General features: G+C 62.2%; 55 protein-coding genes and 1 riboswitch (1 of these 56 cut by a window edge). Of the genes, 15 read left to right on the top strand and 40 right to left on the bottom strand.

Going from position 1 to position 55,486, the window contains the following annotated elements; all coding sequences use genetic code 11:
• On the top strand, positions 1–38 hold the 3' portion of the coding sequence (locus XI03_RS11720; protein WP_271592220.1) for a M23 family metallopeptidase. 1,162 nt of this gene lie to the left of the window's left edge; only the last 38 of its 1,200 coding nucleotides appear in the window; its start codon lies off the left edge, out of view; it ends in the stop codon at positions 36–38.
• Between the two features lie 1,330 nt (positions 39–1,368).
• Here XI03_RS11720 and XI03_RS11710 read toward each other — a convergent pair.
• Complete coding sequence (locus XI03_RS11710) at positions 1,369–2,298, bottom strand: response regulator receiver protein (RefSeq protein ID WP_271592219.1); 930 nt, start codon at positions 2,296–2,298, stop codon at positions 1,369–1,371.
• Between the two features lie 1,262 nt (positions 2,299–3,560).
• On the opposite strand from XI03_RS11710, the gene XI03_RS11705 reads away from it, so the two are divergent.
• Positions 3,561–4,295, top strand: coding sequence for a hypothetical protein (locus XI03_RS11705; protein WP_271592218.1), 735 nt, complete (start codon positions 3,561–3,563; stop codon positions 4,293–4,295).
• Positions 4,296–4,749: 454 nt separating this feature from the next.
• Here the strand turns inward: XI03_RS11705 and XI03_RS11700 are convergent, their stop codons facing one another.
• Complete coding sequence (locus XI03_RS11700; protein WP_271592217.1) at positions 4,750–5,055, bottom strand: hypothetical protein; 306 nt, start codon at positions 5,053–5,055, stop codon at positions 4,750–4,752.
• A 1,201-nt stretch (positions 5,056–6,256) separates the two neighbouring features.
• A complete protein-coding gene (locus XI03_RS11695; RefSeq protein WP_271592216.1) occupies positions 6,257–6,886 on the bottom strand; it encodes a LabA-like NYN domain-containing protein in 630 nt (209 codons plus the stop codon).
• A gap of 617 nt (positions 6,887–7,503) precedes the next feature.
• Here XI03_RS11695 and XI03_RS11690 point away from each other — a divergent pair.
• Positions 7,504–8,130: a hypothetical protein gene (locus XI03_RS11690; RefSeq protein ID WP_271592215.1), complete on the top strand. Its 627-nt coding sequence runs from the start codon at positions 7,504–7,506 to the stop codon at positions 8,128–8,130.
• Positions 8,131–8,842: 712 nt separating this feature from the next.
• On the top strand, positions 8,843–9,340 hold the full coding sequence (locus XI03_RS11685) for a hypothetical protein (RefSeq protein ID WP_271592214.1): 498 nt from the start codon (positions 8,843–8,845) through the stop codon (positions 9,338–9,340).
• A 92-nt stretch (positions 9,341–9,432) separates the two neighbouring features.
• Here XI03_RS11685 and XI03_RS11680 read toward each other — a convergent pair whose 3' ends face one another.
• The 9 genes from XI03_RS11680 to XI03_RS11640 all read right to left on the bottom strand — a co-directional run bounded on the left by XI03_RS11680 (position 9,433) and on the right by XI03_RS11640 (position 16,391).
• A complete protein-coding gene (locus tag XI03_RS11680) occupies positions 9,433–9,783 on the bottom strand; it encodes a hypothetical protein (RefSeq protein WP_271592213.1) in 351 nt (116 codons plus the stop codon).
• A gap of 318 nt (positions 9,784–10,101) precedes the next feature.
• A complete protein-coding gene (locus XI03_RS11675; protein ID WP_271592212.1) occupies positions 10,102–10,386 on the bottom strand; it encodes a hypothetical protein in 285 nt (94 codons plus the stop codon).
• Positions 10,379–10,531 carry a hypothetical protein gene (locus XI03_RS11670; RefSeq protein WP_271592211.1) on the bottom strand — a complete coding sequence of 51 codons (153 nt, stop codon included), beginning with the start codon at positions 10,529–10,531 and terminating at the stop codon, positions 10,379–10,381. Before XI03_RS11670 ends, XI03_RS11675 begins: the two co-directional genes overlap by 8 nt.
• On the bottom strand, positions 10,531–11,397 hold the full coding sequence (locus XI03_RS11665; protein ID WP_271592210.1) for a hypothetical protein: 867 nt from the start codon (positions 11,395–11,397) through the stop codon (positions 10,531–10,533). Before XI03_RS11665 ends, XI03_RS11670 begins: the two co-directional genes overlap by 1 nt.
• Positions 11,398–11,519: 122 nt before the next feature.
• Positions 11,520–12,809 (bottom strand): type IV secretory system conjugative DNA transfer family protein, encoded by a 1,290-nt coding sequence (locus tag XI03_RS11660; protein ID WP_271592209.1) that lies wholly within the window; start codon positions 12,807–12,809, stop codon positions 11,520–11,522.
• On the bottom strand, positions 12,806–13,414 hold the full coding sequence (locus XI03_RS11655) for a hypothetical protein (protein WP_271592208.1): 609 nt from the start codon (positions 13,412–13,414) through the stop codon (positions 12,806–12,808). Before XI03_RS11655 ends, XI03_RS11660 begins: the two co-directional genes overlap by 4 nt.
• 2 nt (positions 13,415–13,416) lie before the next feature.
• Positions 13,417–13,653, bottom strand: coding sequence for a hypothetical protein (locus XI03_RS11650; RefSeq protein WP_271592207.1), 237 nt, complete (start codon positions 13,651–13,653; stop codon positions 13,417–13,419).
• A 645-nt stretch (positions 13,654–14,298) separates the two neighbouring features.
• Positions 14,299–15,159 (bottom strand): hypothetical protein, encoded by an 861-nt coding sequence (locus tag XI03_RS11645; RefSeq protein ID WP_271592206.1) that lies wholly within the window; start codon positions 15,157–15,159, stop codon positions 14,299–14,301.
• 113 nt (positions 15,160–15,272) lie between these two features.
• The gene (locus XI03_RS11640; RefSeq protein ID WP_271592205.1) at positions 15,273–16,391 is read right to left on the bottom strand and encodes a site-specific integrase; all 1,119 of its coding nucleotides are present in this window, start codon (positions 16,389–16,391) and stop codon (positions 15,273–15,275) included.
• 345 nt (positions 16,392–16,736) lie between these two features.
• On the opposite strand from XI03_RS11640, the gene XI03_RS11635 reads away from it, so the two are divergent.
• The 6 genes from XI03_RS11635 (at position 16,737) to XI03_RS11610 (ending at position 20,271) form a co-directional block, all read left to right on the top strand.
• Positions 16,737–17,315 carry a methylated-DNA--[protein]-cysteine S-methyltransferase gene (locus XI03_RS11635; protein WP_028140895.1) on the top strand — a complete coding sequence of 193 codons (579 nt, stop codon included), beginning with the start codon at positions 16,737–16,739 and terminating at the stop codon, positions 17,313–17,315.
• A 10-nt stretch (positions 17,316–17,325) separates the two neighbouring features.
• Positions 17,326–18,165, top strand: a complete 840-nt coding sequence (locus XI03_RS11630; protein ID WP_271592204.1) for a helix-turn-helix transcriptional regulator — start codon at positions 17,326–17,328, stop codon at positions 18,163–18,165.
• A 131-nt stretch (positions 18,166–18,296) separates the two neighbouring features.
• Positions 18,297–18,656, top strand: a complete 360-nt coding sequence (locus XI03_RS11625) for a hypothetical protein (RefSeq protein ID WP_038947289.1) — start codon at positions 18,297–18,299, stop codon at positions 18,654–18,656.
• Between the two features lie 105 nt (positions 18,657–18,761).
• Entirely contained in the window at positions 18,762–19,121 is a 360-nt protein-coding gene (locus XI03_RS11620) for a VOC family protein (protein ID WP_028140897.1), read from the top strand.
• A 145-nt stretch (positions 19,122–19,266) separates the two neighbouring features.
• Complete coding sequence (locus XI03_RS11615) at positions 19,267–19,668, top strand: SRPBCC family protein (RefSeq protein ID WP_028140898.1); 402 nt, start codon at positions 19,267–19,269, stop codon at positions 19,666–19,668.
• Between the two features lie 123 nt (positions 19,669–19,791).
• A complete protein-coding gene (locus tag XI03_RS11610; protein ID WP_028140899.1) occupies positions 19,792–20,271 on the top strand; it encodes a hypothetical protein in 480 nt (159 codons plus the stop codon).
• Here XI03_RS11610 and XI03_RS11605 read toward each other — a convergent pair.
• The 4 genes from XI03_RS11605 to XI03_RS11590 all read right to left on the bottom strand — a co-directional run bounded on the left by XI03_RS11605 (position 20,268) and on the right by XI03_RS11590 (position 24,701).
• Positions 20,268–21,713 (bottom strand): MATE family efflux transporter, encoded by a 1,446-nt coding sequence (locus XI03_RS11605; RefSeq protein WP_271592203.1) that lies wholly within the window; start codon positions 21,711–21,713, stop codon positions 20,268–20,270. The genes XI03_RS11610 and XI03_RS11605 overlap by 4 nt on opposite strands.
• A 169-nt stretch (positions 21,714–21,882) precedes the next feature.
• A complete protein-coding gene (locus XI03_RS11600; RefSeq protein WP_271592202.1) occupies positions 21,883–22,932 on the bottom strand; it encodes a hypothetical protein in 1,050 nt (349 codons plus the stop codon).
• A gap of 106 nt (positions 22,933–23,038) precedes the next feature.
• Positions 23,039–23,455: a PAS domain S-box protein gene (locus XI03_RS11595; RefSeq protein WP_212477662.1), complete on the bottom strand. Its 417-nt coding sequence runs from the start codon at positions 23,453–23,455 to the stop codon at positions 23,039–23,041.
• A 109-nt stretch (positions 23,456–23,564) separates the two neighbouring features.
• The gene (locus XI03_RS11590; RefSeq protein ID WP_095425038.1) at positions 23,565–24,701 is read right to left on the bottom strand and encodes a 2'-deoxycytidine 5'-triphosphate deaminase; all 1,137 of its coding nucleotides are present in this window, start codon (positions 24,699–24,701) and stop codon (positions 23,565–23,567) included.
• 80 nt (positions 24,702–24,781) lie between these two features.
• Positions 24,782–24,861: riboswitch (SAM riboswitch) on the top strand.
• A 74-nt stretch (positions 24,862–24,935) separates the two neighbouring features.
• On the opposite strand from XI03_RS11590, the gene XI03_RS11585 reads away from it, so the two are divergent.
• Positions 24,936–26,123, top strand: a complete 1,188-nt coding sequence (locus XI03_RS11585) for an O-succinylhomoserine sulfhydrylase (protein WP_028140904.1) — start codon at positions 24,936–24,938, stop codon at positions 26,121–26,123.
• A gap of 115 nt (positions 26,124–26,238) precedes the next feature.
• Here XI03_RS11585 and XI03_RS11580 read toward each other — a convergent pair whose 3' ends face one another.
• Genes XI03_RS11580 through XI03_RS11570 form a run of 3 tightly spaced genes read right to left on the bottom strand, consistent with a single transcriptional unit; the run spans position 26,239 to position 29,273 of the window.
• On the bottom strand, positions 26,239–27,231 hold the full coding sequence (locus XI03_RS11580) for an SGNH/GDSL hydrolase family protein (protein ID WP_028140905.1): 993 nt from the start codon (positions 27,229–27,231) through the stop codon (positions 26,239–26,241).
• Between the two features lie 12 nt (positions 27,232–27,243).
• Complete coding sequence (locus tag XI03_RS11575; RefSeq protein ID WP_271592201.1) at positions 27,244–28,023, bottom strand: SGNH/GDSL hydrolase family protein; 780 nt, start codon at positions 28,021–28,023, stop codon at positions 27,244–27,246.
• Positions 28,023–29,273: an OpgC domain-containing protein gene (locus XI03_RS11570; protein WP_028140907.1), complete on the bottom strand. Its 1,251-nt coding sequence runs from the start codon at positions 29,271–29,273 to the stop codon at positions 28,023–28,025. The genes XI03_RS11575 and XI03_RS11570 overlap by 1 nt, the downstream gene beginning before the upstream one ends.
• Positions 29,274–29,452: 179 nt before the next feature.
• On the opposite strand from XI03_RS11570, the gene apaG reads away from it, so the two are divergent.
• Positions 29,453–29,845: a Co2+/Mg2+ efflux protein ApaG gene (apaG, locus tag XI03_RS11565; protein WP_026202434.1), complete on the top strand. Its 393-nt coding sequence runs from the start codon at positions 29,453–29,455 to the stop codon at positions 29,843–29,845.
• A gap of 1,151 nt (positions 29,846–30,996) precedes the next feature.
• Here apaG and XI03_RS11560 read toward each other — a convergent pair.
• From XI03_RS11560 to XI03_RS11550, 3 genes are all read right to left on the bottom strand, one after another.
• Complete coding sequence (locus XI03_RS11560) at positions 30,997–32,004, bottom strand: Hsp33 family molecular chaperone (protein WP_271592200.1); 1,008 nt, start codon at positions 32,002–32,004, stop codon at positions 30,997–30,999.
• 311 nt (positions 32,005–32,315) lie between these two features.
• Entirely contained in the window at positions 32,316–33,251 is a 936-nt protein-coding gene (gene argF, locus XI03_RS11555) for an ornithine carbamoyltransferase (RefSeq protein ID WP_028139788.1), read from the bottom strand.
• Positions 33,251–34,459, bottom strand: coding sequence for an aspartate aminotransferase family protein (locus XI03_RS11550; protein ID WP_271592199.1), 1,209 nt, complete (start codon positions 34,457–34,459; stop codon positions 33,251–33,253). The genes argF and XI03_RS11550 overlap by 1 nt, the downstream gene beginning before the upstream one ends.
• Positions 34,460–34,914: 455 nt before the next feature.
• On the opposite strand from XI03_RS11550, the gene XI03_RS11545 reads away from it, so the two are divergent.
• Positions 34,915–35,427, top strand: coding sequence for a GcrA family cell cycle regulator (locus XI03_RS11545; RefSeq protein WP_028139786.1), 513 nt, complete (start codon positions 34,915–34,917; stop codon positions 35,425–35,427).
• A gap of 239 nt (positions 35,428–35,666) precedes the next feature.
• Here the strand turns inward: XI03_RS11545 and phoB are convergent, their stop codons facing one another.
• The 14 genes from phoB to XI03_RS11475 all read right to left on the bottom strand — a co-directional run bounded on the left by phoB (position 35,667) and on the right by XI03_RS11475 (position 47,975).
• Entirely contained in the window at positions 35,667–36,383 is a 717-nt protein-coding gene (gene phoB / locus XI03_RS11540) for a phosphate regulon transcriptional regulator PhoB (protein ID WP_271592198.1), read from the bottom strand.
• Positions 36,384–36,405: 22 nt separating this feature from the next.
• Positions 36,406–37,122, bottom strand: a complete 717-nt coding sequence (gene phoU, locus XI03_RS11535) for a phosphate signaling complex protein PhoU (protein ID WP_038946908.1) — start codon at positions 37,120–37,122, stop codon at positions 36,406–36,408.
• Positions 37,123–37,133: 11 nt separating this feature from the next.
• Positions 37,134–37,952: a phosphate ABC transporter ATP-binding protein PstB gene (gene pstB, locus XI03_RS11530; RefSeq protein ID WP_028139784.1), complete on the bottom strand. Its 819-nt coding sequence runs from the start codon at positions 37,950–37,952 to the stop codon at positions 37,134–37,136.
• A complete protein-coding gene (gene pstA, locus XI03_RS11525; RefSeq protein ID WP_028139783.1) occupies positions 37,949–38,800 on the bottom strand; it encodes a phosphate ABC transporter permease PstA in 852 nt (283 codons plus the stop codon). The genes pstB and pstA overlap by 4 nt, the downstream gene beginning before the upstream one ends.
• Positions 38,801–38,804: 4 nt before the next feature.
• Entirely contained in the window at positions 38,805–39,794 is a 990-nt protein-coding gene (gene pstC, locus XI03_RS11520; RefSeq protein WP_026201750.1) for a phosphate ABC transporter permease subunit PstC, read from the bottom strand.
• Positions 39,795–39,986: 192 nt separating this feature from the next.
• Complete coding sequence (gene pstS / locus XI03_RS11515) at positions 39,987–41,000, bottom strand: phosphate ABC transporter substrate-binding protein PstS (RefSeq protein ID WP_028139782.1); 1,014 nt, start codon at positions 40,998–41,000, stop codon at positions 39,987–39,989.
• Positions 41,001–41,150: 150 nt separating this feature from the next.
• Complete coding sequence (locus XI03_RS11510; protein WP_152102259.1) at positions 41,151–42,443, bottom strand: ATP-binding protein; 1,293 nt, start codon at positions 42,441–42,443, stop codon at positions 41,151–41,153.
• Between the two features lie 58 nt (positions 42,444–42,501).
• Positions 42,502–43,557 (bottom strand): lysylphosphatidylglycerol synthase domain-containing protein, encoded by a 1,056-nt coding sequence (locus XI03_RS11505; protein WP_028139780.1) that lies wholly within the window; start codon positions 43,555–43,557, stop codon positions 42,502–42,504.
• 444 nt (positions 43,558–44,001) lie between these two features.
• Positions 44,002–44,433 carry a GNAT family N-acetyltransferase gene (locus XI03_RS11500; RefSeq protein ID WP_038946906.1) on the bottom strand — a complete coding sequence of 144 codons (432 nt, stop codon included), beginning with the start codon at positions 44,431–44,433 and terminating at the stop codon, positions 44,002–44,004.
• A 19-nt stretch (positions 44,434–44,452) separates the two neighbouring features.
• Entirely contained in the window at positions 44,453–44,680 is a 228-nt protein-coding gene (locus XI03_RS11495; protein WP_038946905.1) for an Rdx family protein, read from the bottom strand.
• An 11-nt stretch (positions 44,681–44,691) separates the two neighbouring features.
• The gene (locus tag XI03_RS11490; protein WP_271592197.1) at positions 44,692–45,597 is read right to left on the bottom strand and encodes a haloalkane dehalogenase; all 906 of its coding nucleotides are present in this window, start codon (positions 45,595–45,597) and stop codon (positions 44,692–44,694) included.
• The gene (locus XI03_RS11485) at positions 45,594–46,184 is read right to left on the bottom strand and encodes a TetR/AcrR family transcriptional regulator (RefSeq protein WP_095425033.1); all 591 of its coding nucleotides are present in this window, start codon (positions 46,182–46,184) and stop codon (positions 45,594–45,596) included. The genes XI03_RS11490 and XI03_RS11485 overlap by 4 nt, the downstream gene beginning before the upstream one ends.
• A 97-nt stretch (positions 46,185–46,281) precedes the next feature.
• Entirely contained in the window at positions 46,282–46,578 is a 297-nt protein-coding gene (locus tag XI03_RS11480) for a hypothetical protein (protein WP_028139775.1), read from the bottom strand.
• Between the two features lie 2 nt (positions 46,579–46,580).
• On the bottom strand, positions 46,581–47,975 hold the full coding sequence (locus XI03_RS11475; protein WP_271592196.1) for an OmpA family protein: 1,395 nt from the start codon (positions 47,973–47,975) through the stop codon (positions 46,581–46,583).
• 164 nt (positions 47,976–48,139) lie between these two features.
• On the opposite strand from XI03_RS11475, the gene XI03_RS11470 reads away from it, so the two are divergent.
• Both XI03_RS11470 and XI03_RS11465 read left to right on the top strand, forming a co-directional pair.
• Positions 48,140–49,198, top strand: a complete 1,059-nt coding sequence (locus XI03_RS11470) for a polysaccharide deacetylase family protein (protein ID WP_028139773.1) — start codon at positions 48,140–48,142, stop codon at positions 49,196–49,198.
• A gap of 287 nt (positions 49,199–49,485) precedes the next feature.
• Positions 49,486–50,286: an SDR family oxidoreductase gene (locus tag XI03_RS11465; protein ID WP_038946902.1), complete on the top strand. Its 801-nt coding sequence runs from the start codon at positions 49,486–49,488 to the stop codon at positions 50,284–50,286.
• Positions 50,287–50,562: 276 nt separating this feature from the next.
• Here XI03_RS11465 and boxB read toward each other — a convergent pair whose 3' ends face one another.
• The 4 genes from boxB to XI03_RS11445 form a co-directional block, all read right to left on the bottom strand.
• Positions 50,563–52,014, bottom strand: coding sequence for a benzoyl-CoA 2,3-epoxidase subunit BoxB (gene boxB, locus XI03_RS11460; protein WP_271592195.1), 1,452 nt, complete (start codon positions 52,012–52,014; stop codon positions 50,563–50,565).
• 150 nt (positions 52,015–52,164) lie between these two features.
• Positions 52,165–53,853: a 2,3-epoxybenzoyl-CoA dihydrolase gene (boxC, locus tag XI03_RS11455; RefSeq protein WP_152102255.1), complete on the bottom strand. Its 1,689-nt coding sequence runs from the start codon at positions 53,851–53,853 to the stop codon at positions 52,165–52,167.
• A gap of 98 nt (positions 53,854–53,951) precedes the next feature.
• On the bottom strand, positions 53,952–54,488 hold the full coding sequence (locus XI03_RS11450) for a DUF309 domain-containing protein (RefSeq protein WP_271592194.1): 537 nt from the start codon (positions 54,486–54,488) through the stop codon (positions 53,952–53,954).
• A gap of 18 nt (positions 54,489–54,506) precedes the next feature.
• Positions 54,507–55,325: an alpha/beta fold hydrolase gene (locus XI03_RS11445; RefSeq protein WP_271592193.1), complete on the bottom strand. Its 819-nt coding sequence runs from the start codon at positions 55,323–55,325 to the stop codon at positions 54,507–54,509.
• Between the last annotated feature and the right edge of the window lie 161 nt (positions 55,326–55,486).

Raw genomic sequence — 55,486 nt, 5'->3', positions numbered from 1 at the left:
AACGCTCGGATGCAAACTCTGCCGATCCCTGTCCGTGAGGTGCCCATGCAGAAGTGGATCTATGTTCTCTCAGCTTTAGGGGCCTGTAGTCTGCTCACGAACTGCATTGACGTTACGGAGCAGGCAGTCATCGACACGGCCGAAGGGTATCGAAAGCACGTCCAGCTAAAGTTCGACGGTCAAGCGGACAGGGTTTCCGCCAGAGTGCGCTACGTCATCAATGGCAGGTCGCATGCAGCCTCGATCGTGAGGACGAGCTTTGACGGCGCTCAAACATCTAGCGTTGAACTCCCAGGAACTGAACTCGCACGACGAGGAAAGGTCGTTGCCAGTTATCTCGTAAGTTTCGATTCTGCGCCTTTTTTGAAAAACGATAGCAAGAGCGGCTCGTTTGATTTCTTTGTCGGCAGTAGGGCCAGTATCAAAGCGTCTGGCAGTGCATCCTGCGTCCGCGTAGATGATGCTCTTGCTGTTCCGTATGAACTAACGCCGAAGCCTCGCCGTGATCGCTTCGACGTAATCGCGAAGATAGGGGGCGCCCAACCGGGATGCCTACAACCGGTTCGCTCAACCGCGAGAGACGAGGTCAAACTGAAGGCGACTTGTATTGGAATGGCCTCCGTTCAACTCGGTTCTGACGAACGGCCGTTGATTGCACCTTCGCAGGTCCAATCAATTACAATTAAGCCAGCACTAGCCCGTCCTGATAACCTCACCTCCACTGTTGGTGGGTTTGTGGATCCATCGGATCCGAGTGAGGAAGCTCCCACTCCAAAGGACCCTAATGCACCAACTTGGCGCAGGGTCACTCTGAATTGGCACGGACGGAGCGATGTGCAAGAGTTTGCGGTAATCGTGTACAAAGTTGCCGACCCAACGCCATGGGAGCAGGCGTTGGTACCTAGCACTTCGACCACGTATCCTATCGCATTGCCAACGGACGCATCTTACCGTTTCGAAGTGCGAGCAAAGTATGAAGGCTGCATTACAAATAGCTTCGATTGGTCGCCGTTTGTTAGCAGCACTCCATTTGCTGTACCGAAGACTTGACCGGGAGGACGGCTGGGCCAATCTACAGCATCTATCCGCGAAATGATCAGAACGACCTGTACACCGTGGCCAGTCAGAATAGCTTATTCAGCAAACAAATGGCGCAACAGCAGAAAACGAATTATGAAAGTAAGTGACGAGATTAGGTCCAAGGTTCAGACACAAGGGTATTACGTCCGCAGCTTGCGGGTCTCCAAAAAGGGGATGATTTAGTTCAGGCGCATCGGACGGAGTGGACTTTGCAATCCGGCACCGTTACCTCCAGCCGCTAACCCAAGAGATGCAACGCCACTTTGGCTGTAACTGTCAGGCTACTCGCTACTGTGCAGCAGTGTTCTTCTGAGGTTTCGGAGGGACCAATCGCTCCCATCGAAATTCCTCTAGCGCACTTACCACGGACTGAAGCAAAACGTCGGGACGATTGGTAACAATGCGCCCGCACCGGCTTGTTGCGATCCCTCCGCTCGAAGCAGTGTAGAAAATGATGCGGGGGAGTTGCGTATCGCCGAACCTGTTCGGAAACTCCTGAGCAAACTTCTCTGCCATCGCGAAGCCGGCTGGTGGGCTCTCTTTGGTCTGCGCGTTGAACCGCGCTAAATCGTTTGCAAACTTCTGACTCAGCTCATTATTCGGGAAGGCAAAATAGAACGCGCCGCACCGATCTAGCGGAACACTCGTATCGTGCTCCCGGATAAGGTTGCTGATAACAAGATCAAAATCATACTTCCGGGCCAGATTGAGCGCCTCTTCGGTGTTGAGGGCGATCTGTAAGTCTATGCCCATATCCCGAAGAATACCTTCTTCGAGCCGATTGTTTGAGGGCCTTCCGTCCACCCAAAGCACCCGAGCCCCCGCTAGTGCTGGATATACGCGTTCGGCACGAACGAGCGCCCCATTCGCGAAGCGGAAATCAAACTCTCGATGCACCTGCAAGCCTTGGCCCTGCAATCCTCTCTGCTTGTCGAGCTCCGCCAACTTTTCAGCTGCAGCAGCGCGGTCAAACTTCAGTCCGCCAGGGAGCTCTCCATGAGTGATGCTGTTGAGCCATGTAGCAAAGAATGGCCAATTCCACACGATCATAATGAGGATGGCGACGGGCACGATCGCCTTAAGTAGCTCAGCAATACTCGAGAGCGCGGCGGGGACGTCTACCCGCTCCGACTTTGTATCGGGCGCCTTCGCGGGTTGAACGAATACCTCGACGCGACGCTGAGGTACCGTCCCACTCTCTGGCTCACCCACGCTCATGCAAGCCCCCTTGAAGCAACAATCGCAAATACAACCTAAGTGTGTTGGCGCGAGCGTATACCAGGCCGGCAGCTTCTGTCCATCAGGTGCATTCCCGCTGCCGCCAACGAGACGGGGCTAGCGCTTTCCAATGCCACTAGTTCCGACATATGAATCGAACAGGTGTAGACCCGTGGCGCTTGCGGTCGATGATTGGGAGGGCGTTCATGCCCAACCTCCGCCTACGGCGTCGAGATCAATCCACTCGCTGTCGCAACTATCCAGCGGTTGCCCCAGCGCACGATCGAATCGATCCGCCCGATGCCGGGGACGACATCGTCTCGTGCTGCCATTCGAATCCCATCGGGCCCTTCGAGCACCGCCGTTGCGCCACGAACGTCCAGCACTGCCCAACCCGCAATGGTCGTTGGTCTTGTCTCGGGGACCGATAGGAGCGGCCCCGCAGGCGCGAGCGAGCCAGTCACAGACCCGTCTGTGTCGAGAGCCGGAGAAGCTGAGCTCGAAGCTTCCGCCGATTGCGTCGCACTCGACGCTTTGGCCAGAGGCTTGGGAGCAATGCTCGCGATGGCTGTGGAGGGTCGCCCCAAAACAGGCGCTGTTCGCGAGGCTGACGCTGACGCTATCTTTCGTGCGCTTTCGGCCCTACCGCCTGACTTCGTGTCCGGCATGTGGCGCGAAGCCGTTTCTATCTGAGCAATTGGCTTCAGAGCCGAGATTGTTGCAGGACCGTACCAAGCACCAGCCCAACCGAATCCAAAGCCCCCAGTCAAGGCGGCCACGACGAGCCAAATAGTGGATTTTGAATGACTGCTGGGCGCCAATATCGCCAGGACCTCATCTCGAGTAGAGGTCGAGAAATTCAGGTGGTCGAGAGTGACGGGCCGCGCCCCGACCTCGCCCCTGCCTTGATCCGCGACCGGCTCGATCCTTTCCAAGGTATTGGCATGGTGCAATTGCATGCTGGGGTCCCTTGCGGTCGCCAATGATCATGCCGGGAACTAAACCAATCCTTAAGAGCCGGTGCACATCCGCACGAATAAGTCAGCCAGTGGATCGCGCAGGAAACGGAGCGATGCCCGGCGGACGCAGGGGCTCCTCCCATGACCGTGGGCTGTACTTTGCAACCTTGAAGGGCTGGCCTGGCCCCCGGATCTCGTGGCACGAGCACAATGAATCCCTCGCGACGCCAGATTTGCGCCGCATGGTTGCCTAGGTCGGTACGAACGGTCATGGCGGGTGGGGCGCAACACCGGGAGTTTTCGATGTCCGGTTATTTGCGATTGTGCTTCGTCAGCTTGGTTCTTGTTGAAATTCTTTCGACTGCGCCTGCATCCTCCAATCCTCTTGCCGATATCTTCAATACTGCTGCACCCCAACCTGCGGTGACCTCTCCGCCGCAAGCGGAATGCTCGGGACGCCCCGGCAACTCGACCCCCGACGGCCAGCATTGGGTCTATCGAATGGACGGGCACCGCAAATGCTGGTTCCTGACCGAGGGCACCGCGAAGGTGAAGAAGACCGTTCGTCGCCGCGCGGTCAAAGATAGCACCGCCAGTTTGGACGAGAGCGGGACCGCGCGGCCCAGGCAGAGCGGGGTCGTTGATGCCCTCGCCGAGTTGCTGCGCTCCGCACCGGCCGAACCGTCTCAGCCGCCTCACCGCGAAGTCAAGGTAGCTGATGCTGCCTCGGGTCTCGACACAGACAGCGCTCTGATGTCGGCGGCCCTCATCTCTGCGCATAACCGCCAGCCCACGCCCACGCCCTCCGTGCCCAGTCAAGTCGATGTTGAGCAACTTCTCGCGGCCGCACTGGCCAACGATGTGGTGACTCCGTCCAAAGCTCCAAATATGCCAATCGGCGTGCGCATCGCGGAGGCTGGTAACGAGGCGGCGAGCCGGACAGCAACCTGGCTCGGCGTACTGCTGATGATGCTGGGGATGCTCTCCATCTTAAGCACGAGCCGATCGCTTCGGCATGCGGTGAAATTGCGCTACTGAAGCCCGCTACACTTGGGCAGAATACCTGACGCGCTGCCGTGCGACGGAAGAGTTCTAGGCGCCCGTATAGCCAAATGGCCACGGGTACAAAGGTTCCGCGCGCCTGCACTTACTTTAGTGCTGCCTTACACGAACATGCGAGCACGATGGCGGTCCCCTTTGGATGGGACTCCGTCATGCGGTACATACTGTTCGTGGTGGACAGCAGCCGGCGAGTGATCTGCGCCGCGAAGCTCGACTGCATCGATGAGCAGGCTGCGAGATGTCGAGCCGAGCAAATGTATGGCGAGCACGACGTTGCTTTGGGAACGCGATCGGCTCGTCGCCGTGTTTCGAGGTACGACGTCGAACGAAGATCGAAGCGATCGCTTATCCTGAATAGACGGCCAGTCTCGCGCCGAGTTAGCCCGGGTCCCCAACGGCGACCTAAGACCGGACATTCTCGCGATGGCGGTTAGTGGACGTCTCGGTCCAACTCTCGCAACAATCGATGCAGGAAGTCGCTGGCGTGGTTATATTGTGCGCCGCCGTCCAGGATCTGATGAGCGAGTGGTGACACTATGTTGCCAACGGCCTCAGGGCCAATCAGTTCGGTTCGTGATGACCACAACTCTAACAGCCCGTCGGGGATGTGGTCGCTCGATCCAAATAGTTTGAGGAGCCGGCCTTCGGCTACAGCGTTATGATCATGGTGGGCCTTGACTGCATAAAAGGCGAACAAGCCCCGAAAGTCGTCACGGGAAACGGAAGGCTTAGCCATCGCAATGTCCCCCACAGAATCCTTCAAATGAATTTGCGAAATCTGGAGCTGAACGGAAGCTATTCCCTCGAAACTCTGACAGAAAAACATTCTACAGCAGACCGGGAAAAAGCGGCAAGCCTTAATCCATGCAGATGTGGCTCACTGCCGACATGTCGCGACCCGGCTTTGTTCGTCTTCTATAAAGTTAATTGCGTAGAGTGCGGTTCAAACTCGACAATAACGTCTGCTTTCGGGCGGATGGTGTCCAAGCGCCCTCCTTGCCGAGTTCACGCTGAGCCTGCCCTCTAACTCGCTTCGATCACGCTGTGGCTCGGCGTTGAGGAGTCCACGTTCTAGCTGACGGCTCTTGCTCTGCTGCCCGCTTTAGCACGCCGTCTTCTGCCGATTGCTCTGGCTTCTACGTGTCGGAGCTTACTTCGAAGCTTCTCCACTTCTCTAAGCTCCGCCACAAGCGCTTGGTGTCGTTCGCTCAGAACAGCACAAGTATAAATCTGACGCGTACTGGACATCACATGCCTCAGATAATGACTTGAAAGAAGACTTCGACGAAAAGAGAAAGGCCGAAAAATCGCTCGGCCGAGGCTCAATGAGCTAAAGCCGCATTCGCCAGATGCTCCCAATACTCTGCCTCTGCGAGCAGTTTCCAGCTCCTTTCAGGTTGTCGCGCGGCAGTCTGTCGGCACAGCGAAGGCATTGCGCGAAAGCGGCGGGCAGCTTCCATTCCAACCTCCCATGTTTTCCCCAACCTTATTTTTCAATTTTGCGATGGAGTCATCATGATTACAGGCCATAACCAAATTTATCGTTTAACGGCCTCCAGTTAGGCTCCCCTCGACGCAGCTTGCCGGGACTACTTTCGGTTTGGGCTTCACATCAGTTTCGAATGCTACTTGCTGGCGTCTTAGTGCGCGTTAAAGCGCACCTGCCCGTCATCGCGCGGAGCGTCTCGAGAGGCGTGCGGAGTAGCAACAAGCTATGCGAAGCTCGTGGGCAGGCATTGCAATGTCGGAATCCGAACCGACTGGACGCGACCGAGTTTTGTCTAGTTGGTCCGTTGCTCAGAACAGAACTATATTAGCGATCAGCCCGGCGCAAATGCCGGGCTTATTCGTTGCTCTCTTTGCAGCTCGAAAGGGCAAGCACGTGCGCCGGCTACCCGGTCATACTAGCTTCGGGATCACACGAGCGGTCTCGCTGCTCAGTCCAGCACGCTATCATTTCCCTTAACCGCTGGGGTCGTCTCACGCTCTGGGACCTGGTGCGAGCGATAGCGCGACTCGCGCTCACGAGATACCGGCCGTTCAGACGGATTGCGACCAATCTTAGCTTGGAGTTCGATAAGGTCGGTGAACACGTCGGCCTGGCGGCGCAGCCCGTCGGCGATCATCGGCGGCTGGCTGGCGATGGTGGAGATCACCGTGACCCGCACGCCGCGGCGTTGCACAGCCTCGACCAGCGAGCGAAAGTCGCCGTCACCCGAGAATAGCACCATCTGGTCGATGTGCCCGGCGAGTTCCATGGCGTCTACAGCGAGTTCGATGTCCATGTTGCCCTTGACCTTGCGGCGGCCGCACGCGTCGATGAATTCCTTGGTGGCCTTGGTGACGACCGTGTAGCCGTTGTAGTCCAGCCAGTCGACCAGCGGGCGGATCGAGGAATACTCCTGATCCTCGATGATGGCGGTGTAGTAGAATGCCCGCAGCAGCGTCCCGCGACTTTGAAATTCACTGAGTAGGCGCTTGTAATCGATATCGAAGTTGAGCGTCTTCGCTGTGGCATGGAAATTGGCTCCATCGATGAAAAGCGCAATCTTGCTGGGAGATGACATGGCGGACGATCTCTGGGCGCGAAGTGCCATGCTGCGGGCCCAGTGCATGTGAACCCGCCAATGAGACGGCACTTCCAAGGTTTGTGTCGAAGCGTGACCTCGGAAAGCTATACCGTAGTCCTTTAACCTTCAAACAGTTTGTCGGGCCGCAAGCAGCGCGGGAGATTGGGCCAGCGCTATCAACTGTTCGCCCTCGGCAGTTTTTTCGCAGCGCAACCGTAGGACGCCTCACTCCTGCGCCACCTCGGAGGGCGCGCACAAGCTCAGGGCATCCACGCACTACCCGAGATGATGTACGATGGCCCGATTAGACGTTCGCTGAGTTGTAGATGAGGGATGAGGCTTCGCAGATGCGAACATGGAGCCGCATTCGCGCGGCTCATTTCGTTATGCACCTGCAATTGCGCCTGACAGCTGCCCATAAAACGGCGTACCGAGCTCGCCGTCTCTTCCAACTGGTAGCGTCGATGCCATCGGCAGGCTGCAGACACGGCTCTGCATCACATCATCCAACTGTCGCACCGCCGTTGGCGCGCGCAATCTCTAATTGAAACAGCCCGACGGTTGTTTATAATCTGACGTGCAATTTTCCAATATTTTCATTTCGGAGTTTCCTCATGACCACCATTCGCATTCAAACGATCCAAATTCCCGCGAATTCCTGTGATGCGGACTGCATGCCCTTGCGGCACAACAAATGGCAAATTGACTTCCCAATTGTGGACCCTGCTCGGATAGGGATCGGATACCTGGTTGAACCAGCACCGTTTGTCTTCACTCCCGTGCCGTTCGCGATGCACGACCACCATTACTCATCGAACAATACACCCGATTCTGCTCGCGCCAATGTAACCTATCGGTTCACCGCCGCTGCCATCGTAAGAGATCTCATCGTTGTTCAGCACACAAATGGCATCACCGAAATCGAGGGCGCGGTCTCCGACACGGGAGCGGCCGGAAGTTGGCAGAGCATCGGCATCGCGAAGAGCCGCCTCGTCACTGATCCAGTGAGCGGAGCTACCCCGACTGGAGCCAATATGTTTGTCGAGGGTTCAAGAGATTTGTTCGTGTTTCCAAACCCCGCGGCTGCCAGGCCGTATTTGCGGATCGTGATCCATAAGACCTCCTTACTTGACGGCTGGGCAACCTACAGGATCTATCCACGAAACGATCAGAACGATCCCTACACCGTGGCCAGTCAGAATAGCTTGATGACAAGAGCGGGCCAGGTCGTAACACCGTAACCCAAGCTTCTTACATCGATTTTGTCGTCTGCCGCGGTCTGTTTGCGGCAGACGACACATCCCTTAGATCCAATCGCATGAGGAGTCTCGACGTGAGCCGCAGCTACAAAGGTCGGTACAAAACGATCACCACCCTCCTGATTTCAGCTGTATTGTTTTCATTTGCTATCGCATCTGCACAGGCGCAGTCACCGGCGTGCTCCTGCACCTTCAAGGAGGCCCCATGGGAAGCGTATGGGACCAAGGCAGCCTGCACCACGATTACAAGAAAGGGCGGGACCTCTTGCGAGATCGAATTTGGCGGATTGAGCGCCGACCCGCGGATTGCGTCGGCTCTCGGGATCGACGCAGACGACCCATCGAAAGTTTACCAAGTCTTGGAGACGTTCTTACGACTTCTTAGAAACAATGACAGAGCGACCCTTAGTCAACCGCGGTTTCTGTCGGAAGCGCTACCGATATTCATGCGAGGCGCGTACCTCCGCCCACCGCACGGGGACTTGAACGCCGGCCAGGTGAGATCGCTCGACAGAGCCGTCAAAATGTTCGCAGACAAGTACTCCGACCAAGTCAGCAAAGTATTCCTAGGAAGCACTTCGGAATTCTCGACGACGATCGATGAAGCAAGCTTCACGGTCGGCCCGGGGTACGTTGTGGTCAGGCATCCATTCGCCGTCCTCGTCACGAGATACTTGCCCCAGGAGTAACTCAAATGCCTGAACTCCCGTGGTGCGTATTTCTTGAGTGGGGCTGGACATTTTGGATACCAGTGCTGGCCATGGCGGCTATCCTGATTGTCTGGCTTGGCTTCTTGGTCTTACGGAGTGACGGCTCTCTGAGCCTCGGCTATGAAAAGATAAAGGTCGTCACGAAAGGCAACGGCCCCCTCGGTGTTGTAGTGACAGCAGTGATACTCATCGGCGTCGGCTACAGTGTTTATGAAGGATACAGAACTCTCAAGGACGCATATTTCGTTGCTCTAAACACACCCGGAAGAGAACTAGAGCAGATACGAAACGATCTTCAAAGCGAGACCCGCGTAGAGTTGCTCATAAAAGATCCAGCGAAGAAGTTTTCAGTCGCCGGCAATTATCGAGGCGCGTGCGTTCCCGATCTATTCGAGTCAATTTGCCGGAAGTACGCGCCGCGCATTGTTTGCGAAACATCGGTATGGAAACGCACTCTGGTGGTTGATGTAAGGAAGCCTTGACGCGCAATCGCGGCGACGCAGAATGCAATCACACTGATATTGAAGAGAGCGCGGGGCGAAAAATGAAAGGGCCTCGGATGAGGCCCTTGATACTATCGCCTTGGATTGACGATGTGCATTTGTGTCGAGAGAAATATGAACAAGAGGCCAGAGAGAGCGGCGGATAGAACGTAGTCGCTGTTTGAAGCAGCAAGGGCAGCGGTTAGCGCCGCAAGTCCCGCGAGAACGGGTCGCCACCCGCCAAAAAGCCAGCCGCCGATCGACCAAACCACCATCGCTAACAGGATGAGAAAGATAGCCTTGGGCGGCTCAATCAGGTGGCTCAGCAAGCCGCCTCCCGCAGCAATAGCGGCAATGACCATCAGCACTATTGAGGCTAATCCCAACTCATTCCAAGCCTGATGGCCAGGAGGATCTGTTGATGCGGAGAAGCGTAAGGGCATTGGCGGAAACTCCTGTGTTCGCGCATCCGCTGCAAATGCTGCGCCAGCAAAGTTCCTTCTCTGTTCTGATGATAACACAACAGCCGTCGCCCGCAACTCGCCAGGCTACTCTCTTTCAATACCACAGCGCGGAACTTGCCGTTGATCCCCGCACTATCGCAGATCATCGCGTATGAACGGGCCTGCGCCACATGAGTTCCAGTAACGATGGGAGGCAGCGCGCGTTCGTGAGCACGAATACGGCGCCAGCTATGATGGTCCGAACGATGTCGCGGCGCGATGCAAAAAATGGCCCGGTTAACCCCCGGGGCGCTCGTATCACTCGGCTTCGCTTTCAGCGCCGGTGTCGTCTGAGACGTCTTGTTCTTCGAGGTCTTCTTTAGGGTCTTCGTCTTCCTGCCCCTCCTCTTCTTCCGGCTCTCCTTCCCGATCTTCCTCGTCTTCTTCAAAACCGATATCGAGCTCCTTGTAGTCGACCTCGCATCGGCCTGTTTCATCTCTTTCTAGGAGACCGCCGCACTCCGTACACCGTTGAACGAAGAAAATGCGCTCCTCATCGATGAAAGCCTGTCGGCACTCTGGGCACCAGAGAAAGTCAGACATTCTGCGCCTCCTTCTTCTGACGCGGCCTTCTCGCTTTCTTGAGAGCCGCACTCTCTTGAGCGATTTGCTCCTTGAGCGTCTTGAGTTCGGCGTCGATCGCCGTCTTCTGTGCAACCAACTCCGTTATGCGCTTCAGTCGATCCATTACGCTTCTCCTATGTTCAGCGTTTTGCCGCCGGGTTGAAGCCATGGCTGGTTGACGGCATATCCAGCCATGGATGGCTTGACGCCAGAGGTGATTGTCGGCACCACCTGAGCGCCAAATCGGTTTGCAAACTTGCCCGCCATCATTCCGCAGAGATCGATGATGTTGTTGACGCGGATCTGGTTTGTGGAAGTGAACAGGACCGTAAGATTCGGCAAACCGAATTGGGTGTGAAAGGTCCGCTGCTCGAGGACGTTGACGTAGCCAGCGATCTTTGTTTCGATCGCTTGCCGGTCGCGGTTCGCCGTGATGAGCGGCTCCGACGCAAGATCGACCTCAACGACCAGAAAACGATACGTGCCGTTGGGGTACCTAATGCCGATCGGTCCAATGTCAGGCTTGAGCTTGTATTGGTAGTCCTTGCCCTTGAAGTGGAAGGCTACAGGAAAGAAGTCGCCTGCTGTCGCGGGCGTGTTGGGATTGCTGAGAATTTGCTTGTGCGCGATGAGGCGTTCGCGTGCACCGATTTCAAAGGACGCCGCGACTTGGCTCTCGGTGAGCTGGTGGAGGAATTGTTTTGACGTTTCTGGGAGATGGTAGTCGCAGCCCATTTCAATGAGCTTGCCGACACCTTTTTGTGTGAGCTGGAATGCCTTGGGGAAGCTGAGCCACGCTGAGCGGTGTTTGTCCTGCGTGTCGGTCCAGCGGATAAAGCCGTTGTCTTTGAGTTTTTTGGTTCGGAAGATGATCGAGGAGTACGAGCGCTTTGTGATGGCGCAGAGATCATCCGGCAGCAAAAGGCTGTGTCGCCCGATGGCCTTTAAGATTTCGAGATCGCCGTGTACATCTGGTTTGATCGTTTTCATAGCGGAGAAGATAGATCCGCCGGACTCGGCGAATAAGTCGGCAGCTATGAACATCCTCGGGCGACGGTGATGCTCGATGGAGCGCTATGTGCGTGCCCGACTGATTCATTAAATTTTGGTAATCACTGTCTCCAGGGAGATGGCTCGTTGGCTTCGTCAGTTGGCGGTGCGCTGACAACGGGTTTTGAAAAGGGGTGCCGTTTGTCGGTTAAGCCTGTTGGCACGGCCTCTGTCGGTTCGGTGGCGAGCAACGACGGCACCTCTGGCGGCTGTTCTTGTGGTTCAAGACCATACAGGCGCTGCATACGTTCTCGATGTTCACGACGCTCGCTTGATGACATTTCTTCAAGAGGGATCTCCGCGACGGGGATTTCTACGATTTGAGGCTCTTCGCCACGGACATGCATGGCGAATTGGCCGACGGGGAGCCTATGCATACGCTCCTCTGGGACGTGAAGAAGCTTGCTGAAATAGCTCGCCTCTGCATCGACGTTGACCATTTTGATGGCGCAGTTTTCTAACGCACTCAGAACGTCCGGGTCTTTGATCTGCGAGGACGACTGGTGGGCGAGAACGAGCCCGATATTCTGCGATCGACAACGATAAATGATTTCAGCGACGGTACTGTCGATGATGGTGTCCGCTTCATCGACGTAGACGTAGACAGGTCGCTTCTCGTGTCGTGGTCTCGATGATCGTGCCGTAGCCGCTGCCCATATCTGAGCCATGATGTATCGACCGAGAAATTTCGACCCTTCGATATGAAGTTTGTCCCAGGAGTTGTCGATCAAAACGATATCGCCATCGTCCATCGACTCCGCGATGTTGAAGCGAGTTTTGGGAGCCGAGAACATCGTTCTAATGATGTCGATCTCGAAGAGGAGCTGCAGTCGCCAACCGAGTTCATTTCTGGTTGCATCATATGTACTCCAGCCTCCGTGTTTACTCGTGTCGAAGAGGTGCTGGAGATCAGGTGGAAGCGATTGAAGGCGGGCGCGATACGGTTCTGGACCTCTGGTAAGGAGGTCTTGGACGGTTACGAGGGTCGCGTCAGGAATTGCAAGAATACAGGCTCGCAGCAGCGAGCGAAGCAATGCTTGCTGCTTTGGAGTAATGCCTGCTCCTAGGATGGCGCCGAAGATGTATTCGATTTGGTCTACGGCGCGTTTGGTATCGTTCTTTGATACGTCAAGGGGATTGATCGCGAACGGGACGAACGTCGGATCGAGAGTAACGAGAAGATCACCGAGGGCAAGATTTTTGATCGCATTGATGACGTCGCCCTTCGGGTCGATAACGATGACGGCCGCATCCGTGGAAATGTCTTCCGAGATCATATGGAGCAGGAGATTTGATTTGCCCATCCCCTGAGCGGCAACAATCCAATGACCTGAGAATCTAACGTCGCTCATAGCTTAAAGGGCTTCGGCTGCCAGCGCTCTTCTTCTTGTCTTTTAGCTTCTCGCTCAGCCTCTTCCTTTGCCTCCTTTTGTTTCAGCTTCTGCCATTCTTTGTCAAACTGCTCGTGCAGCTTGGCCCTCTCTTTTTCACGCTGCGCAGCTTCTAGATCGATTTGATGCATCCATTCGGCGTACAGATGTTGCTGCAGCTCTATCTCGGCATTGAATATCTGTTCGCTCTGCAGCGAGTAGAAATTGTCGACGGTCGGCTTGATATGCTGCTGGACGAACTCGGACTCAGACAGACGAAGTTTTGGATTGAAGAAGTGAGTGATGATGTTGCTTCTACTCATTTCGACCATCAATTCCGCATAGGCATCTTTGATAGCCGCCTGACAGGCCTCATCATCACCCGGAGTCTTATCGAAGCCGTACCGCTTATCTTTGATGTACTTGCTAACCGCCTTCTTGTAGCAATCGACGGAACAGAACCAATAGGGCATGCCGAAGAACGAACCGTCTTGATCAATCGCCTCACAGGAAGAAACGCTAGTGTCGAGATTGCCCGGCCGATGGCGAGTGCCGCAGGTTAGACATCTATCCTCTGCAATAGGCATCGCTATTTCTTCTTGTTTAATTCATCAAGAAACAACTGTTTCATTTCGGCGCGTTCGGCAGCCTTCAAGACTGGTATGGCCTGGAGCCACATAACAACGCCGACACCAGTTATGACGTAGCCAGTCGGTCGGGTGCTTTCGAACCACCAAGGCATGACGATGTACATTGTGCCGACCAGGGCGACGAAGAGACCGGCCGTGCCGATAAGCACTCGGACCAACTGCATATTGGTCAACATGGGTTGCCTCCCAAGAGGAGGCGGTCAGCGTGAGGTCAGTGTTGGAATACTGGCCGTGTCTGACCGCCCGCTCCTCTTACTTCGGAGCGTCGGACCTGGCCTTCGCACATCTCTCCAAATATTCAGAAACCTCGCGCGACCACCAGACGCGTGGCGAACCGCGATAGTTCGAGAGCTTAAAGCTCTGCGGAAATCTTTTCGCCTTCTCCAAGCGATCAAGGTGAGTACGACTGTAAGGAATTCCGAAATCTGAACGCAGACGCTTGAATGTGACCACTGATTTCTCAGACATCGCTAGACTCCGTTGGGTTGGAGCCGTCGCGACGGCTGTTAGTCAGCCGACACGCAATGCTATCTTAAATTGACGTAGACTTGAGCAACTTTTTCAGGTGCGCTTCGAGCTTTTGCAGCGCAGCGTGCCGCTCAAGTAGGTAATCATACCTGTCGTAGTACGGCTGCTGCTGCGCAGCGTGCCAGTATATGGAAGGTAAAGGGCCGAGCGGTAGAATTCGACAAGCGTCGGCCCGGGCCTGCGCCGTCAATCGCTCATGCTGTCTTGGCGCTGTGCATCGTGTGATGGCATACCAATGCGTGCACGTACGAGCCGACGCGGCGACGCTCGTGAAGAGCGTACTCGGCAGGGCATTAGCCCTCCCATGATTTTTTCACGAACGCGGCGATGCTAGTAAAAAGCTCAGCGTTCTGAGCAACCATCTCCTTATCTACCGTCAAGCGAATGGTCTTCGTCTTTCGTACGTAGGTGATATTTTTTCCGTCCAGAAGCCCGGCCGCTTCATCTTGCAGCGACGGCGCCATGCGAAACACAACGAGAGATTTGTTCGAGGTGCGTCGGTGGAGCCACATATAGTTATCGCCGTTAACAGTAATCGCAACATAGGCTTTCAAATAGTTCAGCGCCGAATCCCCAAAGATCGGCTTCGTAATGTTCAGCAACGTGTCCGCGGCTTCAACCGTCCACTTAGCCTTCTTGAGCCAGTCATCGCGATTGTAAGCACGATCATCAAGCGATGTCCCGTCATCAATTTCCTCGTATGTGTCCAGCACTTTCGTAAAAAACACGGATCTCGATCCGTTGACCTTCAGCATAGAAACTTGAATCGCGATCATGGGGATCGAGTGGCTCAACAGATGTATGACATTGAAGAAGCGACGGTTGATGTGCTCGGCCACCAGAACGGCGTAGTGTTGTCGCTGCGGCCATTTTCGTTTCTCGTTGTCCCAATACTCAATTGTCCGAACGATATGAGTTTCATCGGTGTCGCCGAGCATCACCTCGACTTCATACATCGAGTCATCTTCAGGATCTTTCAACAAGACGTCCAAACGCCCGCCTGATGACTGCTGCCGCTCTTTCCCAATCGTTTCCAATTCACCCAATCCAAGACAGCTCGGATTGTCTGCAATCTGCTTTTGAAGCCAGTACTCGTCGAATCCAGCTTCGCGAATTGAGATCGGCTCAGCAATTTCGACATCGGTCAAAGACATAATTATCGCTCCCGTAAAACTATATCCGCTTCCACGTTAGGTTCTCGGTTGGCTCTCTCATCTCCCAAACTTCGAAACAGAATGGGCTGTCCGCCCAGATTTCCTAGGTCTCGCTAACTAACCGCTACTTTCTTCAGGTAAGCCTCGAGCTTCTGCAGCGCAGCCCGCTTCTCAGGTAGATAGTCATATCTATTGTATATTTCGTCGAGATCAGTTTTGCCCCCGCCAGTCACGTGGTTGAGCATGATCTCCGCGATCTCCCGCGAAATGCCTAGGCGTGCGAGCGTCGACCGGAACGTACGTCGAAGATCGCGTACTTGCCATCCAGTCACGCCTGATCGCTTGTCGAGCTCTTTCTTCAGCTTGCCCCATGAGCCATCGTTGAAGTGCGTGCCTTCGATGTGGCCAGGGAAGAAGTAGTCGGTGTTTTTGTCGCGCCAATTGTCGCCCATCTTGTCTTGCCGGTCCAGGATCGCACGCGCCATTGGGAGGATGGGAATGGCGTGAGCGCGTCCATTCTTAGTAAACTCGCCTGGGATCGTGATTGCGCGGTCTTCTCGCCAGGCTCGTTGCAACCGGCCTATCTCTCCGTTGCGGCACCCCCACAGGATGATGAGGCGGATCATATCACCAAAGAAGCCCTCGCATGCCTGCCAGATTTTCTTGAGCTCGTCCTCGCTTAGGACACGGCTACGTTTCTTGTCCTTCCCAGGAGCCGGATAACCTTCGAGCGGACTGCGCTTGATGTAGCGGTGGGGGGGCTTTGTGCACCATCGGAGCATCGTGCGGAGTGCACGAAATGCGTGAAGCTGCTCACTGGGCACATCGGCGAGCTTCCCAAGCTCACGTTCGATCGCCGCATCATCGAGGTTAGCAAGCGTGCACCTAAAATCTAAGCGGTTGAGGAGACGAAGCGTCTCGGATTTCGTGCGCTCGCTTTTTCCTTTGTAGTTTTCCGAAATGAAGACAAGCTTCGCTTGCTCGAACTCAATGCTGATTTCCTTCTCCCCGACGGGAGTGCCGAGAGCGACAAAGGCGCGGCGGCGCGCTTCTGCGAGCTTCAGGTCAGGATAGTGGCCCAACCGAATTTTGGTGCGGTTGGGCTCTTTGAGGACGATCCAGGTCTTTCGGCGCTTGCCGACACGCAAGCCAAAAGCTGGCGTCTTCCGGTCCATGTACAGACCAGGCTTCAGTGACTGGACGGTGAGATCTGTGAGTCCAAGAATTGGCACGATTTGGCACGCCTTTCACGTGGATTGAGGCGGATAACCATGCCGAAGTATATGCGGGTCGAATCTCGTAAACCACTGCAAAATAAGGGGTTTACGGGCACTATGTGGAACGGTGGAGAGGCTTCACAAAAGATTGGGAAGCTGCCGTTCTACCATTGAACTACGCCCGCGGATGCGCGGCTTGCGCGCCCGTCCTGATTAGCCGAGACGGCGCCTCCCGCCAAGCAGTTTGGCGCAGCCAGCCGGCCGGTTATTAACGTCTTGGCAAGATTTTGGGTGCGCCGGATTGTGGCGGTGTTATGATCTCGTGTCTGGGGAGAGACGTGCACTGAGTGGGGCGTGTGCATGGTGGGGCGTGGCTATACGATATTCGACACGGCGATCGGGCGCTGCGGCATCATCTGGAGCGGCACCGGCGTGGTGGCCGTGCAATTGCCGGAGGCGCGGGAGATCGACACCCGCCGCCGCATCTTTGCGGTCCATCCCGAGGCGCGCGAGCAGCGCCCCTCCGACAATGCCGAGCTTGCGATCGACGGCATCGTGAGCCTGCTGCAGGGCAACGATCCCGATTTTTCCGAGGTCAGCCTGGATGCCGGCGGGGTGCCCGGCTTCAACCGCCGCGTCTACGAGTTCGCCTGTTCCATTCCGCGCGGGGAGACGCGCACCTATCACGAGGTCGCCAAGGCGCTGGGGGCTTCAGGCGCGGCACATTCGGTGGCACAGGCGATCGCCAGAAATCCCTACATGCTGATCGTGCCCTGCCACCGGGTACTGGAGGCCGGCAATTACACCGATCGGCTCTCGCCTTATGGCGGGGTGATCTCCAAGCGGCGGCTCCTGGCACTCGAGGGCGCCCATCCCGTCGCCAGCAAGACGCTGTTCGAGGTGCTGCTGCCGGTTGCCCCACCAAGGCCGTCCACCTAGATAAGGCGGCATGGACGCGACCACACTGCTGACGTCACAATCGATGATCGTTTCCGAGTTTCGCTGCGACGCGGGACCGGGCGATACGCCATTTGCCGAATGCCGCACTGGGCATTCCATCGCCTATGTCCGCTCGGGCAGCTTTGGCTGCCATTGCCGCGCCGGTTTCTTCGAACTGGTGGCGGGCTCGATGCTGGTCGGCGCGCCCGGCGAGGAATACACCTGCACGCATGAGCATGTCAGCGGCGATGTCTGCCTGTCGTTCTTCCTCAGCGCGGACATGGTCGATGCCCTCGGCGGGCGGGGCGAGGTCTGGCAGGTCGGCGCCACGCCGCCGCTACCCGAATTGATGGTGCTGGGCGAGCTCGCCCAGACGGCGGCAGATGGCAATAGCGATATTGGCCTCGACGAGGTCGGCCAGATCCTGGCCGGCCGTTTTGTCGACGTCGTTTCGGGCAAGGCGCGCAAGCCGGCCACCCCCACCGCGCGCGACCGCCGCCGCGCGGTCGAGGCCGCACTTTGGATCGACGACAATTCGCATGCCGAGGTCGATCTCGAACAGGCCGCAAAGCAGGCGGGCCTCAGCCCGTTCCATTTCCTGCGGCAGTTCTCGAGCGTGCTCGGCGTCACCCCGCATCAATATCTGGTGCGGTCGCGGCTGCGGCACGCAGCGCGGCTGCTCACGGATGACGACATTGCGGTCACCGATGTCGCCTATGACGTCGGCTTCGGCGATCTCTCCAACTTCGTCCGCACCTTCCACCGCGCTGCCGGCGTATCGCCGACCAAATTCCGCCAGGCCTCGCGCGGGGAGCGCAGCGTCTTCGCCGAACGCCTCGTCCTCAACTGAGACAGGTCGGCCGCATGGTGGGGTAATAGTCTGTTGACCAGACGGGCGCGTCGTACTGGGCTTACGGAACGCCGCGCGATATTACAACCAAAGAGCGAATCAACGCTCTTTGAAATGCGGCGACCCGGCAGATGAACAGTGCCCCGAGTGATGTGATTGCGGCCACACTGATCGCGCTTGCCGTTGGTCTTGCCTTCATCGCCGGCTGTGCCGTCTATTATGGCCGCCAGATCACCTCGCGCAGGATTCCGATGCAATGGGGCACCGACGGTCAGCCGGCCTGGTTTGCACCACGCCTCATCGGGCTCTGGTTCAGCTTCGGCGTCACGGCGGCCCTGTCCGCGTTCCTGCTCGTCCTCGCCCTTCATGACCCGCAGAAGCTCACGGCCCTGATCGTCGCAACGGTCAGCGTGATCGGAACGAACATGTGGGTTCACGTCTATCACCTGAAACGGGTGATCCGGTGGCAGTCGGAGGTTCCGGCGAATTAGCCGGCTGCCAAGCGCAAGATTCTCCAAGAGCCGCCCGCTCCACCCCGACTAGGGTCGTCTCCGGGCGCGCGCCATTTTCGGCGCGCTTTGCAAATGGAGACGACCATGTACGACCACATCGGGCTTCGCGTTGCCGATCTCGACGCCGCGACGCGCTTCTACACCGCGGTGCTGGCGCCGCTCGGTTACGTCCTGTGCTCCAGCGGCGACGGCTATGCCGGCTTCGGGCCGAAGGGCGAGCCGGGGCTGTGGCTGCACCTGAACAAGGGCCGGAAGGCCGACGGCGCGCACATCGCGTTCCGCGCCGGAAATCATGACGCGGTCAAGGCGTTCCACAGCGAAGGCCTGAAGAGCGGCGGCCGCGACAATGGCGGCGCCGGGCCGCGCAAGGATTACAGCCCGACCTACTACGCGGCGTTCCTGATTGATCCCGATGGCAATAATGTCGAGGCGGTTTGTGTGTAGAAGCCGCCGCGCACGAGCACTCGTAGGGTGGGCAAAGCGTAGCGTGCCCACCATCGCGTGCGAGAGCGCCGATGAATGGTGGGCACGGCGCGCGAAGAGCGCGCCTTTGCCCACCCTACGAACTCCACATCATAGGAATTCCCCGATGGCCTCCATCCACAACGACATCTCCATCAATGCCCCGGCACGCGACGTCTGGGATGCGGTGCGCGATTTCGGCGCGCTGCATGAACGGCTGGCACCCGGCTTCGTCACCGCCTGCACGATCGACGGCGATGCGCGTATCGTCACCTTCGCCAACGGTTCGGTGGCGCGCGAGGTGCTGGTCGATTGCGACGACGCGCGGCAGCGCCTCGTCTATGCCATCAACAACGAGCGGCTGCAGCATTACAGCGCCTCGGTGCAGGTGATCGCCGACGGCGACCGGAGAAGCCGCCTGGTGTGGATCATCGACATGCTGCCGAACGAGCTTGCAGCCTACGTCCAGGGCCAGACCAAGGACGCCGTCGTTGCGATACATAAAGCGTTTCCGCCCGCTGCAGCCTAGCGGCGGTCCACGCGGCTCTGTGAGTTTTCTCACAGAGCTCCGCCCTCGCCAGCCGTAACCATCGCGGCGTGCGTCCGGTTGGCTCCGCTCTCCCGGCGGCGCGACGCACGCGAGGAGCATGCCATGCGAGGTGCGGACAAGGTGATTTGCCAGGCGGCCGCCGTGCTGCTGCTGTTTTCAGTCGCGAGCTCGCCGGCGAAGGCGCAGTTCCTCGGCGGCGGAGGTGCCGGCGGCGAGGACATGATGACCCAGATGGCCCCGATGCTGGAGATGATGAAGGCGAAGATGGGCAAGCGCCGCTTCGCCATGATGATGCAGACCATGGGCCCGATGATGAGCCGCATGATGGAGAACGGCGGCGGCGGCCTCGGTGGCCTGTCCGGCGGCCATCTCGGCGGCGGCTTTGGCGCACCCAATTACGGCGGCTACACCCCGATGGGGGGCGGCACCATGCCGGCCGGTTATGGCGGCGTTGGTGGCGGCGACATCATGGGCATGCTCGGTGGTGCCGGAGGCGGCGACATGATGGCGATGATCCCGCAATTGATGCGGCTCGCCAATGTCGGCGGCGGTAGCGGCCATCGCCGCCACAGGCATCGCTAATCGGCGGCGCGAGAGAGAGCCGGCCTGATCGCAGCCTTGTTCGCGCGCGGTCCCCAGCGCGTCAGCACCACGCTGGAGAATGAGAGCAGGCCGAGCACGACCATCGAGCTTGCGGCCAGCCAGAAGAAGCTCTGCGCGGTCGCCCCGTGTGTCGACAGCCACCAGCCGGCCGCCGAGATGTAGATCAGCCGCGCCGTCTGCGCCAGCACCGGCCCGATCACCTTGGCCGCGCCTTGCGAGGAGAAATACATCGTCGTGGCAATGCCGAAAAAGGCGTAGAACGGTCCGACCGTCGAGAGATATTGATGGCTCGCCGCGCGCACGGCTGCGCTGTCGGTGAAGATGTTGATCCAGAGATCGGGGAACATCGCAACGACGCATGCCGGCGCGCCGACGGCCACGAATGCGGATGCACCGGCGATCCAGGCGACGCGCCGCGCGCGCGCAATGTTGCCTGCGCCGATCGCCATCCCCACCATCGGCACACAGGCGATGCCGAACGAAAATGCGATAGAGGTCAGCAGGAATTCGAGCCGCGCGCCAATGCCGTAGCCGGCGAGGATCGCGGTGCCGAACTTCGCCAGCATGTGGGTGAAGATCGAGATCGTCAGCACCGATTGCAGCGGCGAGAAGCAGGCGATCGCGCCGACCTTCAGGATGTCGAAAAACATCGCCCACTGAATGCGCAGGCCGCGCAGCTTCGGTGTAACCCGCGCGCGACCGGAGAACAGGTACCAGCCCATGATGCCGATGTTCATGGAATAGGCGATCAGCGCGCCGGCCGCGACGCCGCGCATGCCGAACTGCGGCACCGGCCCGAGCCCGAGGCCCAGCGTGCCGCCGAGCACGATCTGCCAGGCCGCCGAGTTGAGGATCAGGAACGACGGCAGCTTCATGTTGCCGGTGCCACGCAGCACGCCGGCCATGGTGTTGAGCAGCCAGGGCAGCACGGCGCCGCCGAAAAATACCTGCGTGTAGGCGACAGCGTGGGTCAGCACGTCGCCGCGGCCGCCGAGCATTTCCAGCACCCGCGGCCCGAAGATCAGCATGCCCAGCATGAAGACGAGGCCGAAGCTGATGCCGATCAGGATCGCATGCGCGGCGAGCGTGGCGGCGCGTTCGCGGTTCCCGGCGCCGAGCGCGCGGGCGATGGCGGAAGCCACCGCACCACCCATGGCGCCGCCCGACATCGTCATGGTCAGAATGATTGTCGGAAACACCAGCGCCATCGCCGCCAGCGCCTCGACGCCGAGCCGGCCGATATAGGAGGTCTCCGCGATCACCGTACAGGTGCCGGCCGAGAGCGCGATCACGTTGGGCCAGGCGAGAGAGAGCAACGTGCGCAGGATCGGCCCGTCTACAAGCGCGCTTCGTAGCGGCCGCGGGGGCGGCGGCAGCGGACGCTCTTGCTCATCGACCGGGATTTCGGCGATGTCGGACATGTCCTCTCCGGGGCAGGGGGCGCCATTTGCGGCGCGGCAATACGTAGGTGTGCCGATTATTTTCTTCGCGCAGAAGGCGCGGCGAGAGGCTTGTTAGCACGGCTCGCAGCGATTCCACCTGCGCCAGCTGCAGGCGTGCCCTGCGGCAGCGCATTTCGATGGATGAAGGCTATTCGATCGTCCAGACCAGCGGCGCGCGGCCGCCAGCAGCAGCGCGCATGCGCACGCCGATGTGCCGCCCGCATCCCGCAGCCAGGCCTTCGAACAATCCCTCCAGCACCCTGGCGCAGGCGCCGTGATAGTCGGCGACGTCGTCCATCAGCTTCCAGCTCCGCTGGCGGATTTCGAACGCGCCTTCGGATTGCGCGGTCTCGGCCGCGTCATCCTGCGCCGCGAACAGCGCGTTCAGGAACGACGCGAATTCGCTTGCCCCGCCGCGGCTCATCGCCAGTGCCGCCGCGACCTCGTCGAAATATTGCATGCCGATCAGCTTGCCGGTGAGGTGCAGCAGATAGCCGGCGTCTTCCGGGCCGAACAGCTGCACCATCACGGGCGCCGCCGTGCGCACATATTCCATCGCGTAGTTGCGATAGGCTTTTTCGAGGCGCGGCTTCGGCCAGCTCGCAACCGGCAAAGCCGGCGCAGTCTTCGCATCGAACAGCGGCGCTTCCAGATGCCGCGCGAACACCAGGCGCTGATCCAGCTCGAGCGGATGATCGTACTGGTGGTAGTAGCCTTCCAGCCCGTCCTGGCCGTCGACGCTCTGCTTGGTGCAGACGAAGCCGAGCCTGAGATCGCCGAGTGCGACGCCATTATTGGCGTGCCATCCCCGCAACATGGCGCGGGAAACCTCGCCCGGCACGCCGCAGATCGCCGTGCCTTTCCAGATCCAGCGCGGCGGCGGATAGCGGATCCAGGCCTTGGCGTCGCTCTCATACATGTATTCGACATGCACGCCGCCGATCCAGTTCGAGAGATAGTGATATTGCGCGGCCGCCACCGCCGGCGGCAGATGATCGATCCCGAGCTTCCGCAAGCCCGGCAGGAAGCGCTCCTGCTGGCGGCGGAACACGCGGAAGACGAACTCCGCTGCATCCGCCGTGCCGCGCCGCGTGACGACGGTGAGAATGAGGCCGGTGAAATAGGCGTGGTAGAGGTCGGCGACCGCACGCCAGTGCTTCCATTGAGCTTCCTGCGCGGCGTCAGCTGCGGCGGTCATTCGTTTCGCTCCCGATCGTGTTGCGATCGAGTGTGTCACCGCACCTTCCGGCAGGCAACATGACGCCCGTGCAGAGCGCCCTGCGTGGCCACCTGCCAATTCCGCATCACGAAGTTTGCGGTGGCGTCTTGGCCGCGCGCTCTCGCTCGACCCGTTCGGTGACATCGCGCGCCATCGCCACCGATCCCAGGACGTTGCCGCCGGAATCCCGCACCAGCGCGAAGGTCATCTCGATGTAGAGCTTGCGACCGCTCTTGTGCAGCGCGCGGGTCAGTGTCGGCCTGCCCGCAAGCTTCATGCTGCCGCTGGCCAGCGCAGCTTCAAAGCCCTTCCAGTGCGCGGCGCGCAGATGCTCGGGAATGATCAGGTCGAGATTCTGGCCCAGCGCTTCCGCTGCGGAGAAGCCGAACAGGGCCGTCGCTGCGCGGTTCCATCGCATGATCGTGCCGGAGCGGTCCGAATAGATCAGCGCATCCGCGACGTCTTCGGCGATCCTTGCGTCGAGTTCGGATGGGTTGCTCATGTCGTCACCTCGCATGTAGCCCGGATGGAGCGGAGCGTAATCCGGGATCGTGCCACGAGTGAGACTGCCCCGGATTACGCTTGCGCTCCATCCGGGCTACAGGATCGGGCTACACGCGAAAATGCTTCGATAGTTTGAGGCCCTGGGCCTGGTAGTTGGAGCCGATGCGTTGGCCGTACATCGCGTCGGGACGGGCCAGCATCTTCTCGTAGACGAGGCGGCCGACGATCTGGCCGTGCTCGAGGATGAACGGCACTTCGCGCGAACGCACTTCGAGCACGGCGCGCGATCCTAGCCCGCCCGCGCCGGCATAGCCGAAGCCGGGATCGAAGAATCCGGCATAGTGCACGCGGAATTCGCCGACCAGCGGATCGAACGGCACCATCTCCGCGGCGTAGTCGGGCGGCACCTGCACGGCTTCCTTCGAGGCCAGGATGTAGAACTCGCCGGGATCGAGGATCAGGCTGCCGTCCGGGCGGGCCGAGATCGGCTCCCAGAAGTCCTCGACGGAATAGCCGGCGCGACGATCGACGTCGACCACACCGGTGTGGCGCTTGGCGCGGTAGCCGACGAAGCCGTTCGCTTTCTCGCCGGAGAGATCGACGGAGACGGCGACGCCGCCGGAGAGATCGGCATCGTCGATATCGACGAGGCGCTCGGCGGCATGAAGCGCATCGAGCTCGTCGGCATTGAGGATGGCGTCACCGGTGCGGAAGCGCACCTGCGACAGACGCGAGCCCTCGCTGACCAGCACCGGAAACGTCTTCGGGCTGATCTCGGCATAGAGCGGGCCGTGATAGCCGGCGCCGATCATGTCGAAGCGGCGGGTGCCGTCGGCGATGACCCGGGTGAAGACGTCGAGCCGGCCGGTGGAGCTCTTCGGGTTCGCAGCCGCGACGATCTCCGGCGGCAGCGCGAGGCTCTCCAGCAGCGGCACGATGTAGACGCAGTTGGTCTCCAGCACCGCGCCGTCGGCGAGGCTGAATTCGTGCAGCTTCAATTCGTCGATGCGCTCGGCGACGGTGGCGCCGGGACCGGGCAGGAAGCTGGCGCGGACGCGATAGGCGATGTCGCCGAGACGCAGATCGAGGCTCGCCGGCTGGATCTGGCTCTCGACGAAGTCATAGGCGGGCAGGATGAGACCCGCCGCCGCCATCGCCGCGATCATGCGGTCGGGCAGGATACCATTGGCGTCGGGCGCGACCGTGAACGTCAACCGGGGGTCCTCATCAGGGGTCAGATGCATCCGGACATGCCGGAAATACAAGCCTTTTACGGCTATCCGATGGACGCCTTGACGGAAAGGGCATTGCGGAATATGAGCATCACTTATCCCGTGGTGATTTGAGCCGGCCGGCTTGCAGCCACGTTAAATAAGTCGCTAAACAGGCCGGGGACCTCTGTGATCCCGGCCCGTGGAGATATCCAGGCCGGTTTTTTTGTGACCGTTTTCGACGAGACGGTCATGTCGGAGGTACCTATGTCGAAGTCGACCACCAACTACCGTCCCGAAACCCGCCTGGTCCATTCCGGCACCCTGCGCTCGCAATATGGCGAGACGTCGGAGGCGCTGTTCCTGACCCAGGGCTACGTCTACGACACCGCGGAGCAATGCGAGGCGCGGTTCAAGGGCGAGGATCCGGGCTTCATCTATTCGCGCTACTCCAATCCCACCATCGCGATGTTCGAGCGCCGCATGATCGAGCTCGAAGGCGCCGAAGCCGCCCGCTCGGCGGCGACCGGCATGGCCGCGGTGACGACGGCGATCCTGGCGCCGCTCAAGGCCGGCGACCACGTCGTGGCCTCCCGCGCCCTGTTCGGCTCGTGCCTCTACGTCATCCAGGACCTGCTGCCGCGCTACGGCATCGAGACCACGCTGGTCGACGGTCTCGATCTCGACCAATGGCAGCGCGCCGTCAGGCCGAACACCAAGACGTTCTTCCTGGAGAGCCCGACCAACCCGACGCTCGACGTGCTCGACATTCCCGGGATTGCCGAGATCGCGCACAAGGGCGGCGCGCGGCTCGTCGTCGACAACGTGTTCGCGACGCCGATCTGGCAGAGCCCGCTCGCGCTCGGGGCCGACGTCGTGGTCTATTCCGCGACCAAGCATATCGACGGCCAGGGTCGCTGCCTCGGCGGCATCATCCTGTCGTCGGAAGCCTTCATCGCCGAGCACATCCACAATTTCATGCGCCAGACCGGCCCGTCGATCTCGCCGTTCAACGCCTGGGTCCTGCTCAAGGGCCTGGAGACGCTGGGCGTACGCGTGCGCGCGCAGACCGACACCGCCGCGCGCATCGCCGACGTGCTCGCGAGCCATCCGAAGATCTCGCGGCTGGTTTTCCCGGGCCGCGCCGATCATCCGCAGGCAGCGCTGGTGAAGAAGCAGATGCGTGGCGGCTCGACGCTGGTCGGCTTCGAGGTCAAGGGCGGAAAGGCTGCGGCGTTCCGCGTGCTCAACGAATTGAAGCTGGCGAAGATCTCGAACAATCTCGGCGACGCCAAGAGCCTCGTCACGCATCCGGCGACCACGACGCATCAGCGTCTGAAGCCGGAGGACCGCGCCGCGCTCGGCATCAGCGAAGGTTTTATCCGCTTCTCCGCGGGGCTCGAGCATGCCGATGATCTGATCGAGGATCTGACGGCGGCGCTGGAGAAGGCGTAGCCACGTATTCGCAATCGTAGGGTGGGCAAAGCGAAGCGTGCCCACCGTTCTCGATTACAACGACGAGGTGGTGGGCACGGCGCTTTGCGCCTTTGCCCACCCTACGGCAGCGTGCCTACATCGGCCGATAGGTCCGCACATCCCCCGGCACGTTCACGCCCAGCTTGATCTGCCCCACCGAGCGGATGATGTCGTCGCCGAGCAGCTGCGCGAAGCAGGCGTAGCCCCAATCGTTCATGTGCAGGCCGTCTGCGATGACGAAGCTCTCGACCGGAATCGATTGGTTCTCGTGCCAGTCGCGCATCACCTCGAAGCGCGGGAAGATGCCGACGTGACGAAGCTCGGCGACCTTGCCGAGCAGCTTCACCATCTTGCCGGCGCTTTCGCCGCGCTGGTTGACGGCCGGCGAATATTGCGGATCGACCAGCACGATGTCGGCGCCGCCGGCGGCCTGGATGCGGCTGATGCCGTCCTCGACCATTTTGGCGGTGTCGCCGGGATCGAGATTGCGCAGCACCGCGTTGGTGCCGACCTGCCAGATCACGAGATCCGGATGCACGTCGATCACCTGGGTCTGGAGACGCTTCATCATCTCGGGCGCATCCTCGCCGCCGACGCCGGCATTGACGACGGTGATGTCGGCGGTCGGATAATGGCGGCGCAGCTGGGCGGCAAGACGATTCGGATAATTGAACTCCGGCGAGCTCGCGCCGAATCCTGCGGTCGACGACGAGCCGAACGCGACGATGAGGACGGGCTGGCCGGCGACGAGCTTGCCCGCGACATGCGGCAGCGAGCCCATCGCCTTGGAGCCGCCCTTCGGCGGCAGGCAGGGCACGCGGTTGAAGACGTCGCCGGCGGATTTGGCGACCTGTTTCACCTTGTCGATGGCGCGCGCGGTGATGCCGCGCTGCTCGGGAGAGGTTGCGGCGACATTGGTCTGTGAGGGCGAGGCGGGCGCGGGATCAGCCGACTGCGCGGGTGCGGGCGTCGCCTGTGCGGCTTGCGTCTGCGCATGGGACTGCGGGGCCGGCGCCAGCAACAACAGCACTGCTGCTGCAGGCGCGGCCAGCCATGCCGTCAGGCAAAAAGGGCGGAGAGAACTCATTAACGCTAGACCTCAATTTTGCTGCTGGGCCGGCTCCAGATGGGCTGCGTCGATCACGAACTGTGCCAACGCCCGGCCAAGGCAATCATGAACCTGCTTCGCCAGTTCGGGCCCGCGGGACGGGCTGAACAGGTCGAACTGACCCTGATCATTCCACTGCCGCATGATCGTGAAGCGATCGAACAGCGGAATATCATGCTCCTGCGCCACGACGCGCATATTATCGAGAAATGGCTGGGCCGAGATCATCGTTTCGGTACGCGGGCTGTACTGCAAATTCATCAAGACGACGTCGGCCCCTGCCTTTTGCAACGCAATAACCCCCTCGGTGACTGCGCTGCGAAATTCGTCGGGATCGATGGATCGGATGGCATCCACGGTCCCGGTCTGCCAGACGACCAAAGTAGGCGTTTTTGCTTCCATCAGCTTAACGAAGGTCGAGGCGGCCTCCTCCGCCGTTCGCTTGCTCTGTATTTCTACGGAGACGTGCACCGCTTCCGACGGCGGCAGCTTTTCCTTCAGAACCGCTTCCATGCGCGCCGGATAGGAGCTGCCCTCCGAGGACGGAATCGTGGTCGAGCGGCTGCCGATGACCAGGATTTCGAGCGGCTTGCCGGCCTTGATGGCCTCGGCAACCTTGGGAAGCTGGCTTTCGCTGGTAAGCAGATAGGACGGCAATTCGCACGCCGCGGGCGCGGTGGCAGCGCCAGGCGCAGCATCGCCCGCCCACGCCACAGGCGCGGCGAGGCTACCGCATAGCAGGACCAGGCTCAGGAGAACCTTCGCCTTCATCAGCCCCCTCCCGCCAGATCGGCGTTGCCGACGGCGTTTTTGGTTTTCGCACCGCTCTTGTCAGCCACGCGCTTGTACCACGAAATCACCCAGGCCACGCCCCACATGATCAGGACCCCGGAGAGACTAATCAGCGCATGCATGGCTGCCCCGCCGGAGACTTCGGCGAGAATGAAATGCCCGGCGAAGGCCAGGAAGACACCGAGGCAGAATATCTCGAGAGAATGCTGGCCACATAGAATCAATGGTCGCAGCCAGCGCGATTTCAAGCCCGGCCAATCCCGGGGTAGGAAGCGCACGGTGAGCGCGGCCAGCGCCAGGAAATGCGTGAAGCGCAGCACGTCGAGATCGGTCTTGTCGATCGGATACATCCACTGCTCGACCCGCTTCGGCATGAATTGGGAGAGCTGCGGCACGTACCAGGTCAGCGTCACGTAGAACGCCGCGGCGAGATAGGCGATCGAGATCCACATCGTCACCGGCGAAGCCAGGATACGCGACATCCGTCGCGCACCTCCGAGCGCGCACCATGCACCGAAGACGAACAGCAATTGCCAGGCGAAGGGATTGAAGGCCCAGAAGCCGTTAGGATAGGCCGACAGGTAAAGATCGTATTCCCAGGTGACCGCGTAGAGCGCGACCGAGAGGCCGAGCGTGACGTCGGGACGCCATTTCATCGACCACAGGATCAGCGGCAGTGCCAGCATCAGCACGATGTAGAGCGGCAGCACGTCCATGTTGACGGGACGGAAGCGCAGCAGCAGCGCCTGCACGATGGTGACGTCGGGCTGCTTGAGGAAATCCATGATACCCATCTCTTCGGTGTAGAGCGGGTTCTCGAACCTGGTCGCGACGTAGGAGATTTCGGCGAGGAAGATCGTGAACAGGAAGACGTGGGCGACGTAGATCTGCCAGACCCGGCGCAGGATGCGCGCGGTGGCGATGACGACGCCGCTCTCCAGCATCGCCCTTCCGTAGACGAAGGCGGCGGTGTAGCCGGAGATGAAGATGAAGATCTCGGTGGCGTCGCTGAAGCCGTAATTGCGGATCGTGAACCAGGTCAGCAGACTCGGCGGCAGATGGTCGATGAAGATCAGCCACAGCGCCAGCCCGCGGAACAGGTCGAGCCGGAGTTCGCGCTCGCCGATGGCAGGCAGCGTGATGGCCGGCGCCCTCGCGCGCGGCTTCGCCCCCGCGGGCTTGGCGGTTCCCGCGATCGTCGATCCCGTCACTTGGTCGGCAATGGTCATCGGGGCCTAAAAACCCTTGCGCAAATCGCGACGTCGAGAAGTGTACCGGTCCGGTCGTCGTCTCGCAAAGCGGCCGGATCACGTCCGGGTGTCATTCCCCTCGAATTCTGGCGGGACGATGTCGCCAAAGCCGCCTCCGGCGTTTGGTTCCAGCGCCGGATTTCGGTATGATAGCAACCATGTACCGCGCCGTGACCCGCCAGATCGAAGTGACCGTCGAGCCGAACTTTGTTCCGGAGCAGTCGTCGGCCGACCGCTCCCGCTACTTCTGGTCCTACACCATCGTCATCGTCAATTCGGGCGAGGAGACCGTGCAGCTCAAGACGCGGCACTGGATCATCACCGATGCCTCCGGCCGCCAGCAGGAGGTCAAGGGCGAGGGCGTGGTTGGCGAGCAGCCGATCCTGGCCCCCGGCGAGCGCTTCGAATACACCTCCGGCGTCCCGCTTTCGACCGCCTCCGGCTTCATGACCGGCCGCTACCAGATGGTCACCGAAAGCGGCGAGCGCTTCGAGATCGACGTTCCCGCGTTTTCGCTTGATAGTCCCGACAACAAGCGGGTGTTGAATTAGGGCCTCGCTCGTGTCCCGGACGCGCCGCAACGCGAAGCGTTGCTGCGCAGAGCCGGGACCCAGGGGCGGCCCGGCACGCGGCGAGATGGGCCCCGGCTCTGCAGCGCACCGCACCGGACGATGCTTCGCATCGCCGGGAGCGGTGCGCTGCGTCCGGGGCACGAGAGCAGAGTGTGGCGCACGCATTCTCCACGTCGTCGTTGCGATGCTCCAATGCAGATCCCAGCGGCAGTGCCGTAGGGTGGGCAAAGGCGCTTAAGCGCCGTGCCCACGATCTCCATCGATAAGCAACAAAGACGTGGGCACGCTGCGCTTTGCCCACCCTACGAGATTGAGCTTGTGGCAGGCAGCTCAAGCTTGCAGACACGCCTTTGCGTTCTCGCGGCTCAATTCGCCCGAGCTTTGCTTCATCGCTCACCCTCATTAGCCAAGAGGGCGCAGGGAAGACCGGGTGCCGGCTCGCACCCGCGGTCCGCTGCGCGAAATGCACGCGCAAGAAGAACCGCACAGCAGCATACAGGTGGTGCCGAACACTCGGCCTTCCCTGCGCAGTGGCTGGACGGCTTATGCCGTGATCTCCCGGGAGCCGACCATTCCTTCTGGCCTCCCTCGCCCCGCGAATTGGATGATGCAGTCCGCCCGGTTGGGCTCGCTCGCACCTTCGCAGGACTTGACCGTGGCAACGACGGCCAGGACCACACGGTTTTGCCGTACGCGCGGCCCGCCATTTCGCCGCAGTTTTTCCTGGCCCCGTCGACGAAGCCGGAAACTTACAGACGAGACGAAGCCTAGCAGCGCCGCTCGTCTGCACGAAGCCTCGGACTCACAGGGACTACCCGCCCTGCCCGCACCTCTCGTGCCGACGCTGCCGCGTCCACCGCAAGCCCGGCTCGCGATGCGTGACGACACATGATCGCCCCTCTTGGTGAGCCGGGATGCGCAATTCATACGCCGAAACCGAATTTCGGCAAAGTGGAATATTTTTGGTGACAAGGATTGACAGAGGGCGACACAGGCGCGGTGCCGTAGGGTGGGCAAAGGCGCGCTCTTGCGCGACGTGCCCACGAATTCTCCCAGTCACACGCAGATCGTGGGCACGCTTCGCTTTGCCCACCCTACGAAGCTACGAGAGCTCGCCAAGCGCCTGCGAATTACGCGTCCTCCACGCCGGCCTCGTCCGGCGTAAAATCGTACACCGACGAGCAGAACTCGCAGGTGACGACGACCTTGTCGTCCTTCACCATCGCCGCGCGATCGTCGGGCGAAAAGCTCTTCAGCATCGAGGCGACCGCATCGCGCGAGCAGGAGCATTGCGCCTTGAGCACCATCGGATTGAACACGCGTACGCCGCGCTCGTGGAACAGGCGGAACAGCAGCCGCTCGCCGGAGAGCTCGGGATCGATCAGCTCGACGTCCTCGACGGTCTCGATCAGCGAACGCGCCTCGACCCAGGCATCGTCTTCGGCAACGCTGTGCACCTCGACGCCATCGGGGGCATCGCCGGGATGCAGATCGGCCTGCCGCGCGCGCTCGGGCGCCTTCGGCAGAAATTGCATCAGCATGCCGCCGGCGCGCCAGCGATGCTTGCCGCCGTCGTTCGAACGCCACTCCTCGCCGACCGCGAGGCGCACGCGCGTCGGGATCTGCTCGGAGCGCAGGAAATATTCGTGAGCGGCGTCTTCCAGGCTGCCGCCGTCGAGCGCGACCAGGCCCTGGTAGCGGCTCATGTCGGGGCCCTGGTCGATGGTCATGGCGAGATGACCGCGGCCGAGCAGCGTGCCGGAATCCCTGGTATCGCCAAGACGCGCGGCATCGAAGCGCGCATAGGCCCGCAGGCGATCCGGTGCCATGTAGTCGACGACCAGGAACGACACCGGGCCGTCGGTCTGGGCCTGCAGGATGAAGCGGCCCTCGAATTTCAGCGCGGTGCCGAGCAGCGTCGTCAGCACGATGGCCTCGCCGAGCAGCTTGCCGACCGGCGCCGGATAATCGTGCTTGCTCAGGATCTCGTCGAGCGCCGGGCCAAGCCGCACCAGGCGCCCGCGCACGTCGAGCGCGTCGACCTCGTAGGGCAACACGGCGTCATCGATCGGAACCGCTGATGGCGCGCGAACCGGGCCTTCGGGGCCGGCTTTCATCTCAGGGGATTGGGAAACCATGGGGCGTTATCTGGGGTCGGAGGGCGGAAATGGAAGGGGGTGCGGGCGGTGTGTTCCGGATACAAGTCGAACTGAACGAAGCAACCTCAAACTCGGTGTCGTCCCGGGGCGCGCGAAGCGCGAGCCCGGGATCCATAACCACGGGATGACGTGATGGCGCGAGCTGACAACTCCGAGTCCTCGCCAAACTCAGTCCTGTGGCTATGGGTCCCGGATCGGCGCTCCGTTCTGGACAACGCTACGCGTTGCCAGAAGCTGCGCTTGTCCGGGACGACACCGTATGTGAGGTGATCGCCGGGCCTCCAGCGAAGCTACTTCACCGCGTCAAAACACCAGGCCAGAATGCCCTTCTGCGCGTGCAGGCGATTTTCGGCCTCGTCGAACACGACCGATTGCGGACCGTCGATCACTTCATCCGTGACCTCCTCGCCGCGATGGGCGGGCAGGCAGTGCATGAACAGCGCGTCGGGCTTGGCCAGCGACATCAGCTTGCCGTTGACCTGATAGGGCTTGAGCACGTTGTGGCGGTGCTCGCCTTCCTTGTCGCCCATCGACACCCAGGTGTCGGTGACGACGCAGTCGGCGCCGCGCACGGCGGCTTCCGGATCGGTGCCGAGCATGATCGGCGCGCCGGTCGCCTTGATGAAGTCGCGCATCGCCTTTTTCGGCGCGAGCTCCGGCGGGGTTGCGACATTGAGCTGGAACTTGAAGCGCTCGGCGGCGTGAGCCCAGGACGCCAGCACGTTGTTGTCGTCGCCGGTCCAGGCCACCGTCTTGCCCTCGATCGGGCCGCGATGCTCCTCATAGGTCATGAGGTCGGCCATCACCTGGCAGGGATGCGAGCGCCGCGTCAGGCCGTTGATGACCGGCACGGTGGCGTTGGCCGCGAGCTCCAGCAGCGCATCGTGGTTGAGGATGCGGATCATGATGGCGTCGACATAGCGCGACAGCACGCGCGCGGTGTCGGCGATGGTCTCGCCGCGGCCGAGCTGCATCTCGGCACCGGTGAGCATGATGGGCTCGCCGCCGAGCTGACGCATCGCGACGTCGAACGACACGCGTGTCCGGGTCGACGGGCGCTCGAAGATCATCGCCAGCGTCTTGCCTTCGAGCGGCCTGACCGGCTGCTGCGCCTTCTGCTTCGCCTTCATCGCGGACGAAGCTGCAAGCATGCGCTTGAGCTCCGACAGCGGCAGCTCGTTGATATCGAGGAAGTGCTTTGGAGTTTTATTGGGGGACTTGCTCATCAGCTTGCCGCCCGCTTGGTCTGGCTGGACGAGATTGCGGCGCAGGCGCGCTCGAGCCGCCCGACGCTGTCCTCGATCTCGGCTTCGGTCACGATCAGCGGCGGCAGGAAACGCACGACATTGTCGCCGGCCCCGACAGTGAGCAGCTTTTCGTGACGCAGGGCCGCGACCAGATCGCCGGAGGGCACCACGGCCTTGATGCCGATCAGGAGGCCTTCGCCGCGCACTTCGCTGACGACATCGGGATGACGGTCGATCACGGAGGCAAGCTTCTGCTTCAGCAGCAGCGACATTCTCTGCACGTGGTCGAAGAAGCCGGGCTTGAGCATGACGTCGAGCACCGCGTTGGCCGCGGAGATCGCCAGCGGATTGCCGCCGAAGGTCGAGCCGTGCGAGCCGGGCCCCATGCCGTCGGCCGCATCCGCGGTCGCCAGCACCGCGCCGATCGGGAAGCCGCCGCCAAGCGCCTTCGCCAGCGACATCACATCCGGCGTGACGCCGGTGCGCCGATACGCGAACAGATCACCACTGCGGCCCATGCCGGTCTGCACCTCGTCGAAGGCGAGCAGCAGGCCCTTCTCGTCGCAGAGCTGGCGCAACGCCTTGAGGAAGGTCGGCGTTGCCGAGCGCACGCCGCCCTCGCCCTGGATCGGCTCGATCAGGATGCCGGCGGTGTGCGGGCCGATCGCCTTCTTGACGGCCTCGATATCGCCATGCGGCAGCTGGTCGAAGCCATCCATGGGCGGGCCAAAGCCTTCGAGATATTTTGCAGATCCGGTCGCGGCGAGCGTCGCCAGCGTACGGCCGTGAAAGGCGCCTTCGAAGGTGATGATGCGATAACGTTCCGGATGACCCTTGGAGAAGTGATGATGGCGGACCACCTTGATCACACCCTCCAGCGCTTCGGCGCCCGAATTGCAGAAGAACACGAAGTCGGCAAAGCTCTCGTTGCAAAGCCGGTTGGCGAGCTTCTCGCCATCCGGGCTCTGGAACAGGTTCGACATGTGCCAGAGCTTCGTCGCCTGCTCCTGCAACGCCTTGATCAGATGCGGGTGGCAATGGCCGAGCGCATTCACAGCCACGCCCGAGGTGAAATCGAGATAGCGATCGCCATTGGTCGCGATCAGCCAGCAGCCTTCGCCGCGCTCGAAGCCGAGGTCGGCTCTGGCGAAAACGGGGAGCAAATGCGGCGCTGCGCTGTTAGTCATGATGTCACTTGAATGTTGCGGACGGTGTGACGCGTGCATTGCGCAACGCACCATCGACCGGCCCGGAAAACGAAACGTGCCGCCTTTTAAGGGCGGCACGCGCGACTATCTTATGCCTGGCAAGACGGGTGTCAATGCCGCCCGGAAAGCCTCGGGAAACGCTGAATCCGTAGTCTTGCGGTGCCGATTTTGCGGGTTTTCACCACGGAACATGTGGAAGCGAGTCGGCGGACTCTTGCGCGGGAGTCACGCCATATTGTAGCGTTTGGATTGTCAGATACGACATCTCGTGCAGCGGTTCTGATCCCAAGAGTCCTCTTGTACCGGCGTAAACGTTCGGGCGTCAGTCACGCGCCCGGCGAGCCTTAAGGGATTCTGACGGCACGGGTTTTTGAAGGCTTAGGCAATCGCTGCGAGGCCCCAGGATGGCGGCGCGTAGCGAGGGAAAGGGTGCAATGACGGTTTTGACCTGGTCCGACGATCGCGTCGAGCAGCTGAAAAAGCTCTGGGAGGCCGGACTTTCGGCCAGCCAGATCGCAGCTGAACTCGGCAATGTGACCCGCAATGCCGTGATCGGCAAAGTGCACAGGCTCGGTCTGTCCGGCCGTGCCAAGAGCCCTTCATCGGCAGCGCCCCGGCCGCGCAAGGCGCGTCCCGCGCAGCACATGATGCGGGTGACCCGCCCCATTGCGCGCGGCAACACCGCGCTGGCGCAGGCCTTCGAGGTCGAGGTGGAGGCCGAACCGGTCACCTACGACAACGTGGTGCCGATGAGCCAGCGGCTGTCGCTGCTCGAGCTGAACGAGGCCACCTGCCATTGGCCGGTCGGCGATCCCTCCAGCCCGGATTTCTTCTTCTGCGGCGGCAGGGCGCTGTCCGGCCTGCCCTACTGCGCCCAGCACTCGCGCGTGGCGTATCAGCCGGCGGCGGATCGCCGGCGTGCCCCGGCAAAGCCGGGTCCGCGCTGAGTTAGCTGGTTCAGTGACTGCAAAGACGGCGCCGTCATACGAGTGACGGCTCGACACATCCGATGTCGTCCCGGACAAGCGCGCCCCAAGCGCGCGCAGATCCGGGACCCATAACCACCGCGAGATGTGGTTACGGGACTCGGAGTTACCTTTTTCTCGAGATCACTACTCCCCGTGGTTATGGGTCCCGGATCTGCGCTGACGCTTGTCCGGGACGACACCGAGAGTGTGGCCGCAGCTCACCGAGCCTCCGTCTGTTCCGCCTTCGCGAAGCGATCGTCGAGCGCGTAGCCGGCGCCGCGGACGGTGCGGATCGGGTCCTGCTCGCGGCCGAGATTGAGCAGCTTGCGCAGGCGGCCGATATGGACGTCGACGGTGCGCTCATCGATGTAGATGTCGCGGCCCCAGACGCTGTCGAGCAGCTGCTCGCGCGAGAACACGCGGCCCGGATGCTCCAGGAAGAACTCCAGCAGGCGATATTCGGTCGGACCGAGATCGATCGGCCGGCCCGAGCGCGCCACGCGACGCTTGTCGCGGTCGAGCTCGATGTCGCCATAGGCCAGCACTGTCGCGAGCCGCTCAGGACTGGCGCGGCGCAGCAGGCCCTTCACGCGCGCCAAAAGCTCCGGCACCGAGAACGGCTTGACGATGTAGTCGTCGGCGCCGGTCGCAAGTCCCCGCACCCGCTCGCTCTCCTCGCCGCGCGCGGTGAGCATGATGATCGGCAGCTGCTTGGTGTCGGGCCGGGTCCGCAGCCGCCGGCACAGCTCGATGCCCGACAGGCCCGGCAGCATCCAGTCGAGCACGATCAGGTCCGGGATGTGCTCCTTGAGGCGGGTGTCGGCGTCGTCGCCGCGCATCACCGTCTCGACGTCATAGCCGTCGCCTTCGAGGTTGTAGCGAAGCAGCTCGGTGAGAGCTTCCTCGTCCTCAACCACCATAATGCGTGCGCCCATCGGGTCGTCGCTCCTTGAGTCTTCAGGTATTCGGGACCGTCGTGGCGAAGGTGGTCATGTCGCCCTTCGGCCGCTTGTCGGTGATCGCCTGGCCTTCGATCATGTAGAACACGGTCTCGGCGATGTTGGTGGCGTGGTCGCCGATCCGCTCGATGTTCTTGGCGCAGAACATCAGATGGATACAGAACGAGATGTTGCGCGGATCCTCCATCATGTAGGTGAGGAGCTCGCGGAACAGCGAGGTGCAGATCGCGTCGACTTCCTCGTCGCCCTTCCACACCGCCATCGCCGCCGGCAGATCATGTGCGGCATAGGCGTCCAGCACCGACTTGACCTGCTGCTGCACGAGGTCGGTCATGTGCTCCAGGCCGCGGAACAGTTTCAGCGGATGGAAGTCGGTCTCCAGCGCGGCGACGCGCTTGCCCATGTTCTTGGCGAGGTCGCCGATGCGCTCGAGGTCGGTCGCAACGCGCATGGCGCCGACGATCTCGCGCAAATCCACCGCCATCGGCTGGCGGCGGGCGATGGTGAGCACGGCGCGTTCCTCGATGCGCTTCTGCAACGCGTCGAGCTCGGCATCGATGGTGACGACGCGCTGGCCGAGCGCGACGTCGCGGCGGATCAGCGCGCCGACGGAATCGACGATCATGCGTTCGGCGATGCCGCCCATCTCGGCGACCAGGCGGGTGAGCTCCTGGAGGTCGGTGTCGAAAGCTTTTGCGGTATGTTCAGTACCCATGTCGCGTCTCCTCAGCCGAACCGGCCGGTGATGTAATCCTGCGTGCGCCGGTCGCTCGGCGACGTGAAGATCTTGCTGGTGTCGTCGAACTCGATCAGCTCGCCGAGATACATGAAGGCGGTCTTGTCGGAGACGCGCGCCGCCTGCTGCATGTTGTGCGTGACGATCGCGATCGTGTAGTTCTCGGACAGCTCCTGGATCAGCTCCTCGACCTTGGCGGTCGAGATCGGATCGAGCGCCGAGCAGGGCTCGTCGAACAGAATCACCTCGGGCCGCACTGCGACGGTGCGGGCGATGCACAGGCGCTGCTGCTGGCCGCCGGAGAGCGACAGGCCGGAGGCGTTGAGCTTGTCCTTGACCTCGTTCCACAGCGCGCCGCCGCGCAGCGCCTTCTCGACGCGGTCGTCCATCTCGGACTTCGAGATCTTCTCGTAGAGGCGGATGCCGAAGGCGATGTTCTCGTAGATCGTCATCGGGAACGGCGTCGGCTTCTGGAACACCATGCCGACCCGGGCGCGCAGCAGATTGAGGTCGAGCCTGGGGTCGAGGATGTTGGTCTGGTCCAGCATGAGCTGGCCGGTGGCGCGCTGGCCCGGATAGAGGTCGTACATCCGGTTGAAGATGCGCAGCAGGGTCGACTTGCCGCAGCCCGACGGGCCGATGAACGCCGTGACACGGTTGGCGCCCAGCGTCAGGTTGATGTTCTTCAGCGCGTGGTGCTCGCCGTAATAGAAATTGAGATTGCGCACCGTCACCTTGGCCGGAGCTTCCGGCAGCGGCTGCGAGGCCAGATGAGCGTTGGAACTCATGGAAACGGACAGGTCGGTCATTTTGCAGTCCTCTCGGCGCCGAGGATGCGCGCGCCAATGTTCAGGGCAAGCACGGTGAGCGTGATCAGCAGCGCGCCGCTCCAGGCGAGCTGCTTCCAATAGGCGTAGGGGCTCTGGACGAAGTTGTTGATGGTGACCGGCAAATTGGCCATCGTCTTGTTCAGGCCGAGGCTGAAGAACTGGTTCGACAGCGCGGTGAAGAGCAGCGGCGCGGTCTCGCCGGCGACGCGGGCGGTGGCGAGCAGCACGCCGGTGATGAGGCCCGACCGGGCCGCACGATAGGCGATACGCTTGATCACCAGCGAGCGCGGCAGGCCGAGCGCCGAGGCCGCCTCGCGCAGCGGATTCGGCACCAGCAGCAGCATGTCCTCGGTGGTGCGCAGCACGACCGGGATCACGATGACGGCGAGCGCCAGCGCGCCCGCGATCGCGGAGAAGCCACGCATCGGCACCACCACCGCGCCATAGATGAACAGGCCGATGATGATCGAGGGCGCCGAGAGCAGGATGTCGTTGATGAAGCGGATCACCGAGGTCAGCCGGTCGTTGCGGCCGTATTCGGCAAGGTAGGTGCCGGCGAACAGGCCGAGCGGCGCGCCGATGCCGACGCCGATCAACGTCATGATGATCGAACCGACGATCGCGTTGCGCAGGCCGCCCTCGGTCGAACCCGGCGGCGGCGTATCCGCGACGAAGATCTCAAGATTGAGGCCGGCCAGGCCGTTGAAGAGCAACGTGATCAGGATCAGCGCGAGCCAGGTGACGCCGAAGGCGGCCGCGGCGAAGCAGAGCCCGCGGATGACGATGTCCTTGCGGCGACGACGCGAATAGATCGGATTGAGCGCCATGACGTTACTTCCCCGCCTTCTTGTCCAGCCGCATCAGCATCAGCCGCGCTGCGGCCAGCACGAAGAACGTCAGCACGAACAGCAAGAGGCCGAGCAGGATCAGGCCGGACTGGTGCAGGCCGTCGCTCTCGGCGAATTCGGATGCGATCGCCGCCGAGATCGTGGTGCCCGGCGCGAAGATCGATGAGGAGATGCGGAACGAATTGCCGATGATGAAGGTCACCGCCATGGTCTCGCCGAGGGCGCGGCCCAGCGCCAGCATGACGCCGCCGATGATGCCGACGCGGGTGTAGGGGATCACCACGCTGCGGACGACTTCCCAGGTGGTGCAGCCGACGCCGTAGGCGGCCTCCTTCAGCACCGGCGGCACCGTCTTGAACACGTCGACCGAGATCGAGGTGATGAAGGGCAGCACCATGATGGCGAGGATCAGCGCGGCGTTGAACGTGCTGAGATAGGACGGCGGACCTGCGAAGATCGCGCCCAGCACGGGCACGCCGTCGAATATCCTGATCATGAAGGGCTGGAAGGTGTTGGCCAGGAACGGGCCCAGCACGAAGAAGCCCCACATGCCGTAGATGATCGAGGGAATGCCGGCGAGCAGCTCGATCGCCATGCCGATCGGGCGGCGCAGCCATTGCGGGCAGAGCTCGGTGAGGAAGATCGCAATGCCGAGACCGACGGGAATGGCGATCAGCATGGCGATGAAGGAGGTGACGAGCGTGCCGTACATCGGCCCGAGCGCGCCGAGCACGGGCGGATCGGCCGACGGCGCCCAGCGCTGCGTCCACAGGAAGGAGAAGCCGTATTCCTTCATCGCCGGGAACGCGCCGACGATCAGCGAGACGATGATGCCACCGAGAATGAGGAGCACCGAGATCGCGGACAGCCGCGTGATCCAGTAGAAGGTGACGTCGCCGAGCTTGAACGCGCTCAAGGCCTTGGCGCGATCATACGGTCCGGCGTCGTCGATTACATCGCTCTGAACGGCCATTTCTGCCACGCCGATCCCCTGTGCCCGATAATATACGCTTGTTGTCAGTCTTTTTGTCGGTCTCGCGCTCCGGACGCGGCGCGCGCCGGTCCGGAGCGGAAGTCTTGCGGGTTCCGGCCCTCGCGGAGCGGCACACTGGACGATGCTTCGCATCGCCAGGGCCGCACCGCGTCCGGGACGCGAGAGCCTTACTTAGCTCTTGATCTCGGCAGCCCAGGTCTTCTCGATCAGGGTCACGACGCCTTCGGGCATCGGGATGTAGTCGAGCTCTTCAGCCGCCTTGCCGCCGCTCTTGAAGGCCCAGCGGAAGAACTTGATGGCTTCCTGCGAGGCCGCCTTGTCGGTGGCATCCTTGTGCATGAGGATGAAGGTCGCCGCCGTGATCGGCCACGACTTCTCGCCGGGCTGGTCGGTCAGGATGACGTAGTAGCCGGGCGCCTTGGCCCAGTCGGCGTTGGAAGCGGCCGCCTGGAAGGCTTCGACGGTCGGCTGCACCGGCTTGCCGGCCTTGTTGACGAGACCGGTGTAGGTCAGCTTGTTCTGCTTGGCATAGGCGTACTCGACGTAGCCGATCGAGTTCTTGGTCTGGCTGATATTGCCCGACACGCCTTCGTTGCCCTTGGCGCCGACGCCGACCGGCCACTCGACCGCGGTGCCCTCACCGACCTTGCTCTTCCAGTCCGCGCTGGCCTTGGCGAGATAGTTGGTGAAGTTGAAGGTGGTGCCCGAACCGTCCGAGCGGCGGACCACGGTGATGGCTTCCGAGGGCAGCTTCACGTTCGGATTGAGCTTCTTGATCGCGGCGTCGTCCCACTTGGTGATCTTGCCGAGATAGATGCTGGCGAGCGTCTCGCCGTCGAACACCATCTCGCCGGGCTTCACGCCCTCGAGGTTGACGACGGGGACGATGGCGCCCATCACCATCGGCCACTGGACGAGGCCGTCCTTCTCGAGCTGCTCGGCCTTGAGCGGCGCGTCGCTGGCGCCGAAGGTCACGGTCTTGGCCTGGATCTGCTTGATGCCGCCGCCGGAACCGATCGACTGGTAGTTCAGACCGTTGCCGGTCTCTTTCTTGTAGGCGTCAGCCCATTTGGAATAGATCGGGAACGGGAACGTCGCGCCGGCGCCGGTGATGTCGGCAGCAAAGGCCGCTGTCGCCGATGCGGCGACCAAGCCGGCAGCGACGATCGTCTTGAGGAAATTCATGCTGGTCTCCATACAGGGGAGCGAAGCGCCATCAGCGCCCGATCGCGCTCCCCGCGCCGCCCCTTTAGGAGCGGTCGGCTGTGCTTTTACGAAGGTTTCGTGACAGTCGGATGACACCCTCAAGCGATTGGAATCGCTTGAGTTCTAGATCTAAACTAAAGTCTTGGCCTGGGGAAAACAGGCGGTGAAAGTGGCGCCCTGCCGGGGCACACTTTCGATCAAAAGCCGGCCGCGATGGCGGTTAAGAATATGTTTCACCAGCGATAATCCGAGCCCGGTGCCGCCCTGCGAGCGGCTGTCGCCGACGTCGACCCGGTAGAACCGCTCGGTCAGCCGCGGCAGGTGCTCGGGCGCGATGCCGGGGCCGAAATCGCGGACCATGATCCGGATTTCCTGAGTTCCATCAGTGGCCGCGGCTGAGGTCAGCGACACGATGACGCGTCCGCCGGAGGCACCGTATTTGAGCGCGTTCTCGATCAAATTCTCGAACAGGCGGAGCAGCTCCTCGCGATCGCCCGCGATCATCACCGGACTATCCGGCAGATGGATCTCGACCTCGACCTGGCGCTCGCGCGCCAGCGGCTCGAGCCCGTCGGCGACCTGGCGGATGATCGGCAGCAAATCGACCAGGGTGTCGGGCCGGACATGGGCCGACAGCTCGACCCGCGACAGCGACAACAGATCGTCGATCAGGCGCGCCATGCGGGTGGCCTGGTTGTGCATGATGCCGAGGAAGCGTTCGCGCGCCTTGGGATCGTCCTTGGCCTGGCCCTGCAGCGTGTCGATGAAGCCCGACAGCGCGGCCAGCGGCGTGCGCAGCTCGTGGCTGGCATTGGCGACGAAGTCGGCGCGCATCTCCTCGACCCGGCGCAGCGGCGTCTGGTCGTGGAAGGTCATTAGCATGCATTTGTCGGCGCCGCCGAAGCTGGTCGGCACCGGCACCGGCGTGATCATGAGCTCCATCCAGCGATCGACCGGGACGTGGTCGAGATAGGTCGCGCGCCGCGGCTCGGTGGTCGCGATCGCTTCGCGCAGCGCCGTGATGATCTCCGGCGAGCGCAGCGCGAACTGGGCGAGCTCGTTCCGGCGCAGCGCCGGCGCGAGCTGGGCGGCGGCGGCGTTGAGGTGGATGACGCGGCCGGCGCGGTCGAGCAGCACCGCCGGATCCGGCATGCCGGCGACGACGGCGGCCACCGCCGCGCTCTCGACCGGGTTGATGCGCCTGACGTCGTCGCGCGACGCGGCGGGATCGTGCAGCCGCCACGGGATCAGCGCGGCCGCCGCGATACAGAGGAACACGATGGCGGCGTGCAGCGCCGACAGTTCGCCGAGCGAGACGACGACGGACAGCGCCAGCGCCGCGGCGATCAGGATCACGGTCGAATGCCGCAGCCGGTCGGACCAGGGCTGCGCGGAGGGAGAAGATGGGGCGTCGATCGCCATCGGGGCGGACTTCTCCTGGGGCTTGTCTGAAGGCCTGTCCAAATAAGGCTTGGCGCCGTCAGGCACCGCTGTCGCTGCGCTCTCTCACATAAGCGGCTTCACGCGCCGGGCCGGGGTCGAGCTTGAGCGCCGCCTGCTGCAAGCGCTTCGATCGTGCGCCGATGATAACTTCGCGAAACGTCAGCAAGATTACAGATATGACGAAGGGCGACAGATAATAGAGGACGCGGAACAGCAGCATGCCGCCCAGAAGTTCCTCGCGATCCATCTGCCAGAGGCCGACCAGCATGGCGGCGTCGAACACCCCGAGCCCGCCGGGCGAGTGGCTGGCGAAGCCGAGCAGGGTGGCCGAGACGAAGATCACCGCGACCACCACGAAGCCGAGATTGGGCTCGTCCGGGACCAGCACATACATCGCGAGCGCGCAGAAACCGAGATCGACGATGCCGATCGCGATCTGCAGCAGCGTCAGCGGGCCGCCCGGCAGCACCACGGTCCAGGGCCCGCGGCCGACCACGCGCGGCTGGGTCCAGACCCAGACCACATAGCCGACCAGCCCGACGATGATCATCAGCGCCAGCGCCCGGTTCAGCCAGGGCGGCAGCTGGTCGATCGAGGCGGCTGCCTCCGGATGATAGGAGATGCCGAGGCCGAGCACGGCGGCATTGCCGAGCCAGAAGGTCAGGCCGGCGAGGAAGCAGATCTTCGCGACGTCGATCGCGTTCAGCCCGTAGGCCGAATAGATGCGATAGCGCACCGCACCGCCGGTGAAGACGGATGCCCCGACATTGTGGCCGATCGAATAGCTGGTGAAGGCCGCGAGCGCGTTGATGCGATAGGGCACATGGGCATGGCCGATCGCGCGCACGGCGAACAGGTCGTAGAAGGTCAGGGTGAAATAGCCCGCGGTGACGAACAGCGCCGCCATCGCGATCTGGGTCGGCTCGGTGCTCTTGATCGCTTCGAGGACTTCGTTGAAATCGATGCCTCGCAGCATGTGGTAGAGCACATAGCAAGCGATGCCGATGACCGCGACGCTGATCACAACGCCAAGCTTATGCAGGACTTGCTTCTGGCGCAGAAACGACATCGCCCTGCGTATGGCTTCCAGCATCTAGACCTCGAACAACGCTTCAGCGGCCAGGGTGGCCGGCGAACAGGCGGACGACGCACAGGCACTCAACGAACCCTCGCCGCCGGCTCCGGTATCGCGCATGCCCCCCTGCCCTCCACTAGCGCGTTTTGGGGCGGAGTGGAATTCGCCAATTCGAACAAAAACACGTGCATTCAATATTTTAGGCAGGGTTGCGGGCTCCTGATGCACGGTTTGGCGCCTTCGGCGGCAGGACTTGAGGCGAATCTCCATGGCGATCCTGCGCAGGCGCCATGAAGTTTTGATGATTTCGGCCGCACAATGTTCCTGCACGCCTTAAGCCGACGTCTATCTATGGACCGCGTCAATCTATGGACCGCGCCGGCCCGTTGAAAGAGGGGGCAATCCCGGCGTCGTTCACGGGGTGTCCGATGCGCCGGAAGGTCGCGGGCCCCGGGCGCGGCCTCAAGGCGCGGTCAAATAGCCGCGACCATAGGCTCCGGCCTGGTCTTCGAAGATCGCCATGGCCGTGGTCATCCGCCTGAAGCCCAGGCGTTCGTAAAATCCTTCCTTGCCCGGGACGGCGTAGAGGATGACCTTGCGATGGCCGCGGCAACGCACAAGCAAACGCTCGATAATGTCGCGGCCGAGACCTCGCCCCTGGCGGTCCGGGTGCACGGCGATATCACAGAGATAGGCGCAGTCGCGGCCGTCGGCCAGGACGCGTCCCGCCCCCACGATGCGACCATCCTCATTGGCGAAGGCGCGAAACATGCTGTTGCCGAACACCAGCGCGAGATCGGCCGGCGCCTTGTTGCCGAGCGGCGCGATGCGATAGAGCTCGGATAGCTCATTCCAGTCGATCCCGGCGAGATCGTCGGCCCAGACAATCGACATCGCGAAGACCCTCCCCGGCTCAGTCCCGCGCGGCGGTGACGGCAGCGACGATTTCGTCGCCGTCAGGAAAATGTCCTTTGCTGCGGCTGGCGACGATCCGGTCACCGAGCTTGACCTGGAAGACGCCACCCTTGCCGGGGACGAGATCGGATTCCAGCCCTAGCTGCCGGCGCAGCGCCACGGCCGCCTCTTTGGCACGCTTCTCGTAGCCGCACGGCCGGCAATAGATGATGGTTACGTCGGACATCTCGTCCTCCTTCAGGCCGCAAGCTGGGGACGCACCGCTTCAATGCCGGCGATCCAGCCGGCAACGGAACGACCGATCGCGTCGGGGTGGTCTTCCTGGAGATAGTGCAGGCCGGGCCCGAGGCGGACAAGCGCGCAGTGCTTCAGCGAGGCAGCGAACGTCTCGGCAAATTCGGGGGCGACGATGGCGCCCGGCTCGCCTGCGAACAGCAGCTTCGGATATGCGGACGCCTTGAGCGACGCATGAGCCGATCGAAGCGCTTCATAGACGTCGGCGGGCTCGCCGGCGATCGGCAATTCCCGAGGCAAGGCAAGCACGGGACGGCGGCTGTCCGGGGTCGGAAAGGGCGCGCGATAAGGCGCCATCTCGTCGTCGCTCAAGGTGCGCACGATGCCGCCCGGCAGCACGCGTTCGACGAAGGCGTTCGCCTTCAGGATCATGGCCTCTCCGTCGCCTTGCGTCCTGAACTTGCGGAAAGTCTGGCGCGCAGTTTCGGCCTGGTGGAAATCCTGCCAGGTCGGCATCGGCCGGATGAACTCCATGAAGGCGAGGCCGCGCACGAAGGCCGGCCGGCGCGCCGCGAGATGAAATGCGAGCGCCGTGCCCCAATCCTGCGCAACGAGATAGGCTGAGCTGATGCCGAGTTCCTCGATCAGCGCGTCGAGATAGCGGACGTGGTCGAAGAAGCGGTAGGCGATGTCGGGCTTGCCCGACCGGCCGAAACCGATGAGATCGGGCGCGATGCAGTGCGCCACAGGCGCCACCAGCGGCAGGATGTTTCGCCAGATATGCGACGACGTCGGATTACCGTGAAGGAAGAGCGCGACCGGCGCATCCTGCGCACCTGTGTCGCGATACGCCATCGTGCTTCCCAGCACGGAGGCGCTTCGGATCTGGATCTCGGCTTGCTGGCTCATGTCGGCTCCTTGAAGACGGTCTTGAATGCGATGGACTTGAAACGCTCGAGCGGCTTGGACGTGCGGTCGACCTTCATGCGCAGGATCGCGCCCTGCCAGGACGCGAGCAGGAAGTCGGCAAGCTCCTCCGGCTCGAATTCGGAATCGATCTCGCCGCTTCTCTGCGCCTCGCTGATGCAGGCAGCGAAGGGCATGCGCCATTCGGCAAAGATTTCGGCAAGGCGGGTGCGCAGCATCTCGCTGCTGCCGCCCGCTTCCAGGCTGAGATCGCCGATCAGGCAGCCGCGTCCGTAGCCGTCGGCTTCGAGCCGTCCGGTGATGATGTCGAGATAGCGTTTGAGCCGCGCCCGCGGGGTCAGCGATGCGTCTTCAAGAGCCTCCGCGACCAATCCCTTCGTGATCTCGAAATAGCGATCGAGCACCTCGGAGGCGAACGCTTCCTTGGAGCGAAAATGATTGGTGAAGGACCCCTGCGGGGCGCCTGCCGCAGTGGTGACATCGCGCACGCTGGTGCCGTGATAGCCGGTCCGGAACATGACCTTGAGACCGGCGTCGAGGATGGCGTCTTTGAGTGAGGGTTTGGGCATGGAGCAATAATACGTACGTACGTATTATTGTCAAGCGCAGCGTTTGACGTCTCTCTCGACGACGTGTCCGAACAGAAAGGGGGCTGGCGGCGGAGCTTCAGCCGGTCCGCATGCTGCGCGAGACCACGCGGTCGCGCAGCCAGGCGCCGATGGTGCAGCCGACCAGGTAGCAGGCGAACATGATCAGGCCGAGGTCGAGCCAGTAGCCGAAGCGGCCGGGGACGACGCGTGCGAACGAGGCCGCGACCAGGGCGGCAGCAAGCGCGGCGAGCCAGCGCGCCGTCACCTTCGAGGTGCCGTTGCCGCGCTGGACCACCGAGATCCAGCCCATGCAAAAGCCCAGCAGCAGCGAGCCGATCAGCCAGCCCAGATGGAACGAGACGAGATAGGGCATCGTCACCTCACCAGGAATTCGATACGGCGGTTCTGCGCCTTGCCTTCGTCGGTGTCGTTGCCGGCGAGCGGCTGCGTGCTGCCATGGCCGACCGCGGTGAAGCGGCTGGCGAGCAGGCCGGCCTTGACCAGATAGTCGATCACCGCCTGTGCGCGCTTCTCGGAGAGAGCGCGGTTGAAGCCGTCCTCGCCGTCGGCATCGGTATGCCCGGCGACCTCGACATTGGTGGTCGGGCAGCGCAGCGCCGTCTCGATCAGATGATCGAGGATGGCGGCGGAATCCGGATCGATGTCGGCCCGCTTTGCTGCGAAGCGGATCTTGCCCTTGGCCAGGAGCTCGGAGAACAATTGCTGGCACACGGTGCCGTCGACCGGGCCTGCCGCCGGCTTCACGGTGATCTCCGGCTTGTACTGCCAGTTTTTCGGGAAGTTCTTGCCGAGACCTGCGCGGATGTCGTTGGCCGCGCCCTCGTAGAGCGCATCGCCCGACAGCTTCACCTCGCGGTCGGAGACGACGAGCGTGCCGGTCGACAGTCGCGACAGTGCGCCGAGCGCTGCGATCACCGCGGTGTTGAAGGAGCCGGGCGCGCCGATGCTGGCCTTGAGATTGTCGACGACCTTTTCGGTGAAGAATTTTCGCGCGGCGCTGGTGGCGATCGCCGCGTGGATGGTGTTGTCGGGAACATAGCCGGTCAGCGTCACGGTCGCGGCGACCGGATCCTTGTAGGCCTGGAAGATATAGGGCGGCGCCTTGACGTCGTTGGCGGCAATCGAAAAGCCCTCGGGCAGGTTCTTCAGCGCGGCCACGATCGCCTCGCGGCCACCGAGATCGCGCGCCATGCCCGACAGATTGACCTTGGTGTCCGTGATCGTGATCTTGCCGTCCTTCAGCTTGCCGATCTGGTCCAGCAACAGCGTCGCTGCGGCCTCGAACCGCGGCGGCGCACCGCGCGCCAGCCCCATCTGGTCGGCCACTTCGACGCCGCCAAGCTCCTTGCGGGCCGCCTCGGTCAGCCGGCCCTTCATCGACGGCAACGGCGCGGAGCCTGACAGCGTCACCCGCACCACGTCGCGCTCGGCGTTCCAGACGAAGGGCTTGGCCTCGGGAACAAGGCGGGTCCGGTCGTCGACCAGGCGGACGCCGGGGACGGTCTCGACCGCCATCACGGCATCCCGCCGCCCCTCCTCGGAGAAGGCGTCCGCGGCCAGGCTGACATCGCGGCCATCGACCGCGATCCGGGTCTTGTCCAGAACGGTATCTTTCAGCGCAGCCGAGCTGCGCGCCGACAGGTCGGCTTCGACCGGTAAGGTATTATTCCAGGCCGCAAATCCCCACATGACGGCCAAGGGGATCAGCCCCGGCCACCATTTGCTGGCCCACGTAAAAAGCTTCTTCATTCGACGACCCGAACTCTGGAACCGGAGACAAAACAAACCCTTGGCAGGCTGTCAAACCGGAAATGGTGCCCTTGCGAAGGCCCCACCCGGACAATCGGAATAACTTTTTCTTCAAGGGTTCTTCCGTAAGTTGAAAGCGGAATGCCAGAGTCCGCCAGCGGGTCATGAAACAACTGCGTAACAACGTCATCCGCGCCGGGCTGGGAGCACTCTATTTCAGCGGGGCGCACCACCTGCTGCGCCCGCTTTTGTCGGGCGTCGGCGCCATTTTCATGCTGCACCACGTGCGACCGGCCCGCGAGGCCGCGTTCCAGCCGAACCGGCATCTCGAAGTCACCCCCGAATTCCTGCGCGCGACGCTGTGCCATCTGCGCTCGCGCGACATCGACATCGTCAGCATGGACGAGCTGCATGAGCGGCTGGTGCAGGGCCGGTTCGACCGCCGCTTCGCCGCCTTCACCCTCGATGACGGCTATCGCGATAATCTGGACTATGCGCTGCCCGTGCTGCGCGAATTTGACGCGCCTCTGGCGGTCTATGTCGCGAGCGATTTTGCCGAGGGCACTGGACGGCTGTGGTGGGCGGCGCTGGAGGCCGTGATCGCCAAGACCGAGCAGGTCGACGTCAGGGTAGGCCATTCCGCGCTGCGGCTCGATGCGACGACCCCCGCGGCCAAGCAGGCAACGTTCGACCGCCTGCACGACTGGCTGCGCGCACTACCGGGCGAGCACGATCTGGCGCGAGAGATCGAGGCGCTCTGCACGACATACGACGTCGACATGGAAGCGCTGTGCCGCAGCCTCTGCCTGTCCTGGGCCGAGGTGAAGAGCTTTGCCGCCGATCCGCTGGTCACGATCGGCGCGCATAGCGTCAGCCATTGCAACCTCGCCAAGCTGGCCGAAGACGTCGCCGCGCAGGAGATCGCCACGAGCCGCGCACGGATCGAGCAGGCGCTGCAGCGGCCCGTGCTGCATCTCGCCTATCCCTATGGCGACCGCGAGGCCGCGGGGATGCGCGAATTCGGCCTTGCTGCAACGGCGGGCTTCAAGACCGCGGTAACGACGCGGCCCGGCATGCTGTTCGCCGACAATGCCGCCCACATGACGGCGCTGCCGCGCGTCTCGCTCAACGGCAACTACCAGGACGCGCGAATCCTGCCGGTGCTGACCTCGGGCGCCGCGACCGCGATGTGGAACGGTTTCCGCCGGATCGCGGCGGCGTAGCCGCTGCAATCTCCGCTGTCGTCCCGGACAAGCGCGCCCAAAGCGCGCGCCGATCCGGGAGCCATACCGCGTGATCCATCGATTGCGGTTGGTAGATGTACCGAACAACCAATCTTCGCCAAACATCTCCCTGTGGTTATGGATCCCGGATCTGCGCCTACGCTTGTCCGGGACGACACCGAGTAGGTTGGACCGCCGTCGCGCCACACTCCCATCTCCTCCACGCGCGGCCTTCCTTGACTCCCCTTCCCTCCCCGCCCAAAACATTGCCAACCCAGGGAGGCACCATGTTCAACGATCTGTTCTCGCTCAAAGGCCGCGTCGCGCTGGTGACCGGCGGCTCGCGCGGCATCGGCAAGATGATCGCGGCGGGATATCTCAGCGCCGGCGCGGCGAAGGTCTACATCACCGCGCGCAAGGCGGGGCCGTGTGAGGCCACCGCCAAGGAGCTCACTGCGCAATATGACGGCGAGTGCATCGCGCTACCGATCGACATCTCGACTGTCGAAGGCTGCGACAGGCTCGCCGGCGAAATCATCAAGCTCGAGCCGAAGCTCGACATCCTCGTCAACAATGCCGGAGCTGCCTGGGGCGCGGAGTTCGACGAATTCCCCGAAAGCGGCTGGGACAAGGTGATGGACCTCAACGTCAAGTCGCTGTTCTTCCTGACCAAGGCGCTGGCCAAGCCACTGCGCGCGGCTGCAAGTCCGGAACGTCCGGCCAAGGTGATCAACATCGCCTCTGTCGACGGCATCTTCGTCAATCCGAGCGAGACCTATTCCTACGCCGCCAGCAAGGCCGCCGTGATCCACCTGACCCGGCGCATGGCGACGAAATTGATCAAGGACAACATCAACGTCACCGCAATCGCGCCGGGCGCGTTCAAATCCGACATGAACCGGGCCGCGCGCGACCATTCGGAAGAAGTCGCAAAGCGCATTCCGGCGCGTCGGATCGGGACCGACGAGGACATGGCGGGGCTGGCGATCTATCTCGCCTCGCGCGCGGGTGACTACGTGGTCGGTAACACCATCGCCGTCGATGGCGGCGTGGTGTATGCGAATGCCGGGCTGGAGATCGCGGGGTAGCAGAACCGGGGGGACTAAGCGAGCGATTGCGCTAGCTGATAGATGCGACGCCCTCACCCCATATTTAGTGTCGTCCCGGACAAGCGAGCAAAGCGAGAGCAGATCCGGGATCCATAACCACAGGGAGGAGTTTGGCGAAGACTCGTGGTTGCCTGCTCGCTCGCGCTACGACCTCTCCCTGTGGTTATGGGTCCCTGACCTGCACAAACGCCCGGCAACGCTATGCGTTGCCGGGCGTTTGCTTGTCCGGGACGACAGTTGAGGATGAGGCCGCGCCTACGACTCGATCTTCACGTATTCGAAATCGCCGGGCTTGTTGTCGATGCCGACCTTCGGCGGCGAAATCCACGAGGCGAACTTGCCGCTCTCGGTGACGGGCTGCATCAGGGAGGTGATGAAGTCGCCGTCGGCCGTCGAGGGCAGCCACTCGTCCTTGCGCTTGGCCCAGGTGGCGTCGTCGATCAACAGACCGTCGGGCGTCGCTCGCACGTCCTTGAACTCGCCGATGTGGCGGTGGAAGGCGACGTTGGGCAAGGTCAGCTTGAAGTCGTAGCCCGCGGTCGAGATCACCTTGTTCCAGCGCAGCATGCCCTTGACGCAATCCTGGCTGTAATCGTCGCGCAGGCGCATGTTGAGCGCGGTCAGCGCCGGCTCGTCGACCAGCTTGATCTCGCCGTTGATGAACTTCAGCACGGGATAGGTGGCGTTCTTGAGCTGGTGATCGTCCTCGATCTGGGTCTCGTGATAGCGACCCTTGATGCCGGCGTTGAAGGCGTTGGCTGCGTTGGTCGAGACCTCCGAGCCAAACAGATCGAGCGACAGCGTATAGTGCAGGTTCAGCTTCTTCTGGATGGTCGGAAGATCGATCACCCCGAGCGCGCGGACTTTCGCGATGTCGGTGGGATCGGTGACGCCGGCCTCGCGCATCGCATCGCAGGTGCGCTGCACGACGCGGGTGATGCCGGTCTCGCCGACGAACATGTGGTGCGCTTCTTCCGTGAGCATGAAGCGGCAGGTGCGCGACAGCGGATCGAAGCCGGACTGCGCGAGCGAGTGCAGCTGCATCTTGCCGTCGCGGTCGGTGAAATAGGTGAACATGAAGAAGGACAGCCAGTCCGGCGTCGCCTCGTTGAAGGCGCCCAGCATGCGCGGGGCATCAGCATCGCCGGAGCGGCGGCGCAGCAAATCATCTGCTTCCTCACGGCCGTCGCGGCCGAAATATTTCTGCAGCAGATAGACCATCGCCCAGAGGTGGCGGCCTTCCTCGACATTGACCTGGAACAGGTTGCGCATGTCGTAGAGCGAGGGCGCGGTCTTGCCGAGATGACGCTGCTGCTCGACCGAGGCCGGCTCGGTGTCGCCCTGGATCACGATCAGACGGCGCAGCATGGCGCGATGCTCGCCCGGGACTTCCTGCCAGGCCGGCTCGCCGTAGTGCTCGCCGAACGGCACGACGCGATTTTCCTCCTGCGGCGCGAGGAGAATGCCCCAGCGATAGTCGGGCATGCGGACATAGTCGAACTTGGCCCAGCCGCGCGGATCGACCGAATAGGCGGTGCGCAAATAGACCAGCGATTCCTGGAAGCCTTCCGGCCCCATGTCGCTCCACCAATCCATGTAGCCGGGATGCCAGCCTTCGAGCGCTTTGAGCACCTGGCGATCTTCGGCGAGATTGACGTTGTTGGGAATCTTGGTCGAGTAGTCGACGTTCATGATGTTCATGTTCATGGCCGTGCTCTCCTTGGTCTGTCTCTTGTCCCGGACGCAGTGCGGCGCGAAGTGCTGCACTGCTGAGCCGGGACCCATTGTTCGGTCCACTATGGGTCCCGGTTCTGCGCAGCGTCACTTCGTGCCGCAGCGCGCCCGGGACACGAAAAGCTAAACCCGCGTCATATCGAATTTCGGCTTCTGCCCGCTGCCGTAGCGGCGCAGCGCGCCTTCCTCGCCGACGGCGTTCGGGCGCTGGAAGATCCAGTTCTGCCACGCGGTCAGGCGCGAGAAGATTTTCGATTCCATCGTCTCCGGGCCGACGAAGCGCAGGCTGGCTTCCATGCCGGTGAGGCTGTCCGGCGAGAAGCTGGCGCGCTCCTCCAGGAACACGCGGACCTCGTCGTCCCAGTCGATGTCGTCGAGCGCGAAGGTGACGAGGCCGAGCTCCTCGGCCTGCTCGGCATCGAGCGCGGTGCCCATCGTGGCTTCGGCGCGCTCCACATCCGACGGATCAGCCTGGAAGCGCGACTCCAGCCGCGTCAGGCCGTGGCTCATCGGATACGGGCCGAAATTCATGGCGGAGAGCTCGATCGACGGCGGCGGACGGTTGTCGCCCTGGCGCGTGCCGATCAGCATGTAGGAGCGGTCGGCGGCGAAGACGAGTTCGGCCAAGGTGCCGGCAAAGCAGGAGCCGGGCTCGACCAGCGTCACCAGCGTGCGCGAGGTGACGTCGATGCGCTTGAGCACGCGCTTCCAGTAATGGCGGATTTCGTTGACCAGCCAGTGCGCCTTGTTGGCTTCGAGGAAGGCATCGTGCGCGAGCACATGAGCGCGATCGCCATGGCTCTTGAACACCAGCATGGCGATCTCGAGCTCGTTGATGCGCAAGTGCAGGATGGCGTCGTCGAGCTCACGCGCGACCTGGAGCGGCCAGAACGACGCGCCTTGCGCCATCATGCCGTCGATGTCGGCGGGTGCTGCGGCCTCCGGCGCCTTGATGGAGATGGTGGCGATGCGGGCCGTGCGGTCGATATCGACGGTGACGAAGCCGTAGCGGATGCTGGTCGCGTCGATGACGCGCTTGAGCTGTGTCAGCGCGATGCCCTTGCCGCTGCCCTTGCGCTTCGAGGCCGCAGCGAACTCCTTGGCACGCTCGGCGATCTTGCCTTCGAGCTTCGAGTTCGGCGCGATCTCGTCGACGAGGCGCCATTGCACGGCGCGCTTGCCCTTCACGCCCTCCTCGATGGTGCAGAAAAAGTCAGCATGGTCGCGGCGCACCTTGCGCTTGTCGACCACGCGGGTGAGGCCACCGGTGCCCGGCAGCACCGCGAGCAGCGGCACTTCGGGCAGCGCCACCGAGGAAGCGCCATCGTCGGCGAGGATGATATGGTCGGTCGCAAGCGCCAGCTCATAACCGCCGCCGGCGGCCGAGCCGTTCACCACGGTGATGAAGCGCTGGCCGGAATTCTCGGACGAATCCTCCATGCCGTTGCGGGTCTCGTTGGTGAACTTGCAGAAGTTCACCTTGTGGGCATGGGTGGAGCCCGCGAGCATGCGGATGTTGGCGCCGGCGCAGAACACCCGGTTCTTGGCCGAGCGCATCACCACGACCTTCACCTCCGGATGCTCGAAGCGCAGGCGCTGGACCGCATCCGCCAGCTCGATGTCCACGCCGAGATCGTAGGAGTTGAGCTTGAGCAGATAGCCCTCGAACAGGCCGCCATTCTCGTCGACGTCCATGGTCAGCGTCGCGACGTCACCCTCGACCGCGAGCTTCCAGTGCCGGTAGCGGGACGGTTCGGTCTGGAAATCGATGAATGTCGCGCCGCCTGCGAGGCGCCGATCTTCCCCGGCCATGGGCCACCCTTGAGCTCGTTTTGGTTTACCGTTAGATGCACAATAGTGCATCTTTTTGGATGCGTCTAGCCCTTAACCGCCAACGCATGCACTTTGTTTCATGCAGTCGGCCAGGACCGCACAATCGCGCCAAGCGCGATCCAGTCGGCCTTCGCGAGCTGCGGGCGGCCGATCTTGGCCCGGAGCAGCGCCACCAGGGCCGCGACCGGAAAGCTCTCGACGAAGCCGTCGCCGCCGCTTGCGACCTTGCGCGCGCTCAACGCGCGCAGCTCGGTCAGCGCGTCGCCGAACAGGCGCGCGGCCGAATGCGCCTTCTGCATGCGCAAACGCAGATTGGCGTTGGCGATGTGGATGCAGGCTCGCAGCAGAATGCGTTCGCGGCCGCTTTGCGGGGCTGCGGCCCACACCGTCTCCAGCACCTCCTGCGCTTCCCAGAAATAACCGCGGTCGTTGAGCGCGAGCCCGTAGCGCAGCGCCGGATGGCGGGCCGGCACGTGGCCGCGAAAGGCCGAGGGTACCAGCGCCTTGGCCAAGCGAAGCGTATCGTCATCGGCCTCGACGGCGCCGGTCTCGCCCGGCACATAGGCCCATTGCGGCCAGGGCAATTGGCCGGTCACATGTGAAGGCACATTCATGGGTGTGCCTCCGCATAATCATGCGGCGCGTACCCCGAGTCCCTGATCGTCGCGCAGGGCCGCTTTTGCAAATTGCTCAATCGCGTCAAGCGTCGCCCCCGGCGCTTCACGATGCGGGGAATGGCCCGCGCCTGAAATGACTTTAAAATCTATCGGACAGTAACACTCTTCCTGCGCAATTTCGACCTGACGCAATGTCCCATATTGGTCGCCAGCACCTTGCAGGACCATGATGGGTACGCGGATATAGGCCAGGTATTCCGAGATGTCCCAGTCGCGGAATTTCGGATCGAGCCAGGCGCCGTTCCAGCCGTAGAAGGCGTTGTCGACGTCCTTGTGCCAGCGCGCCAGCTTGGCCTTCAGGTCCGTGGTCTCGAAGCTGGTCTTGATCGCGGCAATCGATTCCACCGAGATGTCCTCGACGATGAAATGCGGCGCGATCAGCACGAGGCCGCTCAGGCGGTGGTCCTGATGCGCGCCGGCATAGATCGTTGCGATCGAGGCGCCGTCCGAATGGCCGAGCAGCAGGCCGCGCTTGAAGCCGATCGCATCGAGCAGCTTCGGCAGCACGTCCAGCGCCTCGCGCTGCATGTAGTCCAGCGGCCGCGGCAATTTCACCGGGCTCGACTGGCCGTAGCCGGCGCGCGAATAGGCGAAGATGCCGGCGCCGGTGGCTTGTTGCAGCTTCTCGGGAAAATCGCCCCAGAGCCCGACCGAGCCGAGCCCTTCGTGCAGCATGACGATGGTCGGCGCGTCCGCGGCCTCAGGCGCGAGCCATTTGTATTCGAGGCTGGCGCCGTCGACGCTGAGGAAGCCGGTGGGGGTGAGGTTGGTCATTTCGCGCTCTTCTCTCTCCGTCGTCATGCCCGGGCTTGACCCGGGCATCCACGTCTTTCCTCGTACGCGGCGACGCGTGGATGGCCGGGACAAGTGTTTAGTCCGGGGACATGGCTGACACCTGTTCGGACACATCACTGACAGGTTGGCCATTGGTCAAG

The organism is Bradyrhizobium sp. CCBAU 65884 (assembly GCF_028128835.1).
GTDB classification, from domain to species: Bacteria; Pseudomonadota; Alphaproteobacteria; order Rhizobiales; family Xanthobacteraceae; genus Bradyrhizobium; species Bradyrhizobium ottawaense.
This window is presented reverse-complemented; position numbering and strand designations above follow the sequence as displayed.

What these genes read in the sequence shown, in the direction of transcription:
- XI03_RS11710 (WP_271592219.1), bottom strand. Translation starts at nt 2,298, where the DNA reads ATGAGCGTGGGTGAGCCAGAGAGTGGGACGGTACCTCAGCGTCGCGTC.
- XI03_RS11705 (WP_271592218.1), top strand. Translation starts at nt 3,561, where the DNA reads ATGTCCGGTTATTTGCGATTGTGCTTCGTCAGCTTGGTTCTTGTTGAA.
- XI03_RS11700 (WP_271592217.1), bottom strand. Translation starts at nt 5,055, where the DNA reads ATGGCTAAGCCTTCCGTTTCCCGTGACGACTTTCGGGGCTTGTTCGCC.
- XI03_RS11695 (WP_271592216.1), bottom strand. Translation starts at nt 6,886, where the DNA reads ATGTCATCTCCCAGCAAGATTGCGCTTTTCATCGATGGAGCCAATTTC.
- XI03_RS11690 (WP_271592215.1), top strand. Translation starts at nt 7,504, where the DNA reads ATGACCACCATTCGCATTCAAACGATCCAAATTCCCGCGAATTCCTGT.
- XI03_RS11685 (WP_271592214.1), top strand. Translation starts at nt 8,843, where the DNA reads ATGCCTGAACTCCCGTGGTGCGTATTTCTTGAGTGGGGCTGGACATTT.
- XI03_RS11680 (WP_271592213.1), bottom strand. Translation starts at nt 9,783, where the DNA reads ATGCCCTTACGCTTCTCCGCATCAACAGATCCTCCTGGCCATCAGGCT.
- XI03_RS11675 (WP_271592212.1), bottom strand. Translation starts at nt 10,386, where the DNA reads ATGTCTGACTTTCTCTGGTGCCCAGAGTGCCGACAGGCTTTCATCGAT.
- XI03_RS11670 (WP_271592211.1), bottom strand. Translation starts at nt 10,531, where the DNA reads ATGGATCGACTGAAGCGCATAACGGAGTTGGTTGCACAGAAGACGGCG.
- XI03_RS11665 (WP_271592210.1), bottom strand. Translation starts at nt 11,397, where the DNA reads ATGAAAACGATCAAACCAGATGTACACGGCGATCTCGAAATCTTAAAG.
- XI03_RS11660 (WP_271592209.1), bottom strand. Translation starts at nt 12,809, where the DNA reads ATGAGCGACGTTAGATTCTCAGGTCATTGGATTGTTGCCGCTCAGGGG.
- XI03_RS11655 (WP_271592208.1), bottom strand. Translation starts at nt 13,414, where the DNA reads ATGCCTATTGCAGAGGATAGATGTCTAACCTGCGGCACTCGCCATCGG.
- XI03_RS11650 (WP_271592207.1), bottom strand. Translation starts at nt 13,653, where the DNA reads ATGTTGACCAATATGCAGTTGGTCCGAGTGCTTATCGGCACGGCCGGT.
- XI03_RS11645 (WP_271592206.1), bottom strand. Translation starts at nt 15,159, where the DNA reads ATGTCTTTGACCGATGTCGAAATTGCTGAGCCGATCTCAATTCGCGAA.
- XI03_RS11635 (WP_028140895.1), top strand. Translation starts at nt 16,737, where the DNA reads ATGGTGGGGCGTGGCTATACGATATTCGACACGGCGATCGGGCGCTGC.
- XI03_RS11630 (WP_271592204.1), top strand. Translation starts at nt 17,326, where the DNA reads ATGGACGCGACCACACTGCTGACGTCACAATCGATGATCGTTTCCGAG.
- XI03_RS11625 (WP_038947289.1), top strand. Translation starts at nt 18,297, where the DNA reads ATGAACAGTGCCCCGAGTGATGTGATTGCGGCCACACTGATCGCGCTT.
- XI03_RS11620 (WP_028140897.1), top strand. Translation starts at nt 18,762, where the DNA reads ATGTACGACCACATCGGGCTTCGCGTTGCCGATCTCGACGCCGCGACG.
- XI03_RS11615 (WP_028140898.1), top strand. Translation starts at nt 19,267, where the DNA reads ATGGCCTCCATCCACAACGACATCTCCATCAATGCCCCGGCACGCGAC.
- XI03_RS11610 (WP_028140899.1), top strand. Translation starts at nt 19,792, where the DNA reads ATGCGAGGTGCGGACAAGGTGATTTGCCAGGCGGCCGCCGTGCTGCTG.
- XI03_RS11605 (WP_271592203.1), bottom strand. Translation starts at nt 21,713, where the DNA reads ATGTCCGACATCGCCGAAATCCCGGTCGATGAGCAAGAGCGTCCGCTG.
- XI03_RS11600 (WP_271592202.1), bottom strand. Translation starts at nt 22,932, where the DNA reads ATGACCGCCGCAGCTGACGCCGCGCAGGAAGCTCAATGGAAGCACTGG.
- XI03_RS11595 (WP_212477662.1), bottom strand. Translation starts at nt 23,455, where the DNA reads ATGAGCAACCCATCCGAACTCGACGCAAGGATCGCCGAAGACGTCGCG.
- XI03_RS11590 (WP_095425038.1), bottom strand. Translation starts at nt 24,701, where the DNA reads ATGCATCTGACCCCTGATGAGGACCCCCGGTTGACGTTCACGGTCGCG.
- XI03_RS11585 (WP_028140904.1), top strand. Translation starts at nt 24,936, where the DNA reads ATGTCGAAGTCGACCACCAACTACCGTCCCGAAACCCGCCTGGTCCAT.
- XI03_RS11580 (WP_028140905.1), bottom strand. Translation starts at nt 27,231, where the DNA reads ATGAGTTCTCTCCGCCCTTTTTGCCTGACGGCATGGCTGGCCGCGCCT.
- XI03_RS11575 (WP_271592201.1), bottom strand. Translation starts at nt 28,023, where the DNA reads ATGAAGGCGAAGGTTCTCCTGAGCCTGGTCCTGCTATGCGGTAGCCTC.
- XI03_RS11570 (WP_028140907.1), bottom strand. Translation starts at nt 29,273, where the DNA reads ATGACCATTGCCGACCAAGTGACGGGATCGACGATCGCGGGAACCGCC.
- apaG (WP_026202434.1), top strand. Translation starts at nt 29,453, where the DNA reads ATGTACCGCGCCGTGACCCGCCAGATCGAAGTGACCGTCGAGCCGAAC.
- XI03_RS11560 (WP_271592200.1), bottom strand. Translation starts at nt 32,004, where the DNA reads ATGGTTTCCCAATCCCCTGAGATGAAAGCCGGCCCCGAAGGCCCGGTT.
- argF (WP_028139788.1), bottom strand. Translation starts at nt 33,251, where the DNA reads ATGAGCAAGTCCCCCAATAAAACTCCAAAGCACTTCCTCGATATCAAC.
- XI03_RS11550 (WP_271592199.1), bottom strand. Translation starts at nt 34,459, where the DNA reads ATGACTAACAGCGCAGCGCCGCATTTGCTCCCCGTTTTCGCCAGAGCC.
- XI03_RS11545 (WP_028139786.1), top strand. Translation starts at nt 34,915, where the DNA reads ATGACGGTTTTGACCTGGTCCGACGATCGCGTCGAGCAGCTGAAAAAG.
- phoB (WP_271592198.1), bottom strand. Translation starts at nt 36,383, where the DNA reads ATGGGCGCACGCATTATGGTGGTTGAGGACGAGGAAGCTCTCACCGAG.
- phoU (WP_038946908.1), bottom strand. Translation starts at nt 37,122, where the DNA reads ATGGGTACTGAACATACCGCAAAAGCTTTCGACACCGACCTCCAGGAG.
- pstB (WP_028139784.1), bottom strand. Translation starts at nt 37,952, where the DNA reads ATGACCGACCTGTCCGTTTCCATGAGTTCCAACGCTCATCTGGCCTCG.
- pstA (WP_028139783.1), bottom strand. Translation starts at nt 38,800, where the DNA reads ATGGCGCTCAATCCGATCTATTCGCGTCGTCGCCGCAAGGACATCGTC.
- pstC (WP_026201750.1), bottom strand. Translation starts at nt 39,794, where the DNA reads ATGGCCGTTCAGAGCGATGTAATCGACGACGCCGGACCGTATGATCGC.
- pstS (WP_028139782.1), bottom strand. Translation starts at nt 41,000, where the DNA reads ATGAATTTCCTCAAGACGATCGTCGCTGCCGGCTTGGTCGCCGCATCG.
- XI03_RS11510 (WP_152102259.1), bottom strand. Translation starts at nt 42,443, where the DNA reads ATGGCGATCGACGCCCCATCTTCTCCCTCCGCGCAGCCCTGGTCCGAC.
- XI03_RS11505 (WP_028139780.1), bottom strand. Translation starts at nt 43,557, where the DNA reads ATGCTGGAAGCCATACGCAGGGCGATGTCGTTTCTGCGCCAGAAGCAA.
- XI03_RS11500 (WP_038946906.1), bottom strand. Translation starts at nt 44,433, where the DNA reads ATGTCGATTGTCTGGGCCGACGATCTCGCCGGGATCGACTGGAATGAG.
- XI03_RS11495 (WP_038946905.1), bottom strand. Translation starts at nt 44,680, where the DNA reads ATGTCCGACGTAACCATCATCTATTGCCGGCCGTGCGGCTACGAGAAG.
- XI03_RS11490 (WP_271592197.1), bottom strand. Translation starts at nt 45,597, where the DNA reads ATGAGCCAGCAAGCCGAGATCCAGATCCGAAGCGCCTCCGTGCTGGGA.
- XI03_RS11485 (WP_095425033.1), bottom strand. Translation starts at nt 46,184, where the DNA reads ATGCCCAAACCCTCACTCAAAGACGCCATCCTCGACGCCGGTCTCAAG.
- XI03_RS11480 (WP_028139775.1), bottom strand. Translation starts at nt 46,578, where the DNA reads ATGCCCTATCTCGTCTCGTTCCATCTGGGCTGGCTGATCGGCTCGCTG.
- XI03_RS11475 (WP_271592196.1), bottom strand. Translation starts at nt 47,975, where the DNA reads ATGAAGAAGCTTTTTACGTGGGCCAGCAAATGGTGGCCGGGGCTGATC.
- XI03_RS11470 (WP_028139773.1), top strand. Translation starts at nt 48,140, where the DNA reads ATGAAACAACTGCGTAACAACGTCATCCGCGCCGGGCTGGGAGCACTC.
- XI03_RS11465 (WP_038946902.1), top strand. Translation starts at nt 49,486, where the DNA reads ATGTTCAACGATCTGTTCTCGCTCAAAGGCCGCGTCGCGCTGGTGACC.
- boxB (WP_271592195.1), bottom strand. Translation starts at nt 52,014, where the DNA reads ATGAACATGAACATCATGAACGTCGACTACTCGACCAAGATTCCCAAC.
- boxC (WP_152102255.1), bottom strand. Translation starts at nt 53,853, where the DNA reads ATGGCCGGGGAAGATCGGCGCCTCGCAGGCGGCGCGACATTCATCGAT.
- XI03_RS11450 (WP_271592194.1), bottom strand. Translation starts at nt 54,488, where the DNA reads ATGAATGTGCCTTCACATGTGACCGGCCAATTGCCCTGGCCGCAATGG.
- XI03_RS11445 (WP_271592193.1), bottom strand. Translation starts at nt 55,325, where the DNA reads ATGACCAACCTCACCCCCACCGGCTTCCTCAGCGTCGACGGCGCCAGC.